Here is a 57,671-nt window from a genome sequence, read left to right on the forward strand (position 1 = left end):
CGGGGCGCGACGGGCGCGGGCGCCGGCGCGGGCACGGGCGCCTCCGTCGGCGGCGGGTGTACGGTGCCCGCCTCCGCGGCAGGCTCCCCGCCCGGCCGGTGCGCGGCGCCGACCTGCGCCGGATGCTCCGCGCTCAGACAGGCGGCGACGTCGTCCAGCGTGGGGTGTTCGAACAGGACCGTCGGCAGCAGTTCGAGTCCGTAGTGGTCGTTGACGCGGACGATCAGCTCGCTCAGCGAGATGGAGTCGAAGCCGAGGTCCATGAGCTCGACGGAGGTGTCCACCTCGTCCGGGTCGACCATCAGGAACTCGGCGGTGAAGGCGCGCAGTTGACGCCGTACCGCACTGCTCAGCGCGTCGGTGTCCGGGTGTCGCGCGCCGGTCGTGGTGTCCGTACGTGCCTCCTCTTCGCCTTCGTAGGACGGATCGGGCGGGGCCGCCGCCGGCGTGGCCGGGGACGCGGCCCGTTCCACCGGCAGCCACCGTGTGTCGGTTCCGGTCAGGGCGGCGCGAAAGACCGCGATGCCGGTGTCGGTGCGCAGCGGCGTCATCGACCAGCGCTGGGCGAACAGCCGGCGGGTGGCGTCGTCGACGTCCATGCCGCCGTCCTCCCACAGGGGCCAGCCGATCGCCACGGTGCGTCCCGAACGCTCGCCGCGTTCGCGCAGCCGCTCCCGGCTCTCGGCGAAGTCCAGCTGGAAGGCGTTGGCGTAGGCGTAGTCGGTCTGCCCCAGGTTGCCCGTCTCCCCCACCAGCGAGGCGCACAGGACGTAGAAGTCGAGATCCTCGTCGCGGGTGGCGTGGTCCAACAGCACCGTGCCGGCCACCTTGGGGCCGAACACCTCGGCCGTCTCCCCGGCGGTCTTGAGGACGGCGCGGGCGTCACGGTGCACACCGGCCGCGTGGACGATGCCGTTCAGGGCGCCGTAGCGGGTGCGGATGTCGGCGATCAGTCCGGCGACGTCCGACGCCGAGCCGAGGTCGGTCTGCCGGTACCAGACGGTGCTGCCGCCGCGCCACAGCTGCGCCGTGCGCCGTTCGATCTCCTCGTCGAGCGGCGATCGTCCGGCGAGCACCAGGTTGACGGGATCGGCGTCGGCGAGGAACCCGCCGAGGATCCGGCCGAGGGCGCCCGCGCCGCCGGTGACGAGATAGGTGCCGCCGGGGCGGACCGGCAGCGGCGCGTCCGGTGTCCCGGTCGGCGCGGGCCGCTCGGCCAGCAGCCGAAGACGGCGCCGGCCGTCGCGGTCGTGGTGGAGCTCGGTGACGCCGCTGCCGGTGCGCTCCAGTTCGTCGGCGACGACGGCCGCGATCCGGGCCGCCGTGGCGCTCTCGCCGGCCGCCTCCTCGTACGTCTCGAAGCCGATGGTCACCGCGGTGCAGCCGCTGTGCTCCAGCGCGAGCGACTTGAGCAGGGCGCCGGTCGCGGAGAACTGCGGCTGCCGTCGGGCGGGCCCGTGCGTCACTGCCGTGCGCAGCCGAACTCGCCGGTCGCGGGCGAGCAGAGCCGCCGCCGTCCACAGGAGCAGGTGCGGTCCGGCGTCGAGGTCGTCGGCGACGGTGTCCGGTCCGGGCGGTCCGGCGTCCGGCGGGCAGGCCAGGACGAGTGCCTCGGGCAGCCGGTCGCGTTCGGCGAGCCCGTCCACGAACCGGCGCAGGTCGTCGGGGGTGGGCGGCACGTCCTTGTCCGTGCCGGGCTCGCCCACGCCCGGCCGGAGGCAGTCGGCGCCCCTGCGGACGAACTCGTCGGCCAGGGCGCGGCGCACCGGTGAGTCCGGCCCGAGCAGCAGGACCCGGCGAGGGGGCTCAGCCACCGTGGACGCGTCCAGGGGACACGGCTCCAGGGCGGGGACGAGGCGGTACAGGGTGCTGGAACCCGGATCTGCGTCCCGGACGGGGAGTTGCGCGGCCGGGCCCCCCATGGTCGGGTCCGCCACCCCGGTCTCCAGCCAGTGCCGCGTCCGTTCGAAGGGATACGTCGGATACGGCACGCGCGGTACCTCGCGCCCCTCCCACAGAGCGGCCCAGTCGACGTCGTCCCCGACGGTCCAGCCCCTGGCGAGCCGGGCGAGGGCCGGCGCCGGGTCCGTCGCGCGGGCGTCCCGCAGCAGGGCGGAGTCGGGACCGTGGCGCAGGCCGCCCTGGCCGGGGGCGGCCCTGCCGACGACGAGGCCGGGGTCCTCGGCGCGGCCGGTGTCGGCGTAGGAGCGGAGCAGGACGGCGAGCCGTTCCGTGTCGGCGCAGACCACCGCCAGCCGTTCCGGGAAGTGGCGGCGGCCGGTCTGGCTGGTCCGGGCGAGCGAGGCCGGCGTGGTCGCGGCGCCGCCCGCAGTGGCGAGGTGGTCGGCGACGCGGCGGGCGTAGGCCCGCAGGCGTTCGGCAGACCGCGCCGACAGCAGGAAGACCTGAGGTCCGGGGGCTCGCGGGGCGGTCTCGTCCGGCCGGGTGTACTCCTCGAGGATCAGGTGGGTGTTGGCGCCGCCCGCGCCGAACGAGCTGACGCCGGCCCGGCGCGGGCCGCCGTCGGGCCGGGCGGGCCACTCGGTGAGCGACCGGACCGGTTCCAGTGCCGTCGCCTCGAAGTCGATCCGGGGGTTGACCAGGTCGAGGTTGGCGCACGGCGCGAGCCGGCGGTGCCGCAACTGAAGCAGCAGCTTGGTCAGTCCGGCGATGCCCGCCGCGCCTTCGAGGTGCCCGATGTTGGACTTGACGGAGCCCACCAGGCAGGGGCGCGGCCGGCCGGCGCCGAGGGCCTTGCCGAGCGCCGCGATCTCGATCGGGTCGCCCAGGGCGGTGCCGGTGCCGTGGCACTCGACGTACGACACGGTCTCGGGCGGCACGCCGGAGTTCTCCAGGACGCGGCGGATCAGGGCGGCCTGCGCGTTGGGGTTGGGCACGGTGTACCCGCCGGTCTTTCCGCCGGCGTTCATGGCGCCGCCCTTGATCACGGCCCAGATCCGGTCCCCGTCGGCGACGGCGCGGTCGAGCGGTTTGAGCAGGACGGCGCCGACGCCCTCGCCGGGCACGAAACCGTCGGCGCCGGCGTCGAACACCTTGCATCTGCCGTCGGCGGACAGCATGTTGAGGGCGCTCAGCGACACATGGTGGGCGGGGTGCAGGATCAGGCTCACGCCACCGGCCACGGCGGTACGGCACTCGCCGCGCCGCAGGCTCTCGCAGGCCAGGTGGACGGCGGTGAGCGAGGACGAGCAGGCGCTGTCCACGGAGATGCTGGGGCCCTGGAAGTCGAAGAAGTACGACACCCGGTTGGCGACCGACCAGTGCGCCGAATGCGCGCCGGACAGCCGGCCCTGCGGCCAGCCGGTGGCCGCGAGCTGCCCGTAGGTGCCGTACATGACCCCGACGAAGACGCCGGTTTCCGGCTCGTGGGTCTCCGGGCCGAGGTGGCCGTTCTCCTCCAGCAGGTTCCAGGCCGTCTCCAGGAACAGGCGTTCCTGCGGGTCGATGTGCGCGGCGTCGCGGCCCAGAATGCCGAAGAACGCGGGGTCGAACCGGTCGATGCCGTCCAGGAAGGCCCCCCAACGGCTGTACGTGTGCTGGGGTGTGCCGCGACGGGCGTCGAACGTCGGCCGCCAGTCCCAGCGTTCGGCCGGCACCTCGCTGAACGATGCCGTGCCGGCGGCGAGGTTGGTCCAGAACGTGTCCAGGTCGGGTGCGCCCGGGTAGCGGCCGCTGACCCCGATGACGGCGATGTCGCGGGAGGCGGCGGGCGCCGGCGGCGGCACGGGATCCGGACGCGGCGTCACGGAGGCCGACGCCACGGGGGGCGAAGCCGCCGCGGACGGCATCCCCCCTGCCGATGACATGGACGACGGGCCAACGGCGGACGGCAGCGCGGCGGACGGCTCCTCCGCGGCCGGCGGCGCGGCGGACGGCGTGTGCGGGTGCGCGGGCGCCGGGGCGAGCAACGCGGCGACGGCGGGACCGTGTTCGTCGGCGAAGTGATCCGCCAGCTGCGCGATCGTCAGCTTCTCGAACAGCAGCGTCGCGGGCAGTTCCCCGAGGTCGTCCTCGAAACGGTTGATGATGCGCAGGCTGACCAGCGAATCGACCCCGTAGTTCTCGAAGGTGACCTCGTCCGCGAGCGCGTCGGGATCGAACTTCAGCACCTCGGCGAAGACATCGCGTACATACGCGCGCACCCGGGCGCCGTCGGTCGCGGCGGCCGCCGCGACCGGCCCCGAGGCCGCCCCGGCCACGAACACACACTGGTCCAGGCGCTCCACGGGAGTACCCGGCGCGCCCAGCGTCCGGACCGGCCCGAAGCCGCTTTCGGTCAGCGCCCGGCGCCACTGGTCCGGTCCCAGCAGGGGCGCGTGCGGGAGCCTGCGCTCCGCGTCCTGGAAGGCCCACCAGCCGGGCGTCAGTCCGAAGGTGAGGGTGAGGAAGTCGGAGGTCCGGGTGACCTCGTTGACCAGCACGCTGCCCCCGGGCGCCACCAGCTCGCGCACATGCGCCAGCGTCCGCCCGATGTCGGCCGTGGCGTGCAGCACGTTGGTGGCGAGGACCAGGTCGTACCCGTGCGGGGTGAAGTGCTGTGCCGCGGAGGGGCGTTCGATGTCGAGGGTGCGGAAGGACAGGTAGGGGCGGCCTGGCCCGAACTCCCGCTCGCCGTGTGCGAGGAAGGCGGGCGAGACGTCCGTGTAGGTGTACGACACCGGCGGGAGGTCGTCCGTTGCGCGCAGGGCCTCGTCGAGAGCGTCGAGGACGAACGTCGTGCCCGCCCCCGTCCCCGCGCCGATCTCCAGGATCCGCAGCGGTCGGGCGGGGCCGTCGGCCGGCCGGTGGCGCCTCAGGGCGGCCACGGTCTCGGCCGCCATGAGCCGGTGGTGGTGATCGGACAGCGGCTGCCCCCGGTACACGGATTCGACCAGATCCACGGATCCGCCCGGGAAGAGCACGTCCGTGGGCGGGCGGGAGCCGTCGAGCACTTCGGGCAGGGCGTCGACACAGCGCCGCAGCAGGGTGACGTGCGGGCGCATGGCCGGATGGCGAGCGACCAGCTCCTGCTCGCCGACGCCGTCGTGTCCGGACCTGCGCAGCAGGGCCGCGACGGCCTGGAGCAGCCGCCCGCCGGCGCTCTTCTCGGGATGCCGGCCGGTCCACCGTGCCAGGACGGCGTCGGGAGAGCCGTCCGTGCCGAGCAGCCGTGCCCGCAGCAGGGTCGCGGCGAGCCGCTCCAGCTCGGCGAATCCGGCGCGGGACCGCGCCAGGGGGTCCGCGGAGTCGTCCGGTTCGGCGCCGAGGAGGGCGAGTCCGTGCGGGGCGCCCTTCACGACGACCGCCTGGGCGAGGCCGGCCCCGAGGACGCCGGTCAGCGCCTCGATGCCCTCGGCGGGCTCCAGCGACCCGATGCCGAGCTCGGCGAACCGCTCGACGCGGTGCTCCTGCGCGACTGCGCCGACGCTGCCCCAGAAGCCCCAGTTGACCACGAGGGCGGGGAAGGACCGCTCGCGCAGGTGCCCGGCGAAGGCGTCCTCGAACGTGCTGGCGGCCGCGTAGTTGGCCTGTCCCGGTGCGTCGGTGAAGGAGATCGCCGAGGAGAAGCAGGCCAGGAAACCGGGCGGCTCGTCCTCGAGCGCGGCGGCCAGCGCCACCAGACCGTTCGTCTTCACCGTCAGGACGTTCAGGAAGGCGTCCTCGTCCATGGTCGCGAGCGTGCGGTCGCGCAGCACCAGCGCGCTGTGGAAGACACCGTCGACGCGGCCCACCCGGTCGCGTGCCTCGGCGACGATCCGCCGTGCGTCGGCCGGATCGGAGACGTCGCCGCGCACGTAGACGGTCTGCCCGCCCAGCGCGTCGAGTTCGGCCAGCCGCGCACGCACGGTGTCGTCCTGCGGGCGGCGGCCGACCAGTACCAGACGCGCGTGGTGGGTTCGGGCCAGGTGGCGGGCGAGCGCCGTGCCGACGCCTCCCGTGCCGCCGATCACGACATACGCACCGCCGTCGCGGAACGTGTGGCCCGTGGCGGCCGCCTGCCGCGCCGGCGCCGGGGCCAGCCTGCGCACCAGTCGGCGGGCGCCGCGCAGGACGACGAGGGGTTCCGTGCAGGGTTCGGCCGTCAGCCGGTCCGCCTGCTCTGCCGGTGAGGAGGGCTGCGGCGGCAGGTCGACACAGCCCGCACGCCACTTGGGGTACTCGGCGGCGGCCGACCGGGTCAGCCCGATCAGACCGGCGCTGTGCGGCTGCGCGGGTCCCCGCTCGTCGTCGGCGACCGCGCCGCACAGGGCCACCTTCAAGGTGAGCCGCCGGCTCCCGGCTCCGCGGGCGAGCAGCGTCCTCAGCAGCCGGAACAGGCCCAGCGTGGCCGCGTCGGGGGCCTGTTCGGGCACGGCCTCGGCGGGGTCGTGCAGGGCGAGCCAGTAGACCGTGTCGGGCACACCGTCGGGCGCCTCGAACGGTGCGGCGCCGTCGGCCGGAAGGGCGATCGCGGTCACCGGCTCCCCCGCGCCCGCCAGGGCCTCGGCGAGGGGCCGGGCGGCGGACGTGTGGAACACCCAGGTCGTCCGCCCGTCCGGGAGCGCCGCCCGGTCCACGGGCCCGGCGTCCCGCAGGCGCGGGACGAGGATCTCGGTCTTCGGCGGTCCGGACGCCCGATCACCCGCTGCGGCCGCCACCGGCAGCGGCCGCAGCGCCACGCCCAGGAAGGACGCGCACACGCGGCCCTCGGGGTCCGTCACCCGTACGGTGAACGTGGCGCCGTCCCGTGTCGCGTGGGCGCAGCCGCGCCTCGGCAGCGGGGCCCGCACCTCCAGCGCCCGCAGCGCGAAGGGGACGAGCGGGGCGCCGCCGGTGTCGCGGGCCAGCGTGGTGAGGGTCTGCAGGGCAGCGTCCAGGACGGCCGGGTCGAGGGGCCAGGACGACTCCTCGCCCACCGGTGTGCCCGGGGCGCGCAGCACGCCGAGCGCCTCGTCGGCGCCGGCCCACACCCCCTCCAGGGCCTGGTAGGCGGGCCCGTAGACGAGACCTCCGGCGGCGAAGGCGGCGTACAGGTCCTCCCCCGGATGCCAGGAGGGACAGCGGTCGCGCACCTCCCCGACGGGGACCCGGCCCGGCGCCCCGCCCTCGTCGGTGAAGGGCTGTACGCGGCCCCGGGCGCACGGCGTCCGCTCCGCGTCGCCGCCCGTCAGTTCGAAGATCAGTCCGCCCGCCGGATGCTCCTCGGTCGTGACCCGGACGTCACGGGCGACGGCCGCGTCGACCGGGCGCAGCCACTGCACCTGCGAGACGCGCACGGGCCCGGTGATCCCGTGCCGCGCGGCGGCGCGTACGGCGAGCGACAGGCCGGCGACCCCCGGCAGCACGGCGCGGCCGGCCAGCCGGTGGTCGGACACGACGCGGTCGTGCGGGCCGAGGGCCTGGGTCAGCGTGCCGGGGTCCGCGGGCGGGCGCGGGGTGCCGGTGTCCGGTCGGCCGCCGGACACCCAGTGCCGGTCCGGCGCGAAGGGATAGGCGGGCAGCGGCGTCCGGCGGGCGCTGCCGGGCGGGTGCAGGGCCGCCCAGTCGACGGCGCCGCCGTGCACGTACGACTCGGCCAGACGCCGGAGTTCGGACTCGCCGGTCGCCGGTGTGTGCGTGTACGGCGCCGCGCGGCCCGCGGCCGCGCGCAGGGCGCGGACGAGCTCGGCGCGGTCCCGTACGACGAACGCGGCGCGCAGTGGGAAGTGGGTGCGGCCGACGCCCAGGGTGAAGGCGACGTCGGCGAGGGCGGGCGCCGGTGCGTCCTCGGCGCCGAGGGCGTCGGCGAGGCGGGTGACGATCCGTTCCAGGGCGTCCTGGTCGCGTGCCGAGACGGGGATCAGACAGGCCCGGCCGGTTCCGTCGGGGGCGGAGTTGCGGGCCGGGGCCTCGGCGATGACGGCGTGCGCGTTGGTGCCGCTGAATCCGAAGCTGCTGAGGGTGGCGATCCGCGTGCCCGTGGGGCCGGGGCGCCAGGTGTCGGTGTGGGCGAGAACGCGGAAGGGGCCCCGGGAGAAGTCGATCTCGGGGTTGCTCTCGGTGAAGTGCGGGGTGGGCGGGAGCCGTCGGTGCCGCAGCGCCAGCAGGATCTTCAGCAGCCCGGCGATGCCGGCGGCCATGGTGGTGTGGCCGATGTTGGCCTTGACCGAACCGAGCACGGGCGGCTCCGCGGGGAGGTCGCCGTCGGTGCGGAACGCGTCCTGGAGCGCCTTCACCTCGATGGGGTCGCCGAGCGAGGTGCCGGTGCCGTGGGCCTCGACGAGCCCGATGTCCGCGCCGGTGACGCCGGCCGCGCGGTGCACACGGCGCAGCAGTTCGGTCTGGGCGGCGGCGCTGGGCGCGGTCATGCCGTTGGTGCGGCCGTCGCCGTTGACGCCGGTGGCCTTGATGACGCCGTGGATGTGGTCACCGTCCGCCACTGCCTGGGCCAGCGGCTTCAGTACGACCACGCCGACGCCCTCGCCGAGCACGATGCCGTCGGCGCGCGCGTCGAAGGGGGCGCTGGTGCCGGTCGGGGACAGCATTCCGGCGTTGCTGCAGCGGATGTGCAGGCGCGGAGTGAGCATCAGGGCGACGCCGCCGGCGAGGGCCGTGCGGCACTCACCGCGGCGCAGGCTCTCGCAGGCCAGGTGGACGGCGGTGAGGGAGGAGGAACAGGCGGTGTCGACGGCCAGGGTGGGGCCGGTCAGGTCGAGGAAGTAGGAGATGCGCGCGGCCAGCACGGACGGCGAGGAGCCGAGGAAGGCGTGCCCGGTGTCGGCCTGTCCGGCCGCCGCCAGGAGGTCCTGGTAGTCGCCGGCGCCGCAGCCCACGAACACCCCGCAGTCGCGGGTGCCGCGCTCGTTCGGCCGGTCGGTGCCGCCCGCGCCGTGACCGGCGTCCTCCAGCGCCTTCCACGCCTCCTGGAGGAAGAGGCGCTGCTGCGGGTCCATGGCCTCCGCCTCCAGCGGCGAGAGCCGGAAGAATCCCGGGTCGAACTCGTCCACCCCGCGGATCAGGGCGGCCCACCTGCTGTCGGTGCGGTCGGCGACGGACCGGTCCGGGTCGTACCAGCGGCCCACGTCCCAGCGCTCCGGCGGGACCTCGGCGATCTCGCTGCGCCCGGCGTCCAGGTTCCGCCAGAAGGCGTCGAGGTCGTCGGCTCCCGGGAAGCGGCCGGACATGCCGATCACGGCGATGTCGGCGGCGCCGACCTCCGGTTCGCCCGGCGAGCCGGCCGGTTCGGGGTCGGGATCGGAGCTCTGCTCCTCCTCGCCGGGTACGGCCTTCGTCGTGGCCGGGGTACGGCGCGGTACCGGGCGCAGGGTCACCAGGCCGGCCGAGGGGGTGGACGCGGCGGACCCGGCAGTGCCGACCGGCATCGGCGCCGGCGGGCGGGGCGCGGGCTTGCTCGCCGGGGTGCGCGAGGCGGCGGGTGAGGGGGCGGGCTGCGGCGCGGGGGCCGGAGCGGTGGCGGTGCGCGGGGCGCCGGGGTCGCCGGACGCTCCGGGGCTCGCCTCGGCGGCGCCACCGGAAGGGTCCGTCCCCGCGGGGACGGTGTCCCGGGGGCCGGCGTCAGCCGGCGCCCCGGGGGCGAGGGCCGCCCGGTGCAGGGCGGCCGTCCGGTGGCGGGCCGTCATGAGAGCGGCCGTCATCGCGGGCACGGTCGGGTGGTCGTAGACCGCGACGGCCTCCAGACCGGCGCCGTGCCGCTCGTTGAGGCCGCGGACGACCTCGACCGCGCCGATCGAGTCCAGTCCCATCTCGGCGAAGGTCCGCTCGTCGTCGATCTCCTCCGGACGCAGGTAGAGCACCTGGGCCAGTGATGCGACGACGTCCGCCCGCACCTGTGCCTCGAAAGGTCCGGATTCGGCTTCCGGCACCGGCGTCACCTCCGGCGGGAGCGCGGGCTCCGGCTCCTTCGCCGTGGCGCTCCCGGCCCCCCGGAACGCCTCCACCCGGGCGAAGTGGCCCCTGACCCGGTCGCGGGCCTCGGTTCCGAGCACCTCCTCGTGCATCCTGACCTCGCGCCCGACCACCTCGTCCAGCCGGGCCAGGACCCGGCCGGCCAGCTCCTGCTTGAGCCGGCGCACGGCGCCCTCCGGCCGGGTCGCGAGGGCTCGGGCGCGGTCCAGCGCGGCCGGCAGCACCTCGTGGCCCGGCAGGACCGTCACCATGGCGCCGTGGCGGTGCAGTTCGGCGCCGGTCAGGGACCTGCCGGTGAGCATCATCTCGTCCGCGAGCGCCGAGCCGAACCGGCGTTCCAGGACATAGGTCGCCCCCATGCCGGGGGTGAAACCGTAGGTGACGAAGTTGGCGCTGTAGACGCTCTCCTCGGCCAGCAGCACCACGTCGGCGTACAGCCCGAAGGCGAGTCCGCCGCCGGAGGCGTGTCCGTCGATCGCGGCGACCACGGGCCGGTCGCAGCGCAGCAGTCCCTCGTACACGAACGCCTGGTCGGTGAAGCGCCCGTCGCCGTCCGCCAGCGTCTCCAGGGCCTCGGCCGTGCCGCCCATGCTGAACACGCCGTCGGAGCCGGTGACGATCACGGCCTTGACGTCGGTGCGCGCGGAGACCGTGTCGAAGGCCTCGCGCAGGTCGCGCAGCAACCGCTCCGTGAACATGGGCGAGTGCATGCGGATCAGACCGATCCCGCCGTCCAGGACGACGAGTTCGGCACCGTCGTCGCGACTGGGGGGTGCGGAGGCGGGCGCGCCGGGAATGCCCGGGACCGGGGCTTGGGCGGAGGCGGAGGCAGGGGCCGGGTCTTCGGCCGGGGTCGGGGTCGGGGCTTGGGCTTGGGCTTGAGCCGGGGCCGAGGCCGGGGCTTGGGCTTGGGCTTGAGCCGGGGCCGAGGCCGGGGTGGGCGTCGGGGTCGGATCGCCGACGGCGACGGTGACGGGTGCGGAGGCCGGTGCTGCTTCCCGGTCCGTGGCCGTCCTCCCGGCCCAACCGCCGGGCCAGCAGCGCTCCTCGCGGAAGGGGTAGCCGGGCAGCGGGACGCGGCGGGGACGGGGGCCGTCCGCCGTGTCCGGCTCGGGCCTGTCGGCCTCGTCGCTCTCGCCCGTGACCCAGCGGCGCGCGCGGTCCTCAAGGGAGGATCCGGTGTCCTTCGCCGCACGGGCGGGCGGCGCGTCGCTCGACGCGGTCCCCCGGTAGGCGCGCGGTCCCGGTTCGGCGCCCTTCACCAGGCGCTCCAGCGCCGCCCGCAGCTCCGGGACGCTGTCGGCGACGACCGCGAACCGGACCTGCATCGCGGGACGGCCCACCCGGAGCGTGTGGGCGAGATCGTCGAGTCTCGGCAGGCCGTGCCCGCCCGTGCGGGCCGCCGCCGCGGCCAGGCCGGCCCAGGTTCCGGCGGCTTCGTCCAGGGTGGTCCCGGAGTGCACCGCCGCCGCGAACTCCTCGGCGGCGTCCGTCTGTTCGGGCCCGGTGTGTGCGGCCAGGTCGTGGGCCAGGGCGAGGAGGGCGGCGGGGTCCAGACCGAGGTCCTCGAAGGTCTCACCGCCGCCGAAGGACGTCTCCGGCACCGCGAGGCGCCGGGCGACGAGGGAGCGCATCAGCGCGGGCTCCTCCGTGACGACGCCAGGGGGCCGTTCCTCGTCCGGGGTGAGAACGGCGAGCAGGGCTGACGCCCGCTCCCGCAGGGCCTCGTCGTCCTTGGCGGACAGCACGAACAGCCGGGGGCCGCGCGGCGCGGCACGGGCCGGGACCTCGGGCGGCTCCTCCAGCACCAGATGGGCGTTGGAGCCGCCCGCGCCGAAGGAACTGAGCCCGGCCAGCCGCCGGCCGCCGGACGGGCGCGGCCACGGCGCGGCACTGCGCTGCACCGCCAGCCTGCCGTCGCCGAAGTCGAGGTGCCGGTTGAGCGTGTCGGCGTGCAGCGAGGGCGCCAGGGCGGCATGCCGGAACTGCAGGAGCACCTTGGTGAGCCCGGCGATGCCGGCCGCGCTCTCCAGATGACCGATGTTGGTCTTCACCGACCCGATGGCCACATGTTCGGGGCCGGGGGTGAAGGCGGCCAACGCCGTGCGCAGTCCCTCCAGTTCGATCGGGTCGCCGAGCGAGGTGCCGGTGCCGTGGGCCTCGACGTAGCCGAGGGCGCGCACGTCGGCGCCGGACTCGCGGACCGCGTCGGCGACGAGCGCGGCCTGCGCGGTCGGGCTGGGCACCGTGAACCCGCTGGTGCGGCCGCTGTGGTTGAGGCGGGCGGAGCGGATGACGGCGTGCACGTGGTCGCCGTCGGCGAGGGCCCGGTCCAGGGGCTTGAGGAGTACCGCCCCGACGCCCTCGCCGGGCACGTACCCGGTGCCGCCCTCGCCGAAGGCGCGGCACCGTCCGTCGCGTGACAGCCAGCGGCCCCGGGCGAGTTGGAGGTACTTCTGCGGGTGCGGCATGACGTTGACGCCGCCGGCCAGCGCGAAGGTGCTCTCGCCGCGGCGCAGGCTCTCCACCGCGAGCTGCACCGCCGTCAGCGACGAGGAGCACGCGGTGTCGACGGCGATGCTGGGGCCGTGGAGGTCGAAGGTGTAGGAGACGCGGTTGGCGACGGAGGAGTGCAGGGCCACCGGGGCGGTCTCGTCGTCGGGGTCCGACACGAACTGGAAGTGGTTCCACATGACGCCGGCGAAGACGCCGACCTGTTCGGCGGTGAGGGACTGCGGCGGATACCCGGCGTCCTCGAGCGTCTGCCAGGCGATGGTCAGGAACAGCCGTTCCTGGGGGTCCATGCGCTCGGCCTCCCGGCGGGAGATGCCGAAGAAGAGCGGGTCGAAGCGGTCCATGCCGGTCAGGAAGCCGCCCCAGCGGCCGTAGGTGCGGCCGGGCCGGCCGGGCTCGGGGTCGAAGAGCGCGTCGTGGTCCCAGCGGTCCGGCGGCACCTCGGTGACACAGTCCCGGCCGGCGGCCAGGTTGGACCAGAAGGCGTCCAGGTCGGCGGCCCCGGGGTAACGCCCGGCGACACCGACGACCGCGATGGGTTCGGGGGCCGTCCGGGCGTTCCGCCGGACGGCGGGGGCGTCGGCGATCGCATGGTCGGCCACGGGTGTGAACAGTCCCGTCGTCAGCGGTCCGGCCGGGCTCCCGACGGTGTGCACGGCGACCAGCCGGGCCGGGGTGCCGGGATGGGCCAGGCAGCGGTCCAGCAGGTCCAGCGCGGCCCGGGTGGGCAGGGGTCGCATTCCGGACTCGGCGGAGCGGGCGAGCGCGGCGGCGTCGGCGCGCATGCCGCCCTCGGCCCAGTAGGGCCAGGCGAGGGACAGGGTGCGTCCGGTGCGGGCCGGGTCGGCCGCGCGGTGGCCGGCGAAGGCGTCGAGGAAGGCGTTGGCGTAGCCGTACGCGCACTGGCCGGTGTGGGGCAGCACCCCGGACAGCGAGGAGAACAGCACGAACAGGGCCGGGTCGCTGGGGGCGGTGGCCCGGTCGAGGTGCAGGGTGCCCGCCAGCTTCGGGGCCAGTACGGCGCGCGTCCCGGCGGGGTCACGGCGGAAGTGCAGGGCGTCGTCGGTGCGGCCGGCGCAGTGCAGGACCGCGTCGATGCGGCCGTACAGCTCTCGGCACCGGGCGGCGACGGCCTCGGCGTCCTGGCGGCGGGAGACGTCCGCCTGCACGTAGTGTGCCTCGCCGCCCCGTGCGGCGCAGCGGTCGAGGAGGGCGGCGACCGTGGCGTCGAGCGGCCGTGTCCCGCACAGCACCAGGCGGGCCCCGCGGGTGCCGGCCAGGTGTTCGGCGAGGTGCGAGCCGATTCCGCCCGCTCCGCCGGTGATCAGGCAGACGGCGTCCCGCGGCAGTGCGGAGGTGTCCGGGCCGTCGAGGGTGTGGGGGGCGAGGCGGCGCACATGGCGCTCGCCGTCGCGGTGCCTGCTCTCGCTGTCCTCGCCGCCGTCGGCCGCTTCGGCCAGCAGGATGCCGGCGAGTTCCCCGGCGTCCGGCGCGCCGACGACGAGCGTGCTGCGGCAGCGCAGGGCCGGGTTCTCCGCGGTGATGCCGCGAGCCAGGGCGCCGACCGCGCTGTGCTGCGGGGCGGCGTCCTCGTGCTCGGCGCGGAACAGGAAGCGGAGCTCGCGGGGGGCGTCGGCCGCTCTGCCGGCCAGTGCGCCGGCGAGCGCCCAGACGACGTCGTATCCGTCGGCGGCGTCGGCGGAGGGGCCGGGCGCGGGTGCGGGGCAGACGGCGAGGACCGTCGGGGTGGCGCCCTCGGCGGCGAGTTCGTCCAGCAGGCGGGCGAAGTCGGCGCGGCTGCCGGTGGGCAGGTGCCAGGTGTCGGGCCCGGTCCGCTCGTAGGCGAAGGCCGGCAGCACGTGCACCGTGCGCCGTCCCGGGGCGGCGCGGTGGCGCAGCGCCTCGGGCAGCGCGGGGTCGCTGGTGACGACGAGCAGGTCGCCCGGCGTTCCCGGGGCGCGGGTCGTGGCCAGCGGGACCCAGCGGGGGGTGTAGAGGCCGGGCCGGGCGCCGGGCTCCGGCGGCGGTTCCTCGGCGGCGGCGTCCGCCGAGAGGCTCGGCGCCGCCGCGACCTGATCGCCGTTCGGCAGTGTGATGGTGTGCCGCTGGGCCAGGTGGCGGGCGACGGAGGCGACGTCCGGGTGCTCGAAGAGCAGCGTCGGGTAGAGGCGGCCTTCGACTGCCTCCTCCAGTTCGGCGCTCAGTGAGAGCAACGCGACCGAGTCGAGGCCGAGTTCGTAGAATCCCCGGCGGGGGTCCACGGTGTCCGGGGCCCGGCCCAGCAGGCCGCCGACGAGGGTGCGGATGTGGGTGACGAGCCGCTGCTCGGTGTCGCCGCCCGTCGTGTCCGCGGGGGCCGGCCCGTGGTCGGCGCGGGCGGTCACCGGGGTCTGCTTGTGCGGCGGGGTCTGCTCGTGCGGCGCGGCCGTGGTGTCCAGCAGCCGTGTGATGAGTCCGGCGTGCCGTACCCGCTTGCAGCTCAGCTTGGTGAACTTGGCGACGAAGCGGCCCTGTTCGTCGTGGATCAGGCAGTCGTTGTGCATCAGGTCGCCGGAGGCGGCGACGGTCTCCGGCGTGGGAACGTGCACCCAGCAGGGTCCGGTCACCGCGCGCGGGGCGCGGAACTCGGCGATGTGGACGGGGATGAACGGGTCGGGTCCGGGCGGGGTCCGGTGGCCGAAGGCGACGAGGGTGGCGGCGTCGAGCTTCGCCGGGTGCAGGTGGAAGGCGCTCTCCAGGTCCCGGGAGCCGGGGTCCAGTTCGAGGCGGGCCAGCAGGCCGCCCGTGTCGAGGCGGTGGAGCCGGCCGAAGCCCATCATGGGCGGGCCGTGCTCGATGTCCTCCGCCCTGGCCTGCCGGTACAGCTCGGCCATGTCCCGGGTCGGCTCGGCGCGGGTGAGCAGGGCGCGCGGGTCGATCGGAGGCGGCGGTGGTTCGTCGGTGAACTCCAGGCGGGCCGAGAAGTGCGGCCGCCACCGGATGCCGTCGGGCGCCGCCGCCGGGTCCGTGCCCGGCGCCATGACCGCGCCGGCCGCCTCCACGGGGCGGGCGCCGGCGGCGTCGGGGGCGCCGATCGTGATGCGGACGGTGAGGTCGCGTCCCGGGGCGGTGGCGATGGGCTCGGCGAAGAGCACGTCCCGCAGCACCGCGCGCTCGACGTCCAGGTCCTGTGCGCGCAGGATCCGGTACACGATGTCGAGGAAGGTCGCGCCCGGCATCACCGACACCTGGTGGATGCGGTGGTTCTGCATGATGAAGTCGTCGTGCGGCAGCGAGAGGTGACACTCGATCGGGTCGTTCACGGCGTGGCTTCCCCCTCGTGTCCGAGCCGGCGGACGGCGTCCTCGCGCAGCAGGGTCCGGTCCGTCTTCCCATGGGCGTTCAGCGGTGCGTCGGGCAGCCACCACAGGTGGCGGGGCAGCATGTAGGGCGGCAGACGCTCGGCCAGCCGTTCGGCCAGCCTCGCGGTGTCGGGCTCGGGATCGCCCAGCACATAGGCCGCGAGACGGGCGCCGCCGGGTGCGTCGAGGGCGAACGCGACGGCCTCGGCGCCGGAGGCCTCGCGCAGGGCGGCCTCCACCTCGCCGACCTCCACCCGGTAGCCGTTGATCTTCACCTGGGCGTCCTTGCGGCCGAGGTGGACCCAGCCGTGCGCGGTGGCGCGCACCTGGTCCCCGGTGCGGTACCAGCGCCGGCCGCCGTGGTGCAGGAACCGGTCCGCGTCCTGGGCCGGGTCGAGGTAGCCGCGGAACATCTGGGGCCCGGTCATGACGAGTTCGCCGGCGCCGTCGGGGGGTGCGCCGTCCGGGGCGAGGAGCATCGCCTCCATGCCGGCGTTCGGGTCACCGATGGGGACGGTGGCGCCGTAGCGCGGATCGGACAGGTCCTGGTCCGGATGCCAGCGGAACGCGGTGCAGGCGATGGTCAGTTCGGTGGGGCCGTAGATGTTGTCGAGGACGCCGTCGGGCGCGGCGCGCTGCCAGTAGCGTGCCGTGTCCACCAGCAGGGGCTCACCGGCGAACACGGACTGGCGCAGCCCGGCGAGACTGCCGGGAGCGAGCCGGTCGGCGCGTTGCAGGCCGCGCGCGAGGCTGGGGGTGCTGTGCCAGACCGTCAGCCCGTACCGGCGGACCCAGCGTGCCGGGTCCAGAGCCTGCAGGCGGGACAGCACGCACACACAGGCGCCGCCGGCCCAGGCCGGGAAGATGTCGCACATCGCCAGGTCGAAGGTGGTCTCGTGGACCTGGCTGAACCGGTCCTCGGGGCGCACGGCGTAGCGGGAGAGCGAGGCGGCCAGGAACGCCGACACGTTGCCGTGGCTGACCGGGACGCCCTTGGGGGTGCCGGTCGAGCCGGAGGTGAAGAGGATGTAGGCGATGTCGTCGGGCGTCCCGGCAGGCGGCTGCCAGGCGGTGGCGCGGCCGGGCTCGGAGAGGTCGCCCGCCGTCAGGACGCGGGCGCCGCCGACGGCGCTGGGCAGCTTCGCGGGCAGAACCGCACGATCCGTGCTCGGCGCCAGTACGACGTGGACGGGCGCGGACTGCACGAGCCGCGCCACCTGTCCGACGGCGTCCGGGGCGGCGATCACGGCGCCGCAGCCCGCGGCCCGCAGCACGGCGGCGTTGCGGGCCACCGGGTTCTCCGGGTTCAGCGGCACGGCGGGGGCGTCGGCGTAGAGGGCCGCGAGCAGGCCGAGGTACGCCTCGGGGGTCTTCGAGGCGAGCACGGCGACGGGAGCGGCGGGTTCACCGGCGGTGCCGACGGCGGCGGCCCAGGTGCGGGCGACGGCGTCCGCCTCGGCGTAGGTCCAGCTGCGGTCGAGGATGCGCAGGGCGGGGCCGTCGGGGTTGCGGGCGAGGCCGTCGGCGAACCACTCGTGCAGCATCCTGGCGGAGCGCGGCCGGGCGCCCGGCTCACCGCCCGTCACCGGTTCGCCAGACAGCCGCTGACCACGCGCCACAGGTCGGCCGGGGTGGCGAAGCTGGCCGGCACGAGGGCTCCGTCGGGGAACTCGATGTCGTAGGCGTCCTCCAGACGGGCGGAGAGGCCGACCATGCCGAGGGAGTCCAGGCCGTGCGCGGGCAGCGGGACGTCGGCGCGCAGCGGGGCGGTCGGGGGGTAGTCGGTGAGTGCGGCCCTGACCAGCTTCTCGTAGGTCTCGTCCCAGTTCGTCGCCACGGTGCGCCTCGTCCTTCTCGTCGTCGCCGGGGTGGTGCCGGTATGCCGGGTGAGCGGTGTCGGAGTGCACGCGCTCGGAGGGTTCCGGGGAACGTCGCGGAAAGAGCGTGCGGGCCCGGTCGGGAGAAAATCCGGCCGCGGGGATGCTAACGACGGAATTTCCGCCGCCGCAAGGGCCTCCGGGTACTTTTTCGGCGTGCGCACTATTGAGCAGAATTACGGCCCGTATAGAGCGGAACATCGGGGGTCTTCAATTTCGTTTCGAGTCCCCGGGAATCACCCGCCGGCGTCGCCCGCCGGCACGGGAGGACGTTACGCATGCCGCAGCGTGTGCTGATCGCCGGTACGTCACCGCTCCTCGCCGGCCGGCTGGCCGCCCGCTGCCTGTCGGCCACGGACTCCGCCGCGGGCGCCGACGTGGTGCTGCTGTCCGCCCCGGGGTCCCGCCCCGGGGCGCCGGCGCCGGACCGGCACGGGCTGGCCGCGTTCGTGACGCGGTGCGCCGCCGGTGAACGGACCCCGGCCGGTCAGGGGCCGCCCACGGCCGGCGCTTCGGCGAGGCCGCCGCACGACGCCCCCGGCGGGAAGCGGCTGACGGTGGTGTGCGTCGAGCCGGACGCCGTCGCCCGCGAACTGAAGGCCTGGACGGCGGACCAGGTGTGGTGCGTGGCGCCGGGCTGGGACCGTTCCCCGGCCCGTGGGGCGCGCGCGGACTCGGCGCTGGCCGGGACGCTGCTCGCCGCGCTGCCGGGCCTCGGGGCGAGCCGGTACGTGCACGTGGGCCCGGACACGACAGCGGACGAGGGCCCGGCGCGCCGCTCGTACCGGGACCTGGAACGCCTGACGGTGGAGACGTGCCTGGACGCCGGGGTGCCCTGGCGGGTGCTGCGCACGCCGCCGGCCATGGACGCCCGGGCGTCGGTTCTGGGTGAGTGCCCGCCGGGTGCGCACCGGCTGCTGTGGGCCCTGCACTCGGTGCGGACCGAGATCGAGGACCGCGTGCCGGACTGGTTCGAGCGGCATCCGCTGCGGGTGGCCGGCGTGGCGGGACTGGGCCTGACCCTGCTGACCGCGGAACAGGCCGCGGGGGAACTCTGGCGGGCCGGCGGCACCGGCGAACTGCCCGACGGCTTCGCGACGGTGCCCCGGCCCGCCCCGGTCCCGCTGGCCGACGTGCTCGCCCGGGCCGGGGCGGTGCACGGCATCGACGTACGCCCGGTACCGGACCGGGAGGACTTCGGCGCCGCCGACCGTCTTCTCGACCTCCGGCTGCGCGACGTGCTCCGCCAGGCGGTGCGGCTGCGCAACGCGGCGCCGGCGTCCACGGGCACGCCTCCGCCGGGTGCGGCCCGGTCCGACTCCGACGCGGCGGGGTCCGTGACGACCCGGACCGACGCCGAGAACGCGTCACCGGCGGCCCGCACGGTAGCCGCCGACGCGGCGCCGCACTCCCGGAGCCACTCCGCCACGACATCGGCACCTGCGCCGCAAGCCGGTCCCGCGACGGCGGACGCCCCGCCCCCTCCGCTCTCCGCCGCCGACCAGTGGGAGCTGTTCGGCGCGGTCCGGGCCCATCGGTCGCCGCCGGACACGGCGCGGGGCGAGACGGCTCTGCGGCGCCGGGTGCTGGAAGTCGCCGGGCGGCCGCTCGTGCTGTTCGAGGGCGGCGCCGGCGAGGGCCCGCCCCTTCTGGTGCTGAACGCGCTCGGGCAGGGCCCCGGCTTCCTGACGCGGCTGTGTGCGCACCTGGCCCCGCACCATCGCCTCGTCACCTGGCAGGTCCGCGGCACCGAGCGGGAGGATCCGGCCTGGGGGATCCGGCACCAGCTCGACGACATGAACGCGGTGCTGGAGGCCGTCGGCGCCGAGCGCGCCCATCTGATCGGCTGGTGCACCGGCGCCAAGATCGCCACGGCCTTCCAGCAGCACAGCCCCCGAGCCGTCGCCTCCCTCGTGTTCCTGAACGCCACGTTCCGGCAGAACGGCCGCTGGGACGGCATGGACACCAAGTACGAGTCCGACCTCGCGGCGGTGTGCCGCGCACTGGACCGCAGGCCGCACAAGGCCACCCGGATGCTGGACCTGCTGGCGCCGGGCGCGGCGGGCGGCAGGGGCAGTCCCGGAGCCCCGGACGCGGGGGTGCTCGGGGTGTTGAGCCAGGCGCTCGCCGACGAGGTGCGGCGGCCCTTCCGGGACGCCGAGGTGCTCGTGCGGTACGCCCGTCAGCTCGTGGACCTCTGGCGGCTCGACTCGGCGGCCCAGGCGCCGCGGGTGGGCGTGCCGGCGTTGTTCGTGTCGTCGGAGTTCGACGGCATCTCCTCCCCGATCCGGGCCCGCGAGGCCGCCCGGTGCTTCCCGCACGCGCGGTACGCCGAGCTGGCCGTCGCCGGTCACTACGCGCCGCACGACCGCCCCGCACTGGTGGCGGAGCTGATCACGGAGTTCGTCCGCGCGCCGGAGGAGGTCGCCGACCTCGTGCGGTACGCGGAGATCACCTGGCACATCGACATGGAAGGGACTGCGCGGTGACCGAGGCCAAGGCCTTCGACCGGGTCGCGGACGACTACGACCGGATGCGGGGCGGAATGGAACGCGGCAGGCAGGCCGCGGCACAACTGGCCGGGGACCTGACTCCGGGCACGGTACTGGAGGTGGGCGTCGGCACCGGCATCGTGGCGACGGGGCTGGCCGAGCTCGGCCACGAGGTGTACGGCGTCGACGTGTCCCTGCCGATGCTGACGCGGGCCGCCGAACGACTCCCGGGGCGGGTCACCGCCGGGGACGCGCGGGCTCTGCCGTTCGCCGACGGCACCTTCGACAACCTGGTGTTCACCCACGTCCTGCACCTGGTCGGCGACATGCCCCGGGCGCTGCGCGAGACGGCGCGGGTGCTGCGCCCCGGGGGGCGGCTGCTCGCGGTGCACGGGGACCCCAAGGCCGCCCCGGACGAGCTGGTCGCCGTACTGGACCGGCTGGCGGTGCTGCAACCGCCGCGCCCCGACACCCCCGAGCGCCTCGACGCGGCCGCGCGGGAGGCGGGCCTGCAGCGGCTGCGGCACCGGTTCGACCCGGACTACGAACGGGCCACGACCCCCCGTCAGCTCCTGGAGAGCATCGAACGCCGTCTCCCGCCGTATCTGTGGAACGTGGACGACGAGACCTGGGCCCGGGTCGTCGAGCCCGCGCTGTCCGCTCTGCGCGCCCTGCCCGATGTGGATCGCCCCCGGCTGCAGCAGTGGCACGTGCACCGGAGCGTGTACGTCAGGGGCTGAGCCGTCGGCGACCGTGCCCGGGGCCGGGGACGACGGGGCGGGCGCCCCCTCGTCCCCGGCCCCCGACGCAGGGCCCGGTACCGGTCGGCGCGGTACCGGTCAGCGCGGTACCGGTCAGCGCGGTATCAGTTCGAAGGCGATCGCCGGCCGGCCTCCGAAGCGGGCCCCCATCGCCCGGGCCAGGCCCAGCAGCGGGCCGCGGACGTCGGTGACCGGGGGCTGCATGGCCGCCAGATAGCTCGCGTGGGCTTCCAGGGAGGCCACCGCCCGGTCGATGTGGTCGGTGACGTCGACGGCGTGGGTGGGCCGGGGAGAGTTGGAGACCGCCACGTAGCGCACGCCCTGCCAGGGACCCGGCCCGTCGTCGGGGAAGATCCAGCGGTTGGCCGCGTCGCCGACCGCGTCGAGCAGGGCGCGGCCGGTGTTGCGGTGGTCCGGCGAGTTCCAGCGTCCCGTCGAGGTGTGGTCGTGGTGGCAGAAGCCGAGCACCAGTTCGGGACGGTGGCGGCGGATCGCGGCGGCGAACTCGCGGCGCAGCTCGGCCGAGTATTCGATGCGGCCGTCGGGATGGTCGAGGAACTCCACTCCGCTCGCCCCCACGGCCGCCGCGCCGGCCCGCTGTTCCGCCTCGCGGACCTCGGCGGCCTTCTCCGGCGCCATCGAGTCGATGCCGGCCTCGCCCCGGCTGGCCACCAGGTAGGCGACCGACTTCCCGGCCGCGGTCCAGCGCGCCACGGCGCCCGCGGCGCCGAATTCCATGTCGTCGGGGTGCGCCACCACGGCGAGGGCGCGGGTCCAGTCCTCGGGCATTTCCTGGAATTCATCGCTCATAAACCGAAGATAACAGCACCCTTTCCCGTCCCGATAGGCTGGGAAAGCATTTCTCCGGCCCGGTCCGGCGGGTGCGATCGAGCGCCGGACCGGTTATCTGCCCCTTTGGGAAAATACCTCTTGCCACGAGCGGTGAAAGCTCAATAGTGAGCAGAGCCGGCGGTGTCGAGGCGCGAGGATCCGGCTGATCACCGTCGGCAGTCCGGCCACCGGTTCGCCGAGGTCCCGCGAGCGAGAGGACAACGCATGCAGACGCAGTCGACCAGCACCATGACCTGGGATCCCTGGCAGCCGGCCCCCTATGAGCAGACGGAGGGCGCTCCCGTGCTGATGCACGGCCAGGTGGCCAACCACTACCGGGGGCAGCTCGAGGGCGAGGGCGTCCAGCAGGTCCTCATCGCCCTGTCCCCCGGCGGGGCGAGTGCGTTCACCGCGCTGGAGCGGGTGACGGGCCGGATCGGCGACCGCAGCGGCAGCTTCGTCCTCCAGATCACGGGCGCCACGGGCGGCGGCACGGCCAAGGCCACCCTGGAGGTGCTGGAGGGCTCCGGAACAGGCGGGTTGACCGGTTTGCGGGGAACCGGCACCTACTTCTGCGACAACCCCGGCCCTGACGGCCATGCGACGGTCACGCTGGACCACTCCTTCCAGTAGTCCCGGCGATCCGCGTGCACCCGGACAGGTCAGGGCCTAGGCTCGCGAACGCCGGAAGTGCACGCGGAAGTTGCACGCCGAGACGACCATCGTCCTGAGGAAGGAAACCTTTCATGTCCCCCATTGGGCAGCTGGCAGCGGTCACTCTCGACGCGCCGGACCCGAAGGCGCTGGCCGAGTTCTACAGCGCCGTGACCGGATGGCAGACGCTCTACTCGAGCGAGGACTTCGCCTACATCGGCACCCCTGACGGGTCCAGCCGCATCGGTTTCCAGCGGGCCGAGAACCTGAAGCAGCCCTCCTGGCCCGGTGACGACAAGCAGATGCACCTCGACTTCAGCGTCAGCGATCTGGGCGAAGCCGTGGAACGGCTGACCACCCTGGGTGCGACCCGGCCGGAGCACCAGCCGGGCGGCGAGAAGTGGGTCGTCCTGATCGACCCGGCCGGTCACCCGTTCTGCGTGACCACCATGGCCTGACACCGGCTCCGCCGGGTACGCAACGAGGGGGCCGCGGCACTCGGACGAGTGCCGCGGCCCCCTCGTTGCGTTCTCAGTCGCCCCAGTACTGCGGCGTCAGGCAGCCGTCGTGACCACTGCCCTCCAGCATCAGACTGTCCCAGCGCCCGCCGCCCTGCTCCTTGGACACCCAGTCCTGCATGTACGTGGCGCGCGGCGCCGTGGGGTCGGTGCGGGCGTCGATACCCATGAGTTTGTACATCGTGCCCAGCGATTTCATGTGGATCAGGAAGTGCATCCGCTCCATGGTCCCGAACAGTTCCTCGAAGACCAGCGCGGTGGCGTCGCCCCCGGAGTTGAGGTTGGTGTTCTCGGCGACCGTACGGGCGAACAGGCGTGCCTCGGCCCGGTACTTGTAGCTGAAGTCGACCACCCGGTGCATGATCACCCCTGCGGTGGCCGTGTTCAGCAGCTGGTCGGCGGGGACGGAGGTCTGGTGCCGCGCGGGCAGCACCTCGAACCAGGGCTCGTCCCGGTCGGCGGCCAGCGGGCTCATCGACGGGTCCTGGGCCATGGTCTGGGTGGCCGTGCCGAACATGCCCCAGCGGTGCGGGAACATCATGGTCTCCCGCACCGTGCCGGGCACGAACGCGGCCTGCCACTCCTCGGCCTGACGGTCGGAGACATGGCCGCCGAGCACGCCGTCCCGGAAGTCGCGGGCGCCCCCCATGTGCAGCAGTCGTTCGTAGTCCTCCAGGGACCGGAAGTGGATCAGCCAGTGCAGGCGGTCCTTGACTCCGAAGGTCTCCTCGTAGACGAACACGGTCGCGAGGCCCGGATGCTTGGCGTTGACGAACTCCGCCGCCTCCCGCGCCATGCGGCGCGCGCCGTCGCCCTGTCCGGCGGCGATCTGCGCGACCCGCTCCACGACGACGCCGGCGTTCGCGGAGTGCAGGATCCTGTCCGCGGGCTGCGTGGTCTGGTGCCGGGCGGGCGGGACACTGGGCGTGCCGCTGTCCACGGTCATATGGCTCTCCTCGCATGTGTCATGGGTGGTGAGGGACGTCGCCCGGGCCGGTCGGGGCGTAGGCGGCCAGGCGCTCGCGGAGGACCCGTGCCGCTCCGCTCATCAGCAGGTCGGCGATGCGTTCGACATGCCGCTCCGGCCAGGGCTCCAGTGCGGTGCCGCGGACACAGCGGTTGAACGCGCCCGCCGCGGGCCCGCAGTGCACCTGGTAGTTGGCGCGTTCGGTGGGATCGCCGTCCTGTGCGGCCCGGTTGGTGCGGGCGAAGTAGGACTTGAACAGGAGCGCCATCCGGTGCCGGGGATCGCGCTCGGCCCGCTCGATCTCATGGGCGCGGCCGGTGTCCCGGTAGTGGGCGCAGGTCTGCTTCCACACCTGGTCGAGCGGGGCGCGCAGACAGTCGCGTTCCAGCCAGGTGCGGGTGGCCTCGTCGAGGTCGTCCAGTCCGCCGTGGCCGCGGTAGAGCTGGTACAGCTTGTTGGCGCGGGCCGCGAAGAGGGTGCCCTTGCGGACCACCTGGACCCGGGAGCCCAGTTCGAACAGGTCGCCGGCGGGCGCGTACGCGGTGTCCTGCACGTCCAGGGCGGCCAGCAGGTCCTTCACGGCGTCCGAGGTGCCCGCCTGCGGCGAGCACTGGTTGACGGAGCCGGTGACGACGAAGTCGGCGCCGAGGACGAAGGCCGCCGCGACCGCCTCCGGGGTGCCCAGCCCTCCACAGGCCCCGACCCGCAGGCGGCGGGCGTAGCCGTGCCGTGCCGTCAGCCGCTCGGCCAGCGCGGCCGTCGTCGGCACGAGGGCCAGGCTGACACCGCCGTCCGTATGGCCGGCCGAGTCGCCCTCCACGCAGATGTCCTGCGCCACCGGCAGCCCGCGTGCCGCGTCGGCCTCCTGCGGGGTCAGCGCGCCCTCGGAGACCAGGCGCCGCAGCAGTTCCTCGGCGGGCGGCGCCATGAAGTGGGCGGCCACCTCGGGGCGTGAGCACTTGGCGACCAGGGTGCGTACCGCGACGGCGGCGCCGTCGGCGGTGCGGTGGGCGCCGGTGAACCGGAAGCGGACGATCGCCGGGGTGACGGAGGTGAAGGCGGCGGCCTCCACATGCCGGACGTCGTGCCGCAGCAACAGGTCGGTCAGGGCGTCCTCGGCGCCGGGACGGGTGAGGTCGTGCAGCAGATTCACGCCGTAGCGGCCGTCGAGGCCGGGGGTGCGGGCGAGTTCGGTGAGCGCCTTCTCGACGGTGGCGAGGTCCAGTCCGCCGGCGCCGAAGTAGCCGCGCAGGCCCGCCCGCCCGAGCCGGGCGACCAGCTCGACGGAGGACACGCCCCGGAACATGCTGCCCGCGAGGTAGGCGTAGCGCACCCCGTGGTCCTGCCGGAACTCCGCGCTGCCGAGCCGGGCGGCGGCCGGGTCACCGACGGGCTCCGGATCGCAGGCGGCGGCGTCGCGTCGTGCCGCCCCCACCACCGCCCCGGCCGCCGCCACGGTCACGGGCACGGGCAGAGGTTCCGGCACCGACTCCGGCAACGGCCGCTGCGGCTGCGACCGCGGCACCGTTTCCGGCTCGGCCAGCACCGAATCCCACATCGGCCGCAGCATGGGGCGCGGGCCGAACTCGCGGGCCTCGGTCACTCCCAGCCGGACCAGTTCGCGCAGGGTCTCGTGCCAGCGCACCGGGGCCGCGATCTGCCGGGCCAGCAGGTCCGCCACACCGTCGGCTGGGTAGGGCCGGCCCGTCACGTTGGCGATCACAGGAATGCCCGGTGGCCGGAACTCGACGGTGTCGAGGAAGGCGGCGAAACGCTCCTGGGCAGGGCGCATGTGCCGGGAGTGGAAGGCTCCGCTGGTGGCCAGCGGGACACAGCGGGCGCCCTGGGTCGCCCGCACCGCGGCGCGTACCGCCCGCACGGACTCGGCCGGACCCGACACCACCACCTGGGTGGCGGTGTTGAGGTTGGCGAGGTCGACGTCGGCGGCCCCGCAACGGTCGAGCAGGGCGCGGACGGCGTCGGGCGCGAGGCCGACGACGGCCAGCATGGCGCCGCCGTCCGCCTCCCCCATCAGCTCCCCGCGCCGCCGCACGATCCGCAGACCGGTCTCGAAGTCGAAGCAGCCCGCGGCGAGCAGCGCGTTGTACTCGCCGAGGCTGTGTCCCGCCAGGACGTCGGGGCCGGGGCCCTCCGCCAGCGCCTCCGCGCACGCGAGCGCGTTGACGACGTACAGCGCGGGCTGGGTCCACCGGGTGCGGTTCAGCCGGCCGTCGGGGTCGTCCAGGCACAGCGCGCGCACGGACTCGCCGAGGATGCGGTCGGCTGCCGCCACGTACTCGGGGAAGCGGTCGAAGAGCGCCTCCCCCATCCCGGCGCGCTGCGCCCCCTGTCCGGCGAAGAGCCAGGCCTTCACGCGCCCGGGTGGAGCTGGTGCGGCAGCAGCAGGATGTCCTCGATGGTGCCGGGCACGAAGGAGCGGCCCCAGTTGCCGCCGCCCTTGCCGCCGGCGATGAACTGCCGCTCGGCGAGCGCCCCGAAGTCGGCGTCGGTGCGCTCGAGTTCGAGCAGTTCCTGGTAGGCGTCGAAGTCCTTGAAGTGGACGAGCCAGTGCAGCCGGTCCATCACGCCGAACGTCTCCTCGTAGAGGTAGGAGGTGGCGCGCCCGGGCAGCTTGCGGTTGACCTCGTTCTGCCAGGCGAAGGCGTACAGCCGGGCCTCCTTGCGGAACTCGTGCGAGGCCTGGCCGGTGCGGTGCAGGGTGAGGAGCGCGTTCGCGGAGTGCAGCAGTTCGGCGTCGGACTGCCTGGTCTGCAACCGGGCCGGGTCGACCCAGAGATCGCCGCTGTCGTGCTCGTCCTCCTCGTGCACGAGCCCGTGCTGCGGGACGAGGATGCGTTCGCGCACGGAGCCCTCGACGACGGCACGGCCCCACACACCGGCGCTCGCGTCCTCGACCGTGCGGTCGCTCTCCAGCAGGTCGATCATCTTCTCGTCGTGGTCGACCATGTGCAGGCTGATGGCGTAGTCGTTCGGGGTCTTCCAGTGGATCAGCCAGTGCACCCGGTCCTGCTTGCCGAACGCCTCCTCGTAGAAGTAGAAGGAGGCGCCGTTGAGGTCGGACTGGTTCATGTAGGCGATCACGTCGGCGAAGAGCTTGCGGCCCTCGACCCGGTGCTCGTACTTCAGCTGGGCGCTGCGGGCGATGGTGAAGCCCGAGTTGCCGGAGTGCAGCAGCTTGTCGGCGGGCACGGGGCTCTGGGCCGACGCCGGGCTGAGACCGGCCGCGCTCCGGGCTGTCCGCTGTTCCATGGAATGGCCGTCCTTCCGATGCGCAGAATGCGTGGCTCGTGCCGGGCCTGGAAGGCCGGCGCGAGCCACGCTAGGCGGACCGGGGTGCGGGGGCTGCACAACTTTGAGCAGGCGGGAGGCGGTCCCGCCGGCCCGGGGTCAGCCGGCCGCGGGCGCCTCCTGCACCGGCTGCTCGGCGGCCGGCTCGGCCTTGCGGGGCATCTCCTTGAGGAACAGGGACACCACGAGGGCGATGCCCACCAGCAGGACGCACACCAGGAACATGTCGCCCATGGCGTGCGCGTACCCGTCCAGGGCGTCCCCGCGCGCCGGTTCGGGCAGCCGGTGCAGGGCCGCGACGCCCTGGCCGGCGGCGCGTGCCGCGTCCTGGCCCACGTCGGTCAGCCGGTCGGTCACCCGGCTGGTGAGGACGGTGCCGAGGACCGCGACCCCGACCGCGGACCCCATTCGCTGGAAGAAGTTCGCGGCGCTGGTGGCCGCGCCGACGTCCTGCGGGGGCACGGAGTTCTGCACGGCGGTGATGACGGGCTGCATCACCAGGCCGACGCCGGCGCCGAACAGGAAGGCGTACAGGCCGATCTGCCAGTAGGGGGTGTCGGCGGTGAGCCGGGACAGCAGCAGCATGGTGACGACCAGCAGCGCGGACCCGGAGACGGGGAACACCTTGTAGCGGCCGTTCTTGCTGATCAGCTGACCGGAGGCGATCGAGGTGACGGTCAGGCCGAACATCGCGGGGAGCATGGCGAGTCCGGAACGGGTCGAGGACATGCCCATCACGGTCTGGAAGTACAGCGGCAGGAACACGATGCCGGCGAACATGGCGGCGCCGGAGAGCAGTCCGAACAGGGCGCCGACGCCGAAGACCGGGTTGCGGAACAGGTTCATGGGGATGACCGGTTCGGCCGCCCGGGTCTCGGCCCACACGAACAGGACACCGAGGGCGACGGCGCCCGCGACCAGCAGCAGCGAACCGGGTGCGGCCCAACCGTAGGCGTCCCCGGCCCAGTTGAGGTACAGCAGGGCGCACACGACGGCGCCGGCCACCAGGGCGGCGCCGGCGAAGTCGATGGTGTGCCGGCGCTGAGGGCTGCGGATGCGCAGGCCGACGGCGGTCGCCACGAGGGCCAGCGCTCCGACCGGCACGTTGATCAGGAAGATCCAGCGCCAGCCCGGACCGTCGGTGAACCAGCCGCCGACCAGCGGGCCGACCACGCTGGACAGTCCGAACACGGCCCCGAACATGCCTTGGTAGCGGCCCCTGCGCTCCGGTGGCACCACGTCGGCGATCACCGCGAGCGCCAGCACGAACAGTCCGCCCGCGCCGAGCCCCTGGATGCCGCGGAAGACGATGAGCTGCCAGATGCTCTGCGCGACGCCGCACAGCACGGATCCCACGACGAAGACGCCGATGGCGCACTGCACCACGGTCCGCCGGCCGTAGAGGTCGGACACCTTGCCCCAGAGCGGTGTGACCGCCATGGAGGTGACCAGGTAGATCGTCACCACCCAGGGCAGGCGTTCCAGGCCGCCCAGTTCGCCGACGATGCTCGGCAGGGCGACGCTGACGACGGTCTGGTCCAGCGCCGACAGCAGCATTCCCGCCATCACACCGACGATGGCCAGCGCGGCCTGACGAGGGGTGGGCAGGGCCGGTGCCGCGTCCGCGGGCCGGGAGGCCGCCTCTGCGGAGTTGTCCATGACGGGTGTTTCCTTCCGTGGGGTGACGGGCGGCGGGCCAGGTGCTAGGGCACCCGCTCCGCCGGGCTGGACGGGGGAATGCCGCCTGTCACCCGGCGGGTGACGAAGCGCAGATCGAGGATGGCCGCGCGGGCGGGGGCCGGCCGGGGCTCCGCCTGTGGCCGGGGGGCCGGGGCGGCGCCGCCGTCCGGCTTTCGCTCCAGCCACAGCCGCCGTCGCCGGTAGGCGGGCGCGGGCAGGGGCTCGCGGACCGGAACTCCGGCCGGCCGCTCGGCGGGGTCGAGGGCGGAGGCGACCAGGTGGGCGTTGGTGCCGCCGAGCCCGAAGGAGCTGAGTCCGGCCACCCGCCGCCCGGGCGGCGCCGTCCACGGCTCGGCCTCGGTCACGGGCCGGAACGGCGAGTGGGCGAAGTCGAAGCGCGGGTTGGGCGTCTCGCAGAACAGGGTGGGCGGAACCACCGCATGCTCCAGGCTCAGCGCGACCTTGACCAGGCCCGCCACACCGGCCGCGCTCAGCAGATGGCCGACGTTGGCCTTGAGGCTGCCGATGGCGCAACGGCCGTACGGCTCCTCGGCGCCGGCGAACGCGTCGGTGAGGGCCTTGAGTTCCATGGGGTCGCCGATCCTGGTGGCGGTCCCGTGCGCTTCCACGAGCCCGATCTCCTCGGCCCTGCGGCCGGCCGCGGCCAGTGCCTTGCGGACGACGTCGGTCTGGGCGGCCGGGTTCGGCGTGGTGGTTCCCATGGTGTGGCCGTCGTTGTTGACGGCGACCGCCTCGATCACCGCGTGGACGCGGTCGCCGTCGCGCAGGGCGGCGGCCAGCGGTTTCAGCAGGACGGCGCCGCAGGCCTCCCCCGGCACGATCCCGTCCGCGCGCTCGTCGAACGGCCGGCAGCGCCCGGTGGGCGACAGCACCCGCGCGGCGCTGAACTCCAGGTAGGGCCGCTCGTCCAGCAGGATCTCCACGCCGCCGGCCAGGGCCAGTTCCGCCTCGCCGGACAGCACGCTGCGGCACGCCAGCTGCACGCTCACCAGGGAGGACGAACAGGCGCTGTCCACCACCAGGCCGGGGCCCCGGAAATCGAAGCGGTGGGCCACCTGGGCCGCGAGGAAGTTCTGGTCGGACTGGAGCACGTCCGGGCGCAGGGGCGCGCGCAGCGGGTAGGAGGAGATCCGTCCGCCGACGAAGACGCCCACGTCCCGGCCGCGCAGTTCCTCGCCCCGGTAGCCGGCGTCGGCCAGACAGTCCCGGGTGGCCTCCAGGAACAGCCTGATCCCCGGGTCCAGCACGGTCGCCTCGTCGTCGGTGAGCTGGAACGGCTCGGGGTCGAACAGGTCCAGGCCGTCCAGGAATCCGCCCCATTTCCCGGTGCTGCGGCCCAGTTCGTGGTCGGGGCGGTAGTAGGCCTCGGTGTCCCAGCGTTCGCCCGGCACCTCGGTGACGGAACAGCGGCCTTCGAGCAGGTTGCGCCAGAAGGCGGCGACGTCCGGGGCTCCGGGGAAACGTCCGGCCATGCCGATGACGGCGACCTTGCCGTCGGTCCCGCGGTCGGCCGAGGACACGGTGGCGGGCGATGCCGGCGGCGCGGGCACGGCCGGCGGCGCGGACTGCGGTCCGGGCGGCGCGGTCGCCGGCTCCCGTGTCCTGGCGACCGGTTCGGCGTGCGGCGCGAGGCCCGCAGAGGTGAGATGGTCGTGGAGCTGCTCCACCGAGGGGTGCTCCAGGAGCAGCGACGGGGGAAGGCGCTTGCCGACGGCCTCCTCGACGCGCTCCAGCAGTTCGCCGAGCATCACGGACTCCACGCCGAGATCGGTGAAGTCTGCCGTGATGTCGAGATCCGTCTCCGGGGTGCCCAGCACCGCGCAGACCAGCGGGACCAGCCATCCGGGACCGCTGTCGGTGGGCGGGGCCTCCCGTGCCGGGCCCGCGTCCGCCGCCTCCGCTTCTGCCTCTGCCTCTGCCTCTGCCTCTGCCTCTGCCTCTGCCTGCGGTGTCCCGCTCGTCCGGGTGGCCAGCAACGTCTCCGTGTCCAGGCCGGAGTCCAGGGGGACGGCCGGCAGGACCGTGCCGCCCCAGGGCATGGCGATCACCTGCTCCAGGATGCGCAGCCCCGTGGCGTCGTCGACGGTGTCCAGGCCGACCGGGGCGCAGACGTTGTCCTTGCCGCGTGCCGCTCCGCTCTGCGTCCACATCGGCCAGGCCACGGAACGGAAATGGCCGCCGCCGCCGCGTACCCGGTGGGTCAGCAGCAGGTCCATCGCCGCGTTGGCCGCCGCGTAGTCGGTGACGCCGACGGCCAGGCGCGGGATCAGGGCGCAGGCCGAGGAGAACGCCACGAAGAAGTCGAGCCGGTCGCCCTCGCACAGGGCGGCCAGTGTCTCCATCCCCTCGGGCTTGGGCGCGAAGGTGGCGCGGACGGTGGCGGTGTCCTTGCCGACGAAGGCGGGCCGGCCGTCGCCGAGACCGCCCGCGCAGTGCACCACGCCCGCGAGGGGCCCGAGTTCGGACCTCACCCGCTCCAGGAAGGCGCCGAGGGCGGCCCTGTCGGTGAGCGGTCCGGTGTGGACCAGGACGCGCGCGCCGAGCTGTTCCAGCCGCCGTACCCCGGCGACGGCCTCCGCCTCGGCGGCGCCGAGCGCCCCGGCGGTGTCCCACTGGTCGCGGGACGGCAGCGGCCGGGCTCCGAGCACCGCGATCGCCCTCGCCCCCCGCTGGACGAGGTGCGCGGCGATCCGCGCGCCGATGCCCCGGGTGCCGCCGGTGACGACGTAGGCGCGGCCGGGGTCCGGGGCGAGCGGGGTGTGCCGGGCCAGGGTGGGGCGCAGGACGGGTTCGTAGCGCAGTCCGTGCCGGTGACAGATCTCGGCCCGGTCGCCCGGCCGGTGCCACTCGCCCCACAGCGAGGCGGCCAGCCGTTCCGGGGCGGCGGTGGGCAGGTCGGTGTCGAGGACGGTGGTGTCCAGTCGCCGGTACTCGGCGCCGAGGCAGCGCAGGAACCCCGCCATGCGGGCGCCGGACGCGCAGGGATCGGGTCCGTCGAGGTCCTGAAGGCCGCGTACCGCCTGGATGCCGCGCAGCCGGGCGCCGGGCCGGGCGCCGAGGAGCCGGCGGATCATCAGCAGGCGGGCGGTCCACGGGCCGGGGTCGTCGGGGTCGGGCCGGTCGAGGTCGGTGAGGTCGATCCAGCCCGCGATCACCGGGTGGCGGGCGAGCAGGTCGTCGGTGACGGCGTCGGCCCGGGCGTCGTCGCCGAACTCCCCCGCGTCGCCCGGGCGGTCGCCGTCGTGGACGAGGACCGGGACGAGGGCGCCGGGTCGCGCGGTGCGGGCGAGCGCGTCGGCCAGCGCCCGGGTCGCGGCGCCGTGCAGGCACACCACGACGCCCTCGGCGGGACCGTTCCCGGCGGTCGCCTCGCCGGTGGGCAGCCACTCGCGGCGCAGCAGCACGGCGTCGTCGCCGTCCTGTCGGGGGGCCGGTGTGGCACGGGCCGTCTCGGGGTCCGGCGAGGTGACGGCCCCGCCGGCGTCGTCCTCCTCCCGGATCCAGCACCGCATCCCGGCGAAGGGGTAGGCCGGCAGGGTGGTGATGCGCGGCGCGGCCCCGGTGTGCAGCCGGGCCCAGTCGACGGGTCCGCCGGTCACCCAGTGCCGGGCGAGCGCGGCGAGGTCGGGGTCCGGGCCGTCCGGCAGCAGACGCCCCTGGGGCCGGCCGCCGTGCGGCGCCCGACCCTGCACGAGTCCTTCGGCGCCCGTGTCCCGGCCTGCCGCGAACTCGGCCAGGCGGTCGGCGGCCTCCGCCGCGTCGGCGGCGAGGAGCGCCAGCCGCGTGCGCAGCGGCTCGCGGCCGATCTGGAGGGTCCAGGCGATGTCGGCGAGCGGTGCCGGCTCCGGGCGGCGCAGCCAGGCGGCGAGGCGGGAAGCGGTGTCCTTCAGGCGCTCTTCGTCGTGTGCGGAGAGCACGAGCAGCCGGGGCGCCGGGGCACTGTCCGTGCCGGGCTGCGCGGGGAACTCCTCCAGCACGACGTGGGCGATGGTTCCGCCGGCGCCGAAGGAGCTGATGCCGGCGCGGCGGGGGCGCGGTGCGCCGTCCGGGCCGGTCGGGCGCGGCCAGGGGGCGGCGGTGTCCTGGGCGCGGAAGGGCACGGCGTCCCAGTCGATGTTCGGGTTGAGCCGGTCCACGTGCAGGGTCGGGGCCAGCGTGCCGTGTTCCAGTTGGAGCAGGCTCTTGGTGAGCGCGGCGATGCCGGCCGCGGCCTCGGCGTGCCCGATGACGGACTTCACCGAGCCGATGGGCAGCGAGCCCGGCGGACGGTCGTCGCCGCCGAAGACGCGGGTGAGACCGTCGATCTCGACCGGGTCGCCCAGGGCGGTGCCGGCGCCGTGGGCCTCCACGTAGTCGATGTCGGCGGGTCGCAGTCCCGCGTCGGCGAGGGCCTCCCGGACGACCTCGCTCTGCGCGACGGGGGACGGCACGATGTAGCCGTTGGTGCGTCCCGCGTGCACCACGGCGGTGCCCCGGATCACCGCGCGCACCCGGTCGCCGTCGGCCAGGGCCCGGGCCAGTGGCTTCAGCACCAGCACGCCGACCGCCTCGGCCGGCACGAACCCATCGCCGCCCGCGCCGAAGCTGCGGCAGCGCCGGGAGCTGGAGGTCAGGGACATGAGCCGCTGCTGGACGAACTTGTTCGGGTGCAGGGAGAGGTTGACGGCCCCGGCGAGCGCGATCTCGCAGTCCCCGGCGCGCAGTGCGCGCACGGCCAGGTGCAGGGCGGCCAGCGAGGAGGAGCACATGGTGTCGACGGCGAGGCTGGGGCCGTGCAGGTCGAGGACGTAGGAGACGCGGTTGGCGATGTTGCCGAGCGCGCCGCCGCTGTAGGCGGGGCGCCCGCGCAGGGTCTCCTCCACGCCGAAGAACGCGTAGTCGGCGTACATGGCGCCCGCGTAGACGCCGACCCGCGACCGGTGCTGTTCGCGCAGTCGTCGCCGGGGATAGGCGGCGTTCTCCAGGGCGGCCCAGGCCGTCTCCAGGAAGAGGCGCTCGTGCGGGTCCATGAGGGCGGCGTCGCGGGGGGTGATGCCGAACAGCAGCGGGTCGAAGCGGTCGACGCCGTCGAGGAAGCCGCCGGTCATGTCCTCGACGGGCCAGCCGGGCCGGTGCCGGTGGGCGGGCAGGCCGGTGACGCAGTCGTGCCCGTGTCTCAGGTTGGCCCAGAACGTCTCCAGGTCCGGGGCCTGCGGGTAGCGGCCCGCGACGCCGACGACGGCTATCGCGCCGTCGCTCTCCGCGGCCGGGGCGGGGGCGGGGGTCGGGGCCGGGGCCGGGGTGGGAGCGAGGGCCGATCGGGGGGCGGGGTCCGTCCGTCCGGGGTCCGGCGTGCGGCGCGGGGCGGCCCCGTAGCGGCGCACGGCGTCCTCGGCGACGTGGGCCATGTCGGCGTGTTCGAAGAACAGGGTCCGGACGCCGACCCCCCAGTCCTCCGCCAGCAGCCGGTTGAGCTCGCCGATCTGCAGGGAGGTGAGCCCGTACTCCACGAAGGGCGTGTGGGCGTCGAGTTCGCTCCGGGGGATCCCGGACACCTCGGCGTACCGGTCCAGGAGGGCGGTCTCCAGGTCGGTCGCGCGCGGGTCCGCCCGGGCGTCCGGCGCGGTGTCGGCCGCCGACGCCGAAGGGGGCGGCGGCACGGGCGCGTCGGCGGTGGTGAAGGGGTACACCGGCAGGGCGACGCGGGCGCGAGGCGTGTGCCAGTAGGTCTCCCAGGGCAGGTCGGCGCCCTGGGCCCACAGCCGGGCCGCCTCGGCGGCGGTGCCCGGCGGCCCGGAGGGCGCCCGGCCGGTGCGCCCGCTGTGGACGGCCGGGTCGGGACGGCCGGCGAGGAAGGCCTCGAGCGCGGCGACGACCCCGGCGAGATCGGGGTGTACGACCGCCAGCCGATGCCGCATGGGCACCCTGCCGGTCTGGGTCGTCCAGGCGACGTCGGCGGCGGCGGGCGCCCGTTCCTGGCGCAGCAGCCGGGCGAGCCGGGCGCACAGCTCGTGGGCGGCGCGGACGAGCCGGTCCGGGTCGCCCGCCGACACGAGGACGACGCACGGGTCGACGGGGGCCGTCCCGGTGCCGCCGGGCGGTGCGTCCGGGGGCGCCGACGGGACGGGCGTACCGCCGTCGGGCCGGGTGTCGGTGTCGGTGCGCTCCATAGGGTTCATGCCGTCTCACTCCACGGGTGTCGACCTCGGCTCGGTCCGTGTCGGTCCGGGCACGCCGCGTGCCCGTGGGGTCCCGTGGGCGGGACGCCGTCGTCCGTCGCAGACCGTATCGGCGATTGCTTGCTGTGCCACTGGTTCATGGGCGCGTTTCGGCCCGACTCGGGGCCCTCGCGGACAGCAGTTCCGCGGCGTTTGTCAGGAGATGTCCGGCCACCGCACCCGGGGTGCGGGCGGTCCACGCGGCCAGGGCGGTGCCGGACGTGACACGGTTGAAGTGGGTCAGATCGGGGTCGCACGCCAGCTGGTGGTCCAGGGGCCGTACGGGATCGCCGCCCGGCGTGCGGCGGGCGGTCTCCCGCGCGTACCAGCGGAAGACGTCGGCCGTGCGGAGGCGGCCGTCGACGCTGTCGGACGCCGGCAGTGCCGTGGCGGATCCGCCGAGCAGGTGTTCCTCGATGTGCCGGCGCCGGTGTTCGGGAATGTCGGCGAAATACCGGTGTGCGCGCAGGAGTCGGTGCAGCAGGCCGGCCCGGGCGGGGAACAGGGTGCCCCGGCGGACGACCCGTGCGGGAACGCCGAGGGTGGCGTGCCGTTCGGTGGGGGCCCAGGTGACGTCGTCGTCGCCGGCCCGCGCGAGGGTGTGCTTGAGGGCGTCGGCGAGCCGGGCGGCCGGTGCGCAGGCGGTGAGCGAGGTGGAGACGAGGAAGGCGGCGCCGAGCGCGAAGGCGGTGGCGGCCTGTTCGGGCGTGCCGACGACGCCGCACAGACCCACGTGCACGGGTTCGGGCCCGGGAGCGCCGGCGGCGAGCGCGGCGACGGCGGGCAGGAGCTGGTAGGCGTCGGCGCCGTCGGTGTGCCAGCCCCCCGGGGCCTGGACGGCCAGGTCGGAGGCGACCGGCAGCATGCGGGCGACGTCGGCCTCCGCGGCCGACAGGCCTGCGGTGCGCACGAGTTCGTCGAGCAGGGCCGTGGAGGGCGGGCGCAGGAAGGCCGCGGCCTGGTCGAGGCCGGTGACACGGGCGATGACGTGCCGTACGGCGACGGGGGCGCCGGCCGGGCCGCGGCGGGCGCCGGTGAAGCGGAAGCGGACGAGCGCCGCGTCGGGGCCGTGCGGGTGGTGGGCCTCGACGTACCGCACCTCGTGGGCGAGCAGCGCGGTGACCTGTTCGTCCGCCTCCGGTCCGGGGCGCAGCCCGATCCCTCGTCCCTGTCGGCCCGCCCCGCCGAGGGACGCCCGGTCCGGGGCGCCGGGGGCGGGGTCGGCGAAGGCCGCGAGACCGGCCGCCCGGGCGGCCCGGCAGACCTCGTCGCCCACGGCCCCGTCCCCGGTCCCGGACACGACCCAGGCCAGTTCGGCCTCGTACCGATCCCGGAAGCGCGCCGCGCCGAGCCGCTCCTTGGCCACCGGGACGCGCCGCGGCACGGGGGGCCGCCTCGTCCCACCCGTCGTTCCGCGCGTCCCCGGCGCCGCTGCGCTGTCGCCGCCCGGGCCCGGACCCGGCGCCGTCTCCTCCTCGGGCCGGGCAGCCCCGGCGTCCTGTCCGGTTCGCGTCGCCGGGACCGCTCCGCCGGCGGCATCCGCGCCCATACCGCCCCCCGGCACTGCGCCGGCGGCGTCCGGCGGGCCCTGCGGGCCGGCCGCGCGCGGCGTCAGTTCCGTCCGGGCCGCCGCCCACAGCTTGGTCAGCACGCTTCCCGGGCCCAGCTCGACCAGCTCCGTGACCCCTTGGTCGACGAGGTGGGCCAGGCTGTCCCACCAGCGCACTCCCCTGCACATGTGCTCGCGCAGCCGGAGAGCGATCCGGTCGGCGCGGTGGGGGCGGGCGGTGACGTTGGAGAGCACCGGGACGCGGGGCTCGTGGAAGGTGACGGCGTCGAGGACGGTCCCCAGTTCGTCGGCCGCCTCGGCCATGTAGCGGGAGTGGGCGGCGACGCTGATGTGCAGCAGCACGCACTTGCCCGCTCCCTCCCGGCGCAGCACGGGCGCGAGGGCGCGGACGGACTCCTCGGGGCCCGAGAGGACGGTCTGCACGGGCGAGTTGTGGTTGGCGACGTCGATGTCGTCCGCGCCCTCACGGCGCATGATCTCCCGCAGCCGCCCGACGCCGAGCCCGACGACCGCGAGCATGCCGCCCCCGGTCGCCCGGCTCATGATCTCGGCGCGGGCCACGACGAGACGCAGCCCGGTCTCGAAGTCGAGGGCGCCGGACGCGTAGAGGGCGGTGTACTCGCCGAGGCTGTGGCCGATCATGCAGTCGGGTTGCGGCTCGCGGGCGGCGCGGTCGAGGTAGGTCAGCGCGCCGACGGTGTAGAGCACGGGCTGCAGGACCCGGGTGTCGCGCAACGCGGCCTGGTCGGAGCAGAGTTCGGGCACCGAGCGGCCGAGTACGGCCTCCGCGCACGCGAGCGTCCCGGGGTGGCGGTCGAAGAGTCCGGCCCCCATGTTCTTGCGCTGGGAGCCTTGGCCGGGAAACGCCCACACGACTCTCATCGGCCCCCTTCCCGGTGCGCCGTGCGGCGATGTCCGGGCCCGGCGCTCACCGCTCCCACGGGTAGCGCCCTTCGGCTGCGAACCGTGCCATGCCCTCGCTGACGCCCGGCTCCGCGGCGAGCCGGGCGAACTCGGTGACCGCGCGCCGCTCGGTCTCGGCGGTGACGGGGTGCAGCGCGGACAGGTAGTTCTTGGCCTCTCCGATCATCCGGGCGTCGACCTTCGTCAGCCGGGACAGCAGCCGGCGCACCAACGGGCCCGCATCCGGGGACAGTTCGTCGGCGAGCCCGCGGTCCACGGCCTCCTGGGCGGTGAGCGGCAGGGTGGTGAGGGTCATGGCGCCGGCGGTGCGGAAGCCGGTGCGGCGGATCAGGAACGGGAGCACGCTGCACGGCAGCAGGCCCCACAGGGCCTCGGGAAGGCTGAACACGCCGCGTTCGGTGGTGTGCACGAGATCGCAGGCGGCGGCGAGTCCCACGCCGCCGCCGGTCACCCGCCCGTCCACGCAGGCGAGGGTCAGCCTCGGCGCCTCGGTGAGCCGCCGCAGCAGTCCGAAGAACGCGGACCCGTGGGCCGCTCCTCGGCCCGGATCCCCGTCGTGGACGGACGTGGCGGGGAACTCCCCCGCAGACTCGGCCATGTCCAGCCCGTTGCAGAACACCTGCCCGGGCGAGTCGAGCACGACCAGCCGGCAGGTGTCGGACTTCTCGGCGCTGTCGAGGGCCTCGTGCAGGTCCGCGATCAGGGCGGAGTCGACGGTGTTGCCGCGCTCGGGCCGGCTCAGGGTGATCCGCAGGACGGCGGGATCCTGGCGCCGAACGCGAACGGTGCCGTGGCTCATCGGTCGGTCAGCTCCAGGAGTAGAGGCGGTGGAAGTTCTCGATGCGGCCGAGCGTCAGCAGCCCTGCGCCGTCGAAGAGGTCGCCGTACAGGTCCGCGTAGGGCTTGGTGTCGACGTCCAGGTCCCGCACGCCGAACGCGCGGTCGCCGCCGAGTTCGGTGACGGCGTCGTACTCCTCCATGGTCAGCGGCCGCCGGGCGTCGAGGGCGGTCCCGATCCGCATCCGGCCGGCGGTGGCCACCGCCTCCTCGCCGAGCACGCCGCTGAAGAACTCCGAGCCGCACCCCGAGCCGTAGGAGAACAGCCCGATGCGGCACGGTGTCTCGGGGGTGCCGAGGTCGAGGAGTGAGCACAGGGCCAGGTAGAGCGAGGCGGAGAAGAGGTTCCCGACCCGGGAGCCGTAGTGCAGGGTGGGCGCGACCCGGCGGGCGAAGTCCTCGGCCGCCTCGCGCGGCCCCAGGCCCTTGTGGGTGCGCAGCAGTTTGCGGTGCGCGCCCTTGACCATCCCGGCGAACGGGGTGTGCAGGACCAGGTGGGCGAAGCTGTCCACCACGTCGGCGCCCGCCACCCGTTCGCGGTAGGCGGCGAAGCTGCGCTCCAGACAGGTCAGGTAGGACAGCAGGGATACGTCGGAGTCGACGAAGTCCAGGTCCGGACGGGGCCGCAGGGTGTCCATCACCTCGAAGGTGTGCAGCCCGCTGGCCCCGGGGTCGAGGTCCAGGACGTGCGGTCGGCGGCCGACCAGGAGGGCGACGGCGCCGGCGCCCTCGGAGGGCTCCCAGTAGGTGCCGCGGGCCGCCGCGCTCGGTGCGTCGGCGGCGATCACCAGGGCCTTGGCGGTGTCCACGGGTGAGGCGCCGATGATGCCTGCGGCGGTCTGGAGGGCGGCCGTGCCGCCGTAGCAGGCGTGTTTGACCTCGAAGGAACGGCAGCGCGGGCTGAGGCCGAGGTGGTGGTGGATGTAGGTGGAGATGGGCTTGCCGAGGTCGAGGCCCGACTCGGTGCCGACGACGAGGAGTTCGATGGCGTCGCGTTCACCGGGGGTGAGCCGGTCGAGGAGGGGCCTGGCCGCGTTGACCGCGTTGGTGACCGCGTCCTCACAGGGCAGGTTGACCGACTTCTGGCGCATCATGAGGTTGTCGAACCGGGTCATGTCCAGGCCTCGGCCGCGGAAGAGCTCCGCCACGTCGAAACAGGCGCGTGCCACATAGGCGTTGATCGCCTCGATGCCGACAGCCATGGTCGCTCCCGCGGTCGGGGGCCTGCCAGCGGGCCCCGGCTCTCGGTTGTAACCTTCGCGGGCGTCGGGGATCTGCTCACTTTTGCACGGCGGGGCGGTTCCGTGCGCCGCAGGCTCGTTACTCGCCACAGGACGTCGGACGGCTCCGGACCGGTACCGGGGAGGCCGCCGTGCACGAGGAAGGTCCGCCGCCGTCCCGTGTCGCCCTGCACCATCCGGTCACCGGCGCCCCCCTCGCCCATGTGTGGGCCGCCGCCCCGGACGCCTACGGCGACCGCACCCTGCTGTCGGAGGAGGAACGGCGGCGCTCCGGAGCCTTCCGCCGGGAGGGGGACCGTCGCCTGTACGTCGCGGCACGCACCCTGCTGCGGACCGCGCTCAGCCGCTGTGTTCCCGAAGTCCCGCCCGCCGGCTGGCGTTTCACCACGGGCCCGCACGGCCGTCCCGAGCCCGCCGGGCCGCTCACCGTGCCCCTGCTGCGTTTCAGCGTCGCCCACGCTCCGGGCCTGGCCGTCTGTCTCGTCTGTCCCGAGCTGGACTGCGGCGTCGACGTCGAGGTCGCCGACCGCTCGGTGGACCCGGTGCGCGTGGCGCGCACGATGTTCCATCCCCGGGAGGCCGCACGGGTGCTCGCGGCCCCGCCCACCGAGCGCGGGGCCGTGTTCCTGCGGCACTGGACGCTGAAGGAGGCGTACGGCAAGGCGCGGGGTCTGGGCTTCCTGCTGCCCCCGGACTCCTACGCCGTCACCCCCGACGCGGCGGGCGGCCCCCGCCTGGCCGCGGCCGACGACGACGGCCTGCTGTGGCAGTTCGCCCAGTGGCCCCGGGGCGACCGGCATCTCGTCGCGGTGGCGCTGCGACGGGGCCATGGGCCGGACCTGACGGTGGTCCGGCATCCCGGCCCGCCGTGACGCGGGTCAGGGCACCGTCTGCCGGATGACCTCGCGCAGATCCTGCCGCAGATCCGACCACAGCGGTTCGGGCAGCCCGGCCAGGTAGAAGTGGCCGCCGTCGTAGACCCGCATCCGGAACGGGCCGTCGCTCATGGTCTCCCACAGCCGCAGTTCCAGTGGGGTGACCTCCGGGTCGTGGTCGCCGGTGAACCCGGACAGCGGGCAGCGCAGCCGCGGGCCGGGCAGCGGCCGGTAGCTCTCGTTGAGGTGGAAGTCGGCGCGCAGGGCGGGCAGGAACATCCGCATCAGGTCACGCTGTCGCATCACCTCCTCGGGGGTGCCGCCCAGCTCGGCGACGACCCGCAGGAAGTCGTCGTCGGCGAGCCCCGCGAACGGGGGACGGCGTGCGGCCAGGTGCGGGGCGCGTCGCCCCGACACCAGCAGCCGGCGCGGGGCGCGCGCCGGGTCGTCCTGGAAGCGGCGGGCGACCTCGTAGGCGATGGCCGCCCCGGTGCTGTGGCCGAACAGGGCGTACGGCCGGTCCAGATGGGGGGCGAGGCCCGCGCAGAGCGGGCCGATGAGATCCTCCATGCTCGTGTGGGCCGGTTCGGCGACGCGGGTCTCGCGGCCCGGCAGGATCACCGGACACACCTCGATCTCCGGCAGCAGCTTCTCCCGCCAGGGCCGGTAGAAGCCGCCGCCGCCACCGGCGTGGGCGAAGCAGAACAGGCGCAGCGGTGCGTCCCGGGTGGCGTCGCCGCTCTTCAGCCAGATACCGGTCACCGCTGTCCTTCCGTTCGGTGGGGTCCGGGGCGGGCGGCCCCGGTCATCGGTCGGCGCCGTCAGCGCCGTCAGCGCCGTCAGCCGAGCGGAGAACGGCGTGGCCGTACGCGCCCGTCGCCGAGACGGCGTTGACCAGTGCCCGCAAGGGCGCGCCCGGTGCGACGGGCGCCCAGGGCCGGGCCGTGTCGGCGACCGTGAGCCGGGTCCAGTCGGGCAGTGGGGTGCGCCGGGGCGCCAGGGCGGTCGGCGCCAGGGTGCGCTCGCGCAGTTGCAGGAGCACCTTGGTGAGCTGGGACAGCCCGGAGGCCGCCTCCAGGTGTCCGATGTGCGGTTTGACCGTGCCGACGAGCAGGTCCCCGGTGCTGCCGGGCGGACGCAACGCGGTGAGCAGGGCGTCCAGTTCGGCGGCGTCGGCCAGCAGGGCGCCGGAGGCGGCGCACTCGGCGTACCCGATGTCCGCCCCGCCCAGTCCGTGCCGGTGCAGCATGCGGGTGAGGGAGCGGGCGAGCGGGTCGGCGGCCGGCATCGCGAACGGTGCGGACCGCCCGGCCGAGCCGGTGCCGGTCGCCTCGACGACCGCGTGCAGGACGTCGCGGCGCTCCACGGCGTCCCGCAGCGGGCGCAGCAGCAGCGCGCCCGCGCCCTCGCCGGGCGGCCAGCCGCCGTCCTCGGCGTCGAAGGCGCCGACGGAGGGGAGCTCCGCCGCCAGGCCGAGGTCGCGCAGCAGCGCCAGGTGGTAGGGATGGGCCACCACGTTGACCCCCGTCACCAGGGCCGCGTCGCACTCCCCCTGGTGCAGGCTGGTCACGGCCAGGTGCAGGGCGGTCAGCGAGGAGGAGCAGGCGGTGTCCACCGCGACGGCCGGGCCCTCGAAGCCGAGGCAGTGCGCGATCCGCGCCGGGAGGTCCGAGGCGGCGCCCGCCTGGCGGGCCGCCGCGCCCTGCCGCCACCGGGTCTCGCCCAGCTGCCGGTGGTCGTGCCACATGGTGGCCGTGAACACCCCGACCCGCTCGCCGTCGCGGGTGAGACCGCCGGGTGTGTGGCCGGCGTCCTCCAGGCACTGCCACACCACCGGCAGCAGCAGCCGCAGTTGCGGATCCAGGCCTTCGGCCTCCTGGGGCGAGATGCGGAACAGACGGCCGTCGAACCCGTCGTCGCCGCGCAGATAGCCGCCGTGCGGCCAGGTCTGCGCCCGGTCCGGCGCGGCGCCTGCGGCAGCGGCGAACGCGGCCGCCCGTTCGGGGGGCAGCGGGCCGAGTGTGCGACGCCCGGAGCGCAGGATCTCCCAGAACTCCTCCAGGCCGTCCGCGCCGGGATAACGTCCGGCGGCGCCGATGACGGCCACGTCCGCCGGCGCCGGCCGGGCTCCCGTCCTGGCCTCGGCGGCGGCGTGCCGCGCCCGGACCGGCCGGACGCGCGCCAGGGGACCCTCGGGGTCTTCAAACTCCCGTGACTCCTGAGGCTCTTGAGGCTCCTGTTTCTCCTTGGGCAGCGGACCGGCGAGGAAGGCGTGCAGCAGCCGCTGGCCGGGATGCAGCCGGAAGGCGTCACGGACGCGGTCGAACGCGAGGCTCCCCACCGCGCACAGGCCGACACCGCTCTCCCGCTGCCCGCTCATCAGCAACTGCCCCATGTAGCCGGCCTCGACCGCCAGGTACAGCTCCGACTCCTCGCCGTACAGCGGCTCGATGCCGCGCGGCTCGGAGATCAGGAACACCTCGAACGCCGCGCGGTCGAAGACGGGGCGGTTGTAGGAGAAGTGGACGGTGCGGTCGATCCCGGGCTCGGCGGTGACCCGTTGCAGGGCGTGGTCGTCCGGACGGTGGTAGTACAGGCCGCCGGGAACGCCCTCGACCGCCCCCGGTTTGATGTGCAGGTAGGCCTGCACGGCGTAGGTGTCCCCGGCCGACGGGTACAGCCGGCGCGGGCCGGAGCCGGCCGGACGGGAACGCAGGGCGGTCAGGAAGCGCAGGAAGGCGTCGCGTCCGAGCGGGCCGTCGGCGAAGTCCCGTCGGGTGGCACGCTCCAGATACCGCTCGGCCGGCGGGAGCGGGCCGTCGAGCGCCAGCAGGGGTTCGTCGTCGGAGTGCCGTCGCAGGTGCCAGGCACCCGACTTGAAGCGGTCGCGGTCCTCGGCGGAGAAGAACTCCACGCTCTCCGGGGTGACAGGGGCGTCCGGTGCCGGGGGCTCGTGGGGTCGTTCCTCCTCGGCCGCGGGCCGCGAGGCCGGCTCGGCCCGGTCGCCGCCGCCCGTGAGATGGCGGGCCATCCCGACGACGGTCGGCTCGGCCAGCAGGGCCGAGACGGGGACCCGGCGGCCGTAGCGCGCCCGCAGCGCCGAGGACAGCTGGGCCAGGGTGAAGGAGGTCGCGCCCTGGTCCCAGAGGTCGAGCGTCGGGTCGAGTCCGGGCACGTCGATCAGTTCGGCGAGCAACGAGCCTATTTCCTCGGCCAGTTGCTCGGCGGGCGGAAACGCGGAGCCGGGTACGGACCCGGGCCGCTGCGTCGGCGTCCGCGTCGTCGGTGGTTCCGGCTCGCCGGGCGCGGGCAACGGCCACGGCAGAGCGTCGCGGTCCAGCTTGCCGTTGCCGGTCGCCGGGAAGGACGGCAGGAACGTCACGAAGTTCGGGACCATGTAGTCGGGCAGGGTCCGGGCGGCGTGGGCGCGCAGCTCGGACACGGAGGGCCGGACGGCGCCCGGTTCGGCGAGCAGGTACGCGACCAGGCGACGGTCCCCCGCGCCGTCGGGCCGGGCCACCACCACCGCGTCGTGCACGGCCGCATGACCGCGCAACCGGTGTTCTATCTCGCCGAGTTCGACGCGGAAGCCCCGGATCTTCACCTGGTGGTCGCGGCGTCCCAGGAAGACCATCACCCCGTCGTCGCGGAAGGCCGCCCGGTCCCCGGTGGCGTACATGCGGGACTCCGGGCCGCCCGCGAACGGCTCGGGGACGAACCGTTCCCGGGTCAGTTCCGGCTGTCCGTGGTAGCCGAGGCCGAGGCAGTCGCCGGCAATGTAGAGGTCGCCCTCCTCACCGACCGGGCAGGGCTCCAGACGCTCGTCCAGGACGTAGTAGCGGGCGTTGTCGATGGGCCTGCCGTACGGGATGCTGCGCCACTCGGGATCGACGGCGCCGACCGGGTACCAGTTGGACCAGACGGTGGCCTCGGTGGCGCCGCCGAGACTGATCACCTGGGCTGCGCCGAAGGCCGCGCGCACGTCGTCGGGCAGGGACAGCGGGATCCAGTCGCCGCTGAGGAAGACCAGGCGCAGATCGCCGGTGCCGGGGTGCCCGCGGTGTTCCCGCAGGAGCGGTGCGAGCCGGGCCAGGGTGGTGGGCGCGGAGTTCCAGAAGGTGATCGGCTCCCGCAGCAGGGCCGCGATCAGCAGCTCGGGGTCGCGCTGCTCGGCCTCGTCGGCGACGTAGAGGCCGGCGCCGTACGCGAGGAGTCCGAGGATGTCGAAGACGGACAGGTCGAAGCCGAGGGAGGTGACGCACAGTCCGGTGTCGCGCGGTCCGAAGTCGAAGGTGCGCCGGCACCAGTCGAAGAGGTTGTGCAGCGAACGGTGCGCGACCGCCACGCACTTGGGCCGCCCGGTGCTGCCGGAGGTGAACAGCCGGTACGCCACCGAGTCCGGACCGGTGACGGGCTCCGGGTCGCCCGGATCGGGCAGGTGCGCGCCGGTGATCCCGGGCGCGTCCAGGTCGAGGACGCCGATGCCGTCCGGCGCCTGCCAGCCGGGGCCGTCCGCCGTGACCAGCAGGTGCCCGGTGCGGGTGTCCCGGAGCATGCCGTGGGCGCGGTCGCGTGGCAGCGAGGGGTCGACGGGGACGTAGGCGCCGCCCGCCTTGAGGACGGCGAACACGGACACGGCGAGCGCCGGTCCGCGCCGCACCGAGATGCCCACGGACGTGCCTTCGCCGACGCCCGCCCGCCGGAGCCGGTGCGCGACCAGGTTGGCCCGGCGGTTCAGTTCGCCGTACGTCATGGCGCCCTCGCGCCAGCGCAGCGCCACCGCGTCGGGGCGCCTGTGGGCCTGCCGTTCGAAGAGGAGGTGGACGGGGCCCTCGGCCGGGTAGGGGCGGGCGGTGTCGTTGAAGGCGTACAGGATGCGGTCGCGCTCGGCGGGTCCGGCGGCGCCGGCCGTGGCGCCCCTCTTCGCCGGCCCGCCCTGCGCGCCGCCGGCGTCCGGGTCGCGCTCGGCGGCCAGTGCGGTGAGCAGGGCGACGTAGTCCTCGAACGCCCGGTCCAGCGCGCCGTCGTCGAACCGCTCGTCCAGCGCGTCCCAGGCCAGGTGCAGGCCGGTTCCGTCGTCGACCGTCACGCAGTCGAGGGCCACGTCGGTGGTGGCCGTGCCGGCGGGGCCCGGACGCACGCCGGCCGGCAGCGGTCGGTCGGACACGTCGAGCACGGTCGTGAACACCACGGGATGTTCGAAGTCGGCGTCCCTGCGGCGCCGCATGACGAGCGAGCGCACCTCGGCGAGGCCGGCGCCGCCGCCGCGCTCGAGATCGGCGGTCAGCTGCCGGTGGCAGGCGCGGGCGAGGTCGGCCGGGTCGGTGCCGGGTTGCGGTGAGCGGGTCCAGGTCAGCTCGGTGAACTCCGCGGGGCGCCGCGCGTCCGAGCCGGTGAAACAGACGACGGGCAGCGCGAACGGCTCGTCGTACAGTGCTCCGAGGACGGTGCAGTAGGCGGCCAGCAGCGTGGCGTCGAGGCTCACTCCGTGCCGTTCGGACCATGCCGTGAGGGCGGTGCGGTCGGTGAGGAGGTGCTCGCGGCGCCGGGGGCGTGAGGGCCCCTGCGCCTCCCGCAGCGGTGGCCCGGCGGGCAGGTCGGCGAGCCGGTCCCGCCAGTGGGCCCGCGCCGTTTCGGACACCGTGCGGGGCGCGCGGGTCAGCCGGGTCGGGACGGGTGGGGCGCCGGCGGGGTCGGCGTAGCGGCGCAGCAGGTCGCGGGCCAGCAGCACGATGCTGCGGGCGTCCCCGACGAGCAGGTCGACGGCCAGGTGCACGGTGGCGGGTCGTCCGGGCGCGCGGACGACCCTGAGGTCGGTGTGCCCGCCCCGGCCGAGGCCGAAGGGCCGGTGGGTCATGTCGGCGCGTACGGCGCGGTCGACGGCGTCCGCGTCCGCGCCCTCGGGGACGTCCAGGACCGGGATCCAGGCGTCCGCCGGGGCCGCGGACAGTACGCCCAGCGTGCCGTCGGCGCCGGTACGCAGACGCAACGCCTCGTGTGCGGTGACGAGTTCGTGCCAGGCGTCACGCAGCCGGGCGACGTCCAGATCGTCCACGTGGAAGCTCTGGTGGTACTGGCAGCCGCGGTCGGTCCGTCCGTCGAGCCGGGCCACGAGATACGCCTGCTGGAGGTCCCGGGCGGCCAGGACGGTGTCGGGCGGCGGTTCGCACAGTCCCTGCAGCAGCCGGCAGAAGCGTCCGAACAGGGCGTCGGGCGTGCCCGGCGGGAAGAGGGCGTCGGCGGTGTCCCAGCGGAAGTCGAGGCCCTTGTCGCGCTCCCGCATCTGGTGGTCGAGCGCGATGCCGGAGGTCTGACCTACGACGTACCGCTCGTGGTCGGTCAGGCTGCCCTGCCCGGCGCCGTCGTAGGTCAGGTCCAGCAGGCTGGTGAAGACCACGGGCAGAGCGGGCGCCTCGGTGCCGTGTGCGCGCAGCTCGCGCAGCACCTCGACGCTGCCGACGGACGCGTCGGACAGCGCCTCCCACACCCGCTGGTGGGTGGCGCGCGCGGCGTCGTCCGGGGGCGGGGCCGGGGTGTGCGCGTCGATGACGAGCAGGCATCCGGAGGTGTAGGGGCCGACGAGGCCCTCCGCCGCGGACGGCAGCCGGGGCCGGTCCGTCGTGGTCAGGACGAGGGTGAAGGGATCGTCCGCGCCGGCCGGTGTGAGGGCTTCGGCGAAGGCGGTCAGCACGAGCGAGGTGGGTGAGACGCGCAGCGCGGCGGCCCGTGCGCGCAGGCGAGTCCACTGGAGCGGAGTGAGCCGGGCGCGACGCGGGGTGCGCAGATGGCCGTCGAGGCCGGGCGGCGGCGGGGGCGGCTCGGCGAGCAGGAGCGCCGGGCCGCCGGGCAGGCCCTTGAGACGTTCGGCGGCCCGTGACAGAGCGGCCCGGTGGGCGGCGGAGTCGCGGTGCCGAGCGAGCGCGTCCAGGGTGTCGCGGAGCGTGAACGGGACGTCGGGCAGCCGGTGGTCGTCGTCCGTGCAGGCCTGCCACCAGTGGTGCAGGAGCAGGTCGGTGCCGTGGGCGTCGGTGACCGTGCCGTCGAGACTGAGGTGGACCACGGCGCGTCCGGCGGGCTCCCGGCAGATCTCGACCTGGAACGGCGGCCAGTGGCCCGGCGGGTAGCGGTGGTGGGAGAGCCGGCGGCGTACGGCGCTCGCCTCGGTCTCCAGCGCGTCCGCGTCCGCCGTCTCGTGGACCACGGGCCCGGGTGCCCGCACGCTCTCCTGGACCCGCTGGTTGCGTCCGACGCCGGTGAGCCTGAGGGCGTCGAAGTGTTCCACGAGTCGCAACCAGGCCCGGGCCAGCCGGTCGGTGTCCAGTCCGTCGACGGCGAACTCGTGGTAGTGGTGGCAGCCGAAGGCGTCCGGATCCAGCTCCGGGTACTTGCCGACGACGTACGCCTCCTGCATGGGGGTCGCCGGGACGGGCTCGTGACGCGACCCGGGGGCCGCCACCACGTCCACGGGACCGGCGGAGCCGTCGCCGTCCTCGCCGTCGGCACGGTCGATCCGGTCGGCGAGGTCGCGCGGGGTGCGGCACTCCAGGAGCCCGGAGAGGGGCACCTCGGTGCCGAACTCCGTCTCGATCTCGAGCATCAGCCGCACGGCGGCGAGCGAGGAGAGTCCTGCGTCGGCCAGTTCGGTGTCCGGGCCCACCGGGCCGGTCCCGCCGACCAGGGGCTCCAGGATGCCGAGCAGTCGCTCACAGGTGGTGGCGGCGGTCACCTCGGCGGATGACACGGGGACAGGCTGCGCGGGCTTCAACGATCCCCCTCGTCTCGGTGGTCGGTCTCAGCGGTGCCGGTTCACCACTGCCAGCGGCCCAGCACCGGATACGGCGGCTGGAGCATGGGGTGGCTGTCGTCCTGGGAGGCCTTGGTGGTGAAGCCGGCCGCCTTCTCGAGGTTGCCGGTGAACGCCTTGCGGAAGCGGTCGTCATCGGGCAGCCCGACCTCGTCGGCCGCCCGGAGCATCAGGGTGACGAACCGGTCGCTCTGCTCCGGGGTGATCCGCATGCCGACGTGGGCCCGCAACAACGCGATGAATCCCCCGAGTTCGTCGGTGTAGCGGGCGGGTCCGCCGAGCATCTCGGCGAGGAACGCGGTGAGGTGGTCGGCGTGGTACGGCGATCCGGCACGGAACAGGTCGCCCAGCAGCGGGTCCTCCAGCACCAGGTGGTGGAAATGCTCCGCCAGCCGCCGCAGCTCCCCTTCACCGCCGACGTGCTCGTACATCGTCGTCATGCGTCCGCCCTTCCGTGTGCCGCTCGGCCAGCGGGGACGGTACGCCGCAGCGCCGGAGAGCGGCTGCTCAACTTTGTGCACGCGGGTGACGGTGCGGCACGGCGGAACGGCCCGTCAGGGGCCGTCCCCGCAGGTGCGGTTGTTGACCCGGTACCGAGGCTGGGATTTCATGACGTCCATGTCTGAGGGAGCGCGGAAATCACCGGATCCGGTCCTGTTCGTCGCCACGCAGGAGGAGTGGGAGACGTGGCTGGAGGAGAACCACGAGGACGTACCGGGGATCTGGTTCCAGATCCCGAAGAACGGCTCCGGGGTGGACGGCGTGGACTACGCGCACGCGCTGGAGTCGGCCCTGTGCTACGGCTGGATCGACGGGCAGAAGAAGAAGCTGGACGACCAGCACTGGCTGCAGCGCTTCACCCCGCGGCGGCCCGGCAGCAAGTGGTCGAAGGTGAACCGGGAGAAGGCCGCCGAGCTGGTCGAAAGCGGCCGGATGCGCCCCGCCGGTCTGCGGGAGGTCGAGAAGGCCAAGGCCGACGGCCGCTGGGAGGCGGCCTACGCGGCGCAGAGCAAGGCGACGGTGCCCGACGACCTCCAGGCCGCGCTGGACGCCGCTCCCGAAGCCCGCGACTTCTTCGCCACCCTGGACAGTCGCAATCGGTACGCGATCCTGCACCGGGTCGAGGACGCCAAGAAGCCGGAGACCCGGGCGGCCCGCATCGAGAAGTTCGTCGCCATGCTGGCCCAGCAGAAGAAGCTGTACTGAGCTTCCTCGACGGCTCCCCGTTGCTGCTCGGTCCGGTCCTCACCGAGCCGTCCGTCGAGCCGGGACCCGCGCCGCCGGTCCCGGCCGCCGCCCGGTAGGCGGTCAAGACCGTCGCGTGGTGGACGAGGAACCCCGGCCGGCGCACGGCTGGGGTTCCTCCCGGTCGGTGACCGGCAGTCAGCAGGCGGACGTCACCCGCGACTCAGGCCTCCCTCCTGCGCACCGGCAGACCGCGCGAAGTCGTGATCACCATGGATGGGGCAGGTCAGTGCTGCAGGGTGAGGACACCCGGCCGCCAGGGCAGCCGGTCGTAAGGGCCGCCCGCGGTGGGGGACTTGCCCTGGTAGAGGAGCTGCAGGTTGCACGGGTCGATGGTCATGGTCTGGTCGGGGTTGTTGCGGACCAGGTCACCGTGGCTGATGTCGTTGGTCCAGTTGGCGCCGCTGTTGGCCTTGCCCGCGAAGGGGTTGTTCTCGGTGGCGGCCTGCGGGGTCCACGAACCGTTCAGGCTGGAGGCCGTGAACGAGCGGAAGTAGCGCTGCTCGTTCGCACCCCGAGCCTCGACGATCATGAGGTACTGGTTCTGGCCCTGGACCTTGTACACCTGCGGCGCCTCGAAGAGGTTCTTCACCGTGTCGCTCATGACGGTCGTGTACGAGGAGCCGAAGTTGCCCGGGAAGTTCCCGATCGGCATGCTCGCCCGGTAGATCTTGCCGTTGTCACCGGCGAAGAACAGGTACATGTTCTGGCCGTCGGCGATCAGGGTCTGGTCGATCGGGGCGGCGCCCGCGATGCCGCCCGTGAACAGCGGCTGCGGCGCGGACCAGCCGTTGGGGTTCGTCGGGTCGCTCGACGTGCGGTAGATGAACGGCCACGCACCCCACTGGTACGCCAGCACCCAGATCCTCTTGGGCGCGAAGTAGAACAGCGTGGGCGCCACCGTGGACTGGCTCATCCCGGTCTGGCCGGCCGACGCCATGTCCGACCAGTTCGTGAAGGGCCTGAAGGCCATCGAACCGTACGACGAACCCGACACGTTCGACGCGTAGACCAGGTGCTTGCCGTTGTACGTCACAGTGGTGAAGTCCTTCAGCGCGACCCACCCGTTCGCCGGCTGCGCCAACACACCCGTCGACGTCCACCGGTAGGTCGACGGGAGAGCACACGCCCTGGTGGTGGCCGCCTGTGCCGGGTTCGCGACGAGCGACGCCGCCAACGAGACCAGGGTCGCGACCCCGGCGGCGAGCACCACGGACAGACGTTTGCGGCTGAAACTTACTCTGCGCATGACAACCTCTTGGTTCTCGAGTGAGCGGCCCCGGCCGGCCCTGTCACAGGCCGTCCGGACTGTCGATGTGTTGCGTTCGCAGCGGTCCTTGAGCAGCGGCGGGCCCGTGCGGCCTCCCGGTCCCGCACGACCTTTCCTGCGCCCCGGCGACGACCGGCGCCTCGGGCCGCCGCGTAGCGCGCCGACCCGTCTCGGGCGTTGATCGCCTTGGTGCAAGCCCACCGCATCGCGAGCCTCGGGCGCCCTGCCCTGAGTGGGGTGCGGCTCCGGCGATGTGCGTGATATCGAACAAGGGGCGAAGTGTCGAGCAATCTGGATGATAGGAGGCTTGTCTGCGGCGTCAATCCCTCTCGCAAGATTCGTGACTCGCGTCGAAATATTTCGCTCGGTCCCATGGCGGGAATCCGGAGGTCAGGCGGATCCAACGGCCTGTTGGACGCAGGGACAGCCCCGTGGGTTCGAGAACTCCTCCACCACGCACCCCGACAGGCGGGTCGACCGGTCAGCCGGTCCGCAACTTGCGCGCGGACAGACGCACGTTGCGGCCCCTGCGGGCCATACGGACGAAGCCCGGCACCCTCCCTTCCCCTGACAGGCGCCCGGCGCAGGACCACCGACGGGAGATCCAGCGCAGCCTGTGTTCCGGTGGCCGCCCGACGCGTCAGGCGCTGGCCCGGGTGACCAGCGCGGTGGGCAGGATCAGCGGGGTGGGGTCCTGTCCGTTGACGAGCGCGACCAGCATGCGGGCCATCTCCCGGCCGAGCGCCGTTATGGGCTGATGGACGGTGGTGAGCGGCGGATCGGCGATCCGGGCGATCGCCAGGTCGTCGAAGCCGACCACGGCGACGTCGGCGGGGACCGGCCGACCGGCCTCGCGCAAGGTGCGCAGCGCCCCCGCCGCCATGTTGTCGTTGGCGGCGAACACCCCGTCCACACCAGGGTGGTCCGCCAGCAGCGCGGCCATGACGGCGGCTCCGCTGGGCTCGGTGAAGTCCCCCTCCAGCGGGGGGAACGGATCGAGACCGGCCGCCAGCATGGCGTCGCGGTAGCCGCGGTAACGGGCGCGCCCGGCCTCGGTGTCCATACGGCCGCAGATGGCGGCGACACGTGTCCGGCCGCGTGAGAGCAGGTACTCGGTCGCCTCGCGCGCGCCACCGACGTTGTCGACGTCCACGTACCACCGCGGCGCCGGGCCGACCGGGCGTCCGCCGAACACGACGGGCATCTCCGCCTCCTGGGCCATCCGGGCCAGCGGATCGTCCTCACGCAGCGCCATCAGCATGACGCCGTCGGCGCCCTTGGACCGAAACAGCTCCTCCACCCGCTTGCGCCCCCGGTCGGAAGCGGCCAGGCACAGCATGAGATGCAGGTCGGCCTCCTCCAGCGCGGCCGACGCCCCCACGATCACCTGGGCGAAGAACGGGTCCGCGAAGATCGACGGATCCTCGCCCGAGACGACCAGGGCGGCCGCCCCCGTCTGACGGGTGGCGAGAGCTCGGGCGCTCGGATTGGGCACGTAGTCGAGCTGCCGGACGGCCCGTTCGACCGCCTCGCGTTTGACGCGGCTGACATGGGGAGCGTTGTTGAGGGCGCGAGAGGCCACGGAGCGGGAGACGCCGGCGAGTTCGGCCACCTCGTCGAGCGTCGGCTGCCGACGAGGCGCGGATTCTGCCATGGAGCATGAGCCTTTCCGAAGTGACCACGGGGTGCGGTGGTGCGGTGGGTCGGCTTCCACCCCGACGGGAAGACCGTGGGAGCGGTGGCACGAAAGCTGGAAGCGCTTCCAGTCCAGGAACTGTAGAGCCTCGCCCTCGCCCTGTGAAGGCCCGTCGAGGCCCACGAAGACCCTCGGCGAACCGTCGGGATCCGCCGGTGCTCAGCAAGTGGCCAGCCAGTGGTCAGCCCACGATCCGCGGCGCCCGAGCAGCGGATATGCGCGGATACGCGCAGGCCGAGAGAAGGTCGCACCAGTGGATTTCCGCCTGGGCGCTTGACAGTTCCGACGCTCCGCCACACGATACCGACCACACCCCAAGGCCCTCCGCGCAGTTGGGACCGCTTCCAGTGGGAGCGCTCCCAGGATTCACTGCCGGCCCTTCGGATGTGTCGCCCCCGGCCGGAAGCCGCCGGAGCCCGGGGGCGTCGCGCCCCGCACCTCCTCAGCACGTCGCACGCTCGGGACGAGCGCGTGCGACGCACCCATGCCAGGAAACCGAGGTTCAGTCATGCGCCGCAGACTCCGCGCCCTCGTGACAGCGTTCTTCGCTCTGCCGCTGGCGTTCGCCGTCGCACCGTCGGCACACGCCGCCGACCCGACCACCATGACCCACGGGTTCTACGTGGACCCCGACTCCAGCGCGAAACGCTGGGTCGCCGCCAACCCCGGCGACGGCCGGGCCTCCGCGATCAACGCCTCCCTGGCCAACACCCCGGCCGCTCGTTGGTTCGGCTCCTGGAGCGGCGCCATCGGCACCGCCACGGGCGCGTACGCGGGCGCCGCGGACAGCCGGGACAAGCTGCCCATCCTCGTCGCCTACAACATCTACAACCGCGACTACTGCGGCGGGCACTCCGCAGGCGGAGCGGCCTCGTCGTCCGCCTACGCGAACTGGATCGCACAGTTCGCCGGCGGGATCGCCAACCGTCCGGCCGTCGTGCTCCTCGAACCGGACTCCCTCGGGGACTACGGCTGCATGACGCAGGCTCAGATCGCGGAACGGCAGGGCATGCTCAGCGGGGCCCTCACCCAGTTCAACCGCCAGGCCCCCAACACCTGGGTCTACCTCGACGCCGGCAACCCCGGCTGGGCCGCAGCGGCGACCATGGCCCAGCGCCTCAACGACGCCGGCCTGCGCCAGGCCCACGGCTTCTCGCTCAACATCTCCAACTACTTCACCACGTCCGAGAACACCGCGTACGGGAACGCCGTCAACAGGGAACTCAGCGCCCGTTACGGCTACACCAAGCCGTTCGTCGTGGACAGCAGCCGTAACGGCAACGGGTCCAACGGCCAGTGGTGCAACCCGGCCGGCCGCCGTATCGGCACTCCCACCCAAACAGGCGGTGGCGCCGAGATGCTCCTGTGGATCAAGACGCCGGGCGAGTCCGACGGCAACTGTGGTGTCGGGTCCGGATCGTCGGCAGGACAGTTCCTCCCCGAGGTCGCCTACAAGATGATCTACGGCTACTGATCCAGGGCTCCCGGCGGCCCGTTCCGCCACGCCCCCAGGACCTCTCGTCCCCACGCCCCCACCCGCACCCTCATGCGCCCCACGCCTCGCACCTCGTGCGCCCCACGCCCCACGCCCCCGACCGGGCCACGGGCGCGGGGCGGTCGGCGGCCCGCCGGACGCAGGGCTGCGGGGCGGCACAGGGCGCCAGGCGTTCCCTCATCCGTCCATCGATCAGGAGCAACCATGCAAGCACCCCGCCTACGGCGGCGCGCGGCCGCCGTCATCGCGGCGCTCACCGCCTGCGCCGCTCTCACCGCGACGCAGGCACAGGCACAGACGGAACCGCCGACGCAGACGGCACAGACGGCGCAGACGGCACTGACGGCACAGACGCGGGACGTGATCACCCCGGCCACGCGGTTCTACGCGGACCCGCACGGCAAGGCCGCACAGCAGGCCCTCGTGGACTTCCGGCACGGCGACTTCGGCAACGCCGCGAACATGGCCAGGCTCGCGAGCTGGCCCCAGGCCGAGTGGTTCACCGAGGGCACGCCCGACGAGGTGCGCGTCAAGGTGAACAAGCTCGTCCGCCGGGCCCGGGCCGTGGACCGGACCCCCGTCCTGGTCGCCTACAACGTGCCGGGCCGCGACTGCACGCAGTACTCCAGCGGCGGAGCGGCGTCCTCGGCCGCCTACCGGCAATGGATCGACGCCTTCGCCGCCGGCATCGGCGCCGGCAAGGCGGTGGTCGTCGTCGAGCCCGACGGTCTCGCTCTCCTCCCCAAGGACTGCGGGCCCTCCGACGACCCGACCGGCGCGCTCACGGCCGCCCGTGTCGCCGACCTCGAATACGCCGTCAGGACCCTCAAGGCCCGGCCGCGCACCGCGGTCTACCTGGACGCGGGGAACGTCCTGTGGCGGTCGGTCGGTGACATGGCGCAGCGGTTGCTGGACGCCGGGGTCCGCTACAGCGACGGCTTCTCGCTGAACGTGTCCAACACCCACCCCACGGCCCACAACGCCAGGTACGGAACCTGGATAGCCAAGTGCATGTGGTTCGCCTCCCAGGGACCCGAACAGGCGCGCGGCCACACCGACTGGTGCGCCAGTCAGTACTACTCGTCGGCCGCCCCCAACGACGGCGTCCCCGGCAACGCCGTGGACTCCGCAGACCCCGCCACCTGGCGCTGGACCGACGCCTGGTTCGACCAGAACGTGGGCGCCCCGCCGGCCGACCGGCTGCGGCACTTCGTGATCGACACCAGCCGTAACGGTCTGGGTGCCTGGGCGCCGGAGCCGGGCAAGTACAGCGGGGACCCGGAGATCTGGTGCAACGCGCCCGGCCGCGGTCTCGGCCCGCGCCCCACCGCCGCCACGGGCGTTCCCCTCGTCGACGCCTATCTGTGGATAAAGATCCCCGGCGAGTCCGACGGCAGCTGCACGCGCAACACCGGCGGCACGATCGACCCCGAGTACGGCGTCGTCGACCCGCCCGCCGGCGCCTGGTGGCCCGATCAGGCCCACTCCCTGGCGCGCAACGCGGCGCCGCGCCTGACGTTCGCCCGTTGAGCCCGACCGGGCGCCCGACCCGCCCGGCCGCCGGACTCCCGTCCCCTCATGTCGTCAGACGCGGGCCTGTCACGCGTCGGGACGGGAGTCCTCCTCCAGCTTCTCGAAGAAGAACTCGTGCTTGAGGAAGGAGACGTCGTATTCGTGGCCGGGCTGCGGAGGCAGCAGTTGGGAGGCCTGGAAGAGACGCCAGCCGTCGTGCAGCGCGGCCAGCCCGGTGGGGTAGGGCGGCTCGTCGCCGTCCCCGGTCGTCGGGCGGGTTCGGCCGGTTCCGTCGTACCGGGACCAGCCCACGACGTGGGAGTCGAGCGCCGACGACGCGAGATAGAGGACCAGAACCTGCTGCCTCATGCCTGGCTCCTCTGCGTCGGCCTGTTGGTGACACGGGTGACCCAGTGGTCGACGTCGACCAGGTCGTCGCCGGTCAGGGCCCGCCACAGCAGGACCCGGTTGTAGATCTCCAGCCGGGCGGTGGCCTGCTCGTACCAGGGGAAGCCGGTGCCGAGTTCCGCGGCGACGGCCGGGGCGTGCAGGTCGGAGGTGTCCCAGAGGCGCACCTGCGGCACGGTGGGGTTGAGGCGGAGCTTGTACATGTGGCGGCGGTGGTCGGTGTCGTTGCGGCGGCCGCTGTGCCAGATGCCGTGGTGCACGAGGACGACCGTGCCCGCCTCACAGGTCAGGCGCGTCTGCCCCCTGAGGTTCTGCACGCGTCCGATGTCCGTCTCGTTGACCCGGCGCAGGTGGCTTCCTGGCACGCTCAGCGTGCCGCCCATCCCGGCGGTCACCTCGTGCGGGTAGTACATGAGCTGCAGGTCGAACGCGTCCGGCCGGACGTCGATGATGGCGTCCGCGTGGAGGTCCTGCGCGTGTCCCTCGTGCGGCTCGCGGATGTGCACGGCGTGGTGGTCGACGGTCGGCTCGGGGCCGACCAGGCTCTCCACGGCGCCGGCGACGACCGGTAGGGCGAGCAGTTCGTGGACGAAGGTGTCCGGTGCGAAGGCCGTGCTCAACGGAGTGCCGTAGGACACGTGCGGCAGACCCTGGTCCAGGGCCGCGACGGCCCGTTCGTTGATCTCCGGCGGCACCACCCCGTCCAGGCGCAGAAACCCCTGCGCGACGAAGCGTGCCACCTGAACCGATGTCAGGAGGTGCTTGCTGGTTGGCATGCGACGAACGTACGGGCCCGGCACGGCCGGGTCGTGGGCAGAATTCGTCCACTGCTGGTAATTTTCCACCCTCGTGAGGTCCACAACGCTCTGGCTCGACGAGGCGCCCACGGTGGTCGCCGCCGGCATCGGGGTGCACGGCGTCTCCACCGCGCACGACGTCTTCCGCCTGCCCGACCTGTGGCAGCTGCACCTCTACCACTACGAGGGCGCGCTGTCCCTCGGGCGGTCGGTCCATCCCATCCGCCCCGGCCACGTCAGCCTGGTGCCGCCGAACACGGAGGTGCACTTCCACTACCGGGGCAGGTCGGAGCATTTCTACGTCCATCTGCGGTTGCACGAGGGCGGATCCGCGCGGGTGGTCCCGGTGATGCAGGACGCCGGGGACGAGAGCACGCGCCTGGCCGACCTGCTGCGCCACGCCGTGACGGCCATGCCGTCCACTCCCTCGCGGGCCACCGCCGAGGTGTGGGCCGCTCTGTGGCGCGTCTCCGAGCTGTCGGGCGGCGAGGGAGACGGGCGCCGCCACCCCTATGTGTCGGGCGCACAGGCGTATGTCGAGGAACACCTGGCCGGTCCGCTGTCCGTGCCGGACGTCGCTCGCGCCGTCGGGATCTCCCACACCCACCTGACGCGCCTGTTCCGAGCCGAGACCGGCCTCACGGTCGTGTCGTACATCCGGCGCCGCCGCCTGCAACGCGCCCGGCACCTCCTGTCGTCCTCCACCCTGTCCGTCACGGCCGTCGCCGCGGCCGTGGGCATCGCCGATCTCCAGGCCTTCAACAAGGCCTGCCGCCGCGAGCTGGGCGCGAGCCCGCGTGACGTACGTGCGGCCGGGTGCCCGGGAGCAGGCGGCGAGGACACCTGAGGAACGCCGGGCCGGCCCTGGCGAGCGTCGCCGTCGCCCGACGGTGACGGGCAGGTGCTCACGGGTCCGCGCAGAGAGCCTCTCCCGCCCCGTTGACGGACGG

27 protein-coding genes and 1 pseudogene are annotated in these 57,671 nt (G+C 74.3%); 9 read left to right on the forward strand and 19 right to left on the reverse strand.

Annotated features, from left to right (window positions below; genetic code table 11):
- The 3 genes from BG482_RS45825 to BG482_RS44105 form a co-directional block, all read right to left on the reverse strand.
- Positions 1-15,701 (reverse strand): SDR family NAD(P)-dependent oxidoreductase (locus tag BG482_RS45825; protein WP_069771358.1); only part of this gene is annotated, 15,701 nt, incomplete at its 3' end.
- On the reverse strand, positions 15,698-17,284 hold the full coding sequence (locus tag BG482_RS24895; protein ID WP_069771359.1) for an AMP-binding protein: 1,587 nt from the start codon (positions 17,282-17,284) through the stop codon (positions 15,698-15,700). The genes BG482_RS24895 and BG482_RS45825, both read right to left, overlap by 4 nt.
- A 38-nt stretch (positions 17,285-17,322) precedes the next feature.
- Positions 17,323-17,577, reverse strand: coding sequence for an acyl carrier protein (locus tag BG482_RS44105; RefSeq protein ID WP_069771360.1), 255 nt, complete (start codon positions 17,575-17,577; stop codon positions 17,323-17,325).
- 318 nt (positions 17,578-17,895) lie between these two features.
- Here BG482_RS44105 and BG482_RS24905 point away from each other — a divergent pair, with 318 nt between their 5' ends.
- Positions 17,896-20,106, forward strand: a complete 2,211-nt coding sequence (locus BG482_RS24905; protein ID WP_069771361.1) for an alpha/beta fold hydrolase — start codon at positions 17,896-17,898, stop codon at positions 20,104-20,106.
- Positions 20,103-20,849, forward strand: a complete 747-nt coding sequence (locus BG482_RS24910) for a class I SAM-dependent methyltransferase (protein WP_069771362.1) — start codon at positions 20,103-20,105, stop codon at positions 20,847-20,849. Before BG482_RS24905 ends, BG482_RS24910 begins: the two co-directional genes overlap by 4 nt.
- Positions 20,850-20,963: 114 nt before the next feature.
- Here the strand turns inward: BG482_RS24910 and BG482_RS24915 are convergent, their stop codons facing one another.
- Positions 20,964-21,680, reverse strand: coding sequence for a PIG-L deacetylase family protein (locus BG482_RS24915; protein WP_069771363.1), 717 nt, complete (start codon positions 21,678-21,680; stop codon positions 20,964-20,966).
- 246 nt (positions 21,681-21,926) lie between these two features.
- Between BG482_RS24915 and BG482_RS24920 the strand changes: the two genes are divergently transcribed.
- Positions 21,927-22,334, forward strand: coding sequence for a DUF3224 domain-containing protein (locus BG482_RS24920; RefSeq protein ID WP_069771364.1), 408 nt, complete (start codon positions 21,927-21,929; stop codon positions 22,332-22,334).
- Positions 22,335-22,447: 113 nt separating this feature from the next.
- Entirely contained in the window at positions 22,448-22,813 is a 366-nt protein-coding gene (locus tag BG482_RS24925) for a VOC family protein (protein WP_069771365.1), read from the forward strand.
- A gap of 73 nt (positions 22,814-22,886) precedes the next feature.
- Here the strand turns inward: BG482_RS24925 and BG482_RS24930 are convergent, their stop codons facing one another.
- The 8 genes from BG482_RS24930 to BG482_RS24965 all read right to left on the reverse strand — a co-directional run bounded on the left by BG482_RS24930 (position 22,887) and on the right by BG482_RS24965 (position 39,580).
- On the reverse strand, positions 22,887-23,819 hold the full coding sequence (locus BG482_RS24930) for a DUF6039 family protein (protein WP_069771366.1): 933 nt from the start codon (positions 23,817-23,819) through the stop codon (positions 22,887-22,889).
- Between the two features lie 19 nt (positions 23,820-23,838).
- Complete coding sequence (gene fabD / locus BG482_RS24935) at positions 23,839-26,214, reverse strand: ACP S-malonyltransferase (RefSeq protein ID WP_069771367.1); 2,376 nt, start codon at positions 26,212-26,214, stop codon at positions 23,839-23,841.
- Positions 26,211-27,110, reverse strand: coding sequence for a DUF6039 family protein (locus BG482_RS24940; protein WP_069771368.1), 900 nt, complete (start codon positions 27,108-27,110; stop codon positions 26,211-26,213). The genes fabD and BG482_RS24940 overlap by 4 nt, the downstream gene beginning before the upstream one ends.
- A 138-nt stretch (positions 27,111-27,248) precedes the next feature.
- Positions 27,249-28,808, reverse strand: a complete 1,560-nt coding sequence (locus BG482_RS24945) for an MDR family MFS transporter (RefSeq protein ID WP_256096473.1) — start codon at positions 28,806-28,808, stop codon at positions 27,249-27,251.
- Between the two features lie 44 nt (positions 28,809-28,852).
- Complete coding sequence (locus tag BG482_RS44110) at positions 28,853-35,008, reverse strand: beta-ketoacyl synthase N-terminal-like domain-containing protein (RefSeq protein WP_176741452.1); 6,156 nt, start codon at positions 35,006-35,008, stop codon at positions 28,853-28,855.
- 136 nt (positions 35,009-35,144) lie between these two features.
- On the reverse strand, positions 35,145-37,499 hold the full coding sequence (locus BG482_RS24955) for an acyltransferase domain-containing protein (RefSeq protein ID WP_079142114.1): 2,355 nt from the start codon (positions 37,497-37,499) through the stop codon (positions 35,145-35,147).
- A gap of 46 nt (positions 37,500-37,545) precedes the next feature.
- The gene (locus BG482_RS24960) at positions 37,546-38,340 is read right to left on the reverse strand and encodes an enoyl-CoA hydratase-related protein (protein ID WP_069771370.1); all 795 of its coding nucleotides are present in this window, start codon (positions 38,338-38,340) and stop codon (positions 37,546-37,548) included.
- A 7-nt stretch (positions 38,341-38,347) separates the two neighbouring features.
- Positions 38,348-39,580 carry a hydroxymethylglutaryl-CoA synthase family protein gene (locus BG482_RS24965; RefSeq protein WP_069771371.1) on the reverse strand — a complete coding sequence of 411 codons (1,233 nt, stop codon included), beginning with the start codon at positions 39,578-39,580 and terminating at the stop codon, positions 38,348-38,350.
- A 170-nt stretch (positions 39,581-39,750) separates the two neighbouring features.
- Between BG482_RS24965 and BG482_RS24970 the strand changes: the two genes are divergently transcribed.
- Positions 39,751-40,491: a 4'-phosphopantetheinyl transferase superfamily protein gene (locus tag BG482_RS24970; protein ID WP_069771372.1), complete on the forward strand. Its 741-nt coding sequence runs from the start codon at positions 39,751-39,753 to the stop codon at positions 40,489-40,491.
- 6 nt (positions 40,492-40,497) lie between these two features.
- Here BG482_RS24970 and BG482_RS24975 read toward each other — a convergent pair whose 3' ends face one another.
- The 3 genes from BG482_RS24975 to BG482_RS24985 all read right to left on the reverse strand — a co-directional run bounded on the left by BG482_RS24975 (position 40,498) and on the right by BG482_RS24985 (position 48,738).
- On the reverse strand, positions 40,498-41,256 hold the full coding sequence (locus BG482_RS24975) for a thioesterase II family protein (RefSeq protein ID WP_069771373.1): 759 nt from the start codon (positions 41,254-41,256) through the stop codon (positions 40,498-40,500).
- Positions 41,257-41,299: 43 nt separating this feature from the next.
- The gene (locus BG482_RS24980) at positions 41,300-48,235 is read right to left on the reverse strand and encodes an amino acid adenylation domain-containing protein (RefSeq protein ID WP_218108800.1); all 6,936 of its coding nucleotides are present in this window, start codon (positions 48,233-48,235) and stop codon (positions 41,300-41,302) included.
- Between the two features lie 65 nt (positions 48,236-48,300).
- Positions 48,301-48,738: a group II truncated hemoglobin gene (locus tag BG482_RS24985; protein WP_069771374.1), complete on the reverse strand. Its 438-nt coding sequence runs from the start codon at positions 48,736-48,738 to the stop codon at positions 48,301-48,303.
- Positions 48,739-48,916: 178 nt separating this feature from the next.
- On the opposite strand from BG482_RS24985, the gene BG482_RS24990 reads away from it, so the two are divergent.
- Positions 48,917-49,504 carry a YdeI family protein gene (locus BG482_RS24990; RefSeq protein WP_069771375.1) on the forward strand — a complete coding sequence of 196 codons (588 nt, stop codon included), beginning with the start codon at positions 48,917-48,919 and terminating at the stop codon, positions 49,502-49,504.
- Between the two features lie 265 nt (positions 49,505-49,769).
- Here the strand turns inward: BG482_RS24990 and BG482_RS24995 are convergent.
- Together BG482_RS24995 and BG482_RS25000 are read right to left on the reverse strand one after the other, a co-directional pair.
- A pseudogene (locus BG482_RS24995) lies at positions 49,770-50,669 on the reverse strand (non-reducing end alpha-L-arabinofuranosidase family hydrolase); the annotation flags it as partial.
- A 784-nt stretch (positions 50,670-51,453) separates the two neighbouring features.
- The gene (locus BG482_RS25000) at positions 51,454-52,467 is read right to left on the reverse strand and encodes a LacI family DNA-binding transcriptional regulator (RefSeq protein ID WP_079142116.1); all 1,014 of its coding nucleotides are present in this window, start codon (positions 52,465-52,467) and stop codon (positions 51,454-51,456) included.
- Positions 52,468-53,017: 550 nt separating this feature from the next.
- Between BG482_RS25000 and BG482_RS25005 the strand changes: the two genes are divergently transcribed.
- Together BG482_RS25005 and BG482_RS25010 are read left to right on the forward strand one after the other, a co-directional pair.
- Positions 53,018-53,983 (forward strand): glycoside hydrolase family 6 protein, encoded by a 966-nt coding sequence (locus BG482_RS25005; protein ID WP_069771377.1) that lies wholly within the window; start codon positions 53,018-53,020, stop codon positions 53,981-53,983.
- 225 nt (positions 53,984-54,208) lie between these two features.
- Complete coding sequence (locus tag BG482_RS25010) at positions 54,209-55,534, forward strand: glycoside hydrolase family 6 protein (protein ID WP_069771378.1); 1,326 nt, start codon at positions 54,209-54,211, stop codon at positions 55,532-55,534.
- A gap of 69 nt (positions 55,535-55,603) precedes the next feature.
- Here the strand turns inward: BG482_RS25010 and BG482_RS25015 are convergent, their stop codons facing one another.
- Together BG482_RS25015 and BG482_RS25020 are read right to left on the reverse strand one after the other, a co-directional pair.
- On the reverse strand, positions 55,604-55,885 hold the full coding sequence (locus BG482_RS25015) for a hypothetical protein (protein WP_069771379.1): 282 nt from the start codon (positions 55,883-55,885) through the stop codon (positions 55,604-55,606).
- Positions 55,882-56,700 carry a phytanoyl-CoA dioxygenase family protein gene (locus BG482_RS25020; RefSeq protein ID WP_176741454.1) on the reverse strand — a complete coding sequence of 273 codons (819 nt, stop codon included), beginning with the start codon at positions 56,698-56,700 and terminating at the stop codon, positions 55,882-55,884. Before BG482_RS25020 ends, BG482_RS25015 begins: the two co-directional genes overlap by 4 nt.
- Before the next feature lie 73 nt (positions 56,701-56,773).
- On the opposite strand from BG482_RS25020, the gene BG482_RS25025 reads away from it, so the two are divergent.
- Complete coding sequence (locus BG482_RS25025; RefSeq protein WP_069771381.1) at positions 56,774-57,568, forward strand: AraC family transcriptional regulator; 795 nt, start codon at positions 56,774-56,776, stop codon at positions 57,566-57,568.
- Positions 57,569-57,671: the final 103 nt, after the last annotated feature.

Source organism: Streptomyces sp. LUP30 (assembly GCF_001746365.1).
GTDB lineage: Bacteria > Actinomycetota > Actinomycetes > Streptomycetales > Streptomycetaceae > Streptomyces.

What these genes read in the sequence shown, in the direction of transcription:
- BG482_RS24895 (WP_069771359.1), bottom strand. Translation starts at nt 17,284, where the DNA reads ATGCTGCACGAGTGGTTCGCCGACGGCCTCGCCCGCAACCCCGACGGC.
- BG482_RS24905 (WP_069771361.1), top strand. Translation starts at nt 17,896, where the DNA reads ATGCCGCAGCGTGTGCTGATCGCCGGTACGTCACCGCTCCTCGCCGGC.
- BG482_RS24915 (WP_069771363.1), bottom strand. Translation starts at nt 21,680, where the DNA reads ATGAGCGATGAATTCCAGGAAATGCCCGAGGACTGGACCCGCGCCCTC.
- BG482_RS24920 (WP_069771364.1), top strand. Translation starts at nt 21,927, where the DNA reads ATGCAGACGCAGTCGACCAGCACCATGACCTGGGATCCCTGGCAGCCG.
- BG482_RS24925 (WP_069771365.1), top strand. Translation starts at nt 22,448, where the DNA reads ATGTCCCCCATTGGGCAGCTGGCAGCGGTCACTCTCGACGCGCCGGAC.
- BG482_RS24930 (WP_069771366.1), bottom strand. Translation starts at nt 23,819, where the DNA reads ATGACCGTGGACAGCGGCACGCCCAGTGTCCCGCCCGCCCGGCACCAG.
- BG482_RS24940 (WP_069771368.1), bottom strand. Translation starts at nt 27,110, where the DNA reads ATGGAACAGCGGACAGCCCGGAGCGCGGCCGGTCTCAGCCCGGCGTCG.
- BG482_RS24945 (WP_256096473.1), bottom strand. Translation starts at nt 28,808, where the DNA reads ATGGACAACTCCGCAGAGGCGGCCTCCCGGCCCGCGGACGCGGCACCG.
- BG482_RS44110 (WP_176741452.1), bottom strand. Translation starts at nt 35,008, where the DNA reads ATGAACCCTATGGAGCGCACCGACACCGACACCCGGCCCGACGGCGGT.
- BG482_RS24955 (WP_079142114.1), bottom strand. Translation starts at nt 37,499, where the DNA reads ATGAGAGTCGTGTGGGCGTTTCCCGGCCAAGGCTCCCAGCGCAAGAAC.
- BG482_RS24960 (WP_069771370.1), bottom strand. Translation starts at nt 38,340, where the DNA reads ATGAGCCACGGCACCGTTCGCGTTCGGCGCCAGGATCCCGCCGTCCTG.
- BG482_RS24965 (WP_069771371.1), bottom strand. Translation starts at nt 39,580, where the DNA reads ATGGCTGTCGGCATCGAGGCGATCAACGCCTATGTGGCACGCGCCTGT.
- BG482_RS24985 (WP_069771374.1), bottom strand. Translation starts at nt 48,738, where the DNA reads ATGACGACGATGTACGAGCACGTCGGCGGTGAAGGGGAGCTGCGGCGG.
- BG482_RS24990 (WP_069771375.1), top strand. Translation starts at nt 48,917, where the DNA reads ATGTCTGAGGGAGCGCGGAAATCACCGGATCCGGTCCTGTTCGTCGCC.
- BG482_RS25000 (WP_079142116.1), bottom strand. Translation starts at nt 52,467, where the DNA reads ATGGCAGAATCCGCGCCTCGTCGGCAGCCGACGCTCGACGAGGTGGCC.
- BG482_RS25005 (WP_069771377.1), top strand. Translation starts at nt 53,018, where the DNA reads ATGCGCCGCAGACTCCGCGCCCTCGTGACAGCGTTCTTCGCTCTGCCG.
- BG482_RS25010 (WP_069771378.1), top strand. Translation starts at nt 54,209, where the DNA reads ATGCAAGCACCCCGCCTACGGCGGCGCGCGGCCGCCGTCATCGCGGCG.
- BG482_RS25015 (WP_069771379.1), bottom strand. Translation starts at nt 55,885, where the DNA reads ATGAGGCAGCAGGTTCTGGTCCTCTATCTCGCGTCGTCGGCGCTCGAC.
- BG482_RS25020 (WP_176741454.1), bottom strand. Translation starts at nt 56,700, where the DNA reads ATGCCAACCAGCAAGCACCTCCTGACATCGGTTCAGGTGGCACGCTTC.